A 50702-nucleotide genomic window follows, 5' to 3' on the forward strand; every position below is an offset into this window, starting at 1 on the left:
GCCGCCGGGGTGTCCATCGCCGCCGCCCTGGCGGTCCCGGCGGGCCTGGCCCTCGGCAGCCTGCCCAGGCTGGAGGCGGCGAGCCGTCCGATCACGGAGGTCCTGCGGCCGATCCCGGCGGTGGCCCTGATCCCGATCGCCCTGCTGATCTTCGGCGACGACATCCGGATGACCGTGGCGGTCATCGCCTTCGCCGCTTGCTGGCCCGTCCTGATCCACACCATGTACGGCCTGCACGACGTCGATCCGCTGGCCACCGACACCCTGCGCGCTTTCGGCTTCGGCCGCCTGACGGTCGTCTGGCGGGTCGCCCTGCCCAGCGCGGCGCCCTTCATCTTCACCGGCGTCCGGGTGGCCGCCGGCATCGGCCTGATCGTGGCGATCAGCGCCGAGTTGTTCGCCGGCGGCGGCAGCGGGATCGGCACCTGGCTCATCTCGCTCAACAGCGGTGTCGACCAGACGGACGTGGTGCTGGCGACGATCGTCTGGACGGGGGGCCTCAGCATCGCCGTCGACGGCCTGCTGACGTTGGTCAAGCGGCGGCTGTTCCGATGGCATGAGGAGACCGGCGCCGGATGACGGGTCATGCCGACACGCCGAGGGGAAGCCGCCTTTCGGGCGTCCTGCGGGCCGGGGGCGAGCGGTCGGCGCCGATCGCCGCGGCGGTCATCGGCTGGGAGCTGGTCGCACGCCTGATCGGCGACATCTACTTCCCGCCGCCCTCGCGGATCGTCGAGCGGCTCCGGCAGCTGTGGTTCTCGGGACCGCCCGGCCGGGCCTGGCTCACCGACCAGGCGATCGACAACATCCCGCCGAGCCTGGCTCGGCTGCTGGGCGCCTGGCTGCTGGCCGCGGTCTGCGGCGTCGCGGTCGGCATCCTCCTCGGGCGCCTCCGACTCCTCGCCGACTGCCTGGAACCGGCCGTCCACTTCGCCCGCGCCGTCCCGCCCCCGGCGATGCTGCCGATCTGGCTCGCCCTCCTGCACATCGGCAGCCCGATGCAGGTCGCCACGATCGTCTTCGGGGTGGTCTGGCCCGTCCTGCTGGCCGCCGCCGAAGGCGCCCGCTCGGTGACGCCGGAGCAGGAGGCCGCCGCACGGGTGTTCCGGCTGACCGCGTACCAGCGGCTGACCAGCGTCGTCCTGCCCGCCGCCCTGCCGAAGATCTTCGCCGGCCTGCGGCTGAGCCTGTCGTTGTCGCTGATCCTCATGGTCGTCTCCGAACTGATGGGCGGCGCCACCGACGGGATCGGCTTCACCCTGCTCCTGACCCCCCAGCGCACCTACGACATCCCCGCCATGTGGGCCGGGATCGTCGTCGTGGGCGCGTTGGGGTTCGTCCTCAACACCGCCCTGCTCGCAGTGGAACGCCGCGTCCTGGCCCCACACGGCCTGGCCCGGCTCGAGAACCGAGCCGCACGCCGGCCCGACCGCCGATCCCTCTCATAAACAGGAGTCCGACATGGCCCTAATGGCCCCGAATCCTTCGTCCCAGCCGCCGTTGTGGGTCACGAGCGGCGACCCCCGGGCGGCGGTGTGGAAGATGGTCCAGGGCGTCTATCGGTTCAGCGCGCTCTACGCCATGGCCCGGCTCGACCTGGCCGGCTGGCTGAGCGACGGCCCCCGCACCGCCGCGGAGCTCGCGTCGAGTTGCGGAGCCCGGCAGGACCAGCTCACCCGCCTGCTGCGCGCCCTGACCGCCATGGGTTTCCTCGAAGCCGCCGACGACACCTTCGCGCTGACCGAGTACGGGGCCACGCTGAACTCCCGCCTCCCCGACTCCATGCGGTGGGCGGTCCTCTCAGCCGGAGAACCGGGATCATGGAACGCCATGACCGGGGTGACCGAAGCAGTCCGCACCGGTGTGGCCCCCTTCCCCGAAGCGTACGGATCGATGTACGGATACCTCGAGCGCAACCCCGAGGCCGGGCACGATTTCGACGCTTTCATGGCGTCCCGCTCCAAGGACGCCGCGGCTGCACTGGCGCGGCAGTACGACTTCAGCGGTATCCGGACGGTCACCGATGTCGGTGGCGGGGTCGGCCTCGTACTGGCCACCCTGATGACCGCGCATCCCGCGTTGCAGGGCACCGTCTTCGACCTCAAGGAGGTCGCGCAGAGGGCTGAGCAGTTCCTCGCGGTCCGGAATCTGACGGACCGGTGCCAATTCGTCGCGGGCGACTACTTCGACTCGGTGCCCGAGGGGTCCGACCTGTACCTGCTGGCCAGCATCGTCCACAACCACGGCCGCGAGGACGCCATAAGGGTTCTCCGCCAGGTACGCGCCGCCATGCGTCCAGACAGCCGGCTCCTAGCGCTCGACGTGCTGCTTCCCCAGGACGGCCGTCCCCATTTCGGTTTCGACTTGGACATACGCATGATGGCGGTCTTCAACGGCGGCCAGGAACGCGACCAGGTCGAATACGCGGCCCTCCTGAGCGAGGCCGACCTGCGCGTCACCCGGGTAGAAGCCCTCCCCCCGACCCCGCTGAGCATGATCGAAGCCACCCCCACCTTCTGATCGCCCGATCACGGGGCAACAAGGCTTTGGCGTCGTGAGTCGAGGCCGGTCAGGACCGGGGCGGCTGGTGTGGCTCGTCCAGGGCCTCCACCTTCCGGGCGATGTGTTCCAGGGCGGTGAGGTCTTCCGGGGTGAGCCGGTCGATGAAGTGGTGCCGCACCGATTCCAGGTGTGCGGGGGCGGCGTCGACCAGAGTGTCCAGGCCGTGCTCGGTGAGGACGAGGAGGCAGCCCCTTCCATCGGCCGGGTCGGGTGCGCGCCGGACGAGGCCGCGCGCCTCCATGCGGGTGGCGTGCCGGGAGAGTCGGCTGCGCGACCAGCCCATCTTCGCGGCCTGCTCGTGCAGGGTGCCGGCGTGGTCCGGCCGTTCCGACAGCGTGCTGAGCACCTCGTAGTCGGGCTCGGAGAGGCCGGCCCGGGACAGGTCGCGCGCGGTGCCGGTCTGGACGGCGATCACCATGCGGTTGAAGGCCCGCCACGCCCGTTCCTCGTCCGGGGTCAGCCAGCGCACGGGCTCGTCCGAAGGTTTCTTTGACATGTAAATAATCTATCGGCTACGTTCATTTACATGTCAATGAAACAGATGCGCGTCCTCGTGCTGGTGTGCAGCACCCGTCCCGGCGCACTCGGCCCCGCGGTGGGGGCATGGCTGACCGAGACGATCACGCCTCGCGCCACCGAACTCGGCGCCGAAGTGGTGCCGCTGCACCTCGCCGACCTCGGCCTCCCCTTCCTCGACGAGGAGGAGCATCCGTCGTCGGGCGTGTACCGGAACGAGCACACGCGACGGTGGAGCGCGATCGTGGACGCGGCGGACGGCTTCATCGTCGTGACGCCCGAGTACAACTACGGGATGCCGGCGTCCCTGAAGAACGCGCTGGACTACCTTTCCCGCGAGTGGGCGTGGAAGCCGGTCGGGTTCGTCAGCTACGGCAACACCTCGGCGGGCACGAGGGCCGCGCAGCACGCCAAGCAGGTGGTGACCACGCTGCGCCTGGTGCCGCTGGGCTCCACGGTCGCGCTCCGCATCGCCGACGTCGTGCGCGACGAGGAGGTGCGGCCCGCCGCCGCTGCGAGAGAGGCCGCGATCGATGTCCTGGACGAGCTGGTCCGGGTCGCGCACGCGCTCCGGCCGATGCGCGAGCGGGCACGGCCCGACGCGTCGACCGGGCCCGAGCCAGGGTCCTATCTGCGGCGGTTGACGCCGGACGACGCCGCCGAGGTGACCGTCCTGCAGCGGTGCTGCTGGGTGGACGAGGGCCTCGCCAACGACCCCCTGACCGTCCCCGCGCTGCACGAGTCGGTGGAGCAGGTACGTGACTGGCTCGCGGCCTGGCACGCGATCGGACTGTGGCGGGACGGCCGGCTCCTCGGCATGGTGCGGACCCGCCGCGACGACGCCGAGTGGCACGTGGGACGGCTCGGCGTCGTCCCCGACCTGCGGGGGCGTGGCCTGGGACGCTGGCTGCTCCAGACGGCGGAGGCCGCCGCCGACCCGGCCTGCCGTCGCATCGTGCTGTCCACTGGAGCGAACAGCCGTTCCAACATCGCGCTCTACCAGAGTGAGGGATACCTGCCGGCGCCCCTCCCCGGCGAGGACGGCACCATCCGCCTCACCAAGAAGCCCCTCCGCACTGGTTGAGCGGCCCCCGTGCGGCCCCGGGCCACGAGCCGCGGCCGCCGAGGAGGAGCTCCCGCTCACGCTCGCAACGTGCGGCGTTAGGCGTCGTGCCCGGCGACGAACATTCACCCCCTTTGGGGACGGGCCCGGCGCGGGTAGGGGCATGTCACGGAATCGGTCGCCGGCTCGTCTGCACTGTTGGCGACCGGCGTCGGCGAGGGCCTCTGGCTGCGATGGCCGTTCCAGCCCACATCGATCGACCATGAGGCGACGCCAAGGAGGTAATGACGGCGATGTACACGACACTCCATTACGAACGTCGAGGTCACGTCGGCACAGTGACGTTGGCCCGGCCCGGCAAGCGGAATGCGCAGAACCCGCAGATGTGGCGGGAACTCGTCGACCTCGGCCAGGAATTGCTCGCGGACGAGACACTGCGATGCCTGGTGGTGACCGGCGAAGGGCCCTCGTTCTCGGCCGGCATCGACCTCCAGGAGGGGATGGGCGAGTTGATCGGGGATTGGGCCGATCGGCCGCCCGAACGTGACCGTTTCCTCGCCCTCGGCATGACGGTCGCTTCGACCTTCGAGTGGATACCCCGGCTGCGCTGCCCGAGCATCGCCGCAGTGCGCGGTCACGCCTACGGCGCCGGATTCCAGTTGGCCCTCGCCTGCGACTTCCGCGTCTTCGCCGAGGGGGCTCGTGTCGCTCTCACCGAGACCCGGTTCGGCCTGCTACCCGACATGGGCGCCACGTTCCGGCTGGCGCCCCTGGTGGGGGAGGCCCGAGCGCGGGAATTGATACTCCTCGGCGAGGTCGTGGACCACGATGAGGCCCTCCGCATCGGATTGGCCAATCAGGTCGTGGCGGAGGACGAACTCGACGTCGCGGCGCAGCGGCTCGCCATGCGTCTGGTGGCCCAGCCGCCACTGGCGGTGAGCGGAGCGAGGCGCGCCATGGACGCCGCCCGACGCCACGACGGCGAGGCGAGCCTGCGGGCCGCTGTGGAAGAACAGGCCCGGTGCATCGTCTCGGAGGACTTCAAGGAGGCACGGCAAGCGATCGCCGAAGGACGTCCACCGGAGTGGCGCGGACGCTGAGCGAGGATTCCGAATCCAACGATCACTGGAACGACGCGGAGGGTCAGCACGGTCGGGGTGACCGTCATCAGCGGCGTCACGACCCCGTCGATCAGTCGCGCGGCGGCTCGGCGCCACGTCGCCGCCAAGACCCGCACCGGTCGTCCGTCCTCGGCGGCGGGCTCGCCCGGTGTCCCCGATGGGACGAACACGGGTCGGACGGGGGTTTCCTCGGTCACGGTCGCACCAGCGGGAGCCGACGCGCCCTGGCCCGGTCGAGTTCGGCGATCTCCCGCTCACGATGAGCGCCGATCTTGGTGTTCCGGACCTTGTCGTGGATATGGACGATGGGGTCCAGGAGCATCTCCGGGCGCGGCGGGCAGCTGGCAGGTAGACGTCCACCGGGACGAGGTGGTCGACGCCCTGCACGATCGCGGCCCCCGGCGCCGGTTTCCTATGTACGGCCGCCGCAGGCCGACAAGGACCCGCTCGCCCCTCTCGTCGGCGCGATCCAGAGGAGGGATTTTTGGGGAGGCGATCCGCGTCTCCTCAATCAGCTCCCGGTCGCTCAAGCGCGGGTCTGGCGGAAGGTCGCCCGGTAGTCGCTGGGGCGTCGGCCGGTGTGCTTGGCGAAGAGCGCCGCGAAGGTTCCGGGATCGCGGTACCCGACCGTGGCGGAGATGGCGGCGATCGTCCGGTCCGTGGTCTCCAGGAGGTGGCGGGCGCGGCGGACGCGGGACGACCGCAGGTACTCCAGCGGGCTCTGCCCCGTCTCCTGGGAGAAGCGCCGCAGCAGCGTACGGGTGCTGATGTTGAAGGCGTCCGCCAGGTCGGCGAGGTCGTACCGGACGGCGAGGTTCTGGTCGAGCCGGCGCATGACCCTGCGGGAGAACTCGTTCCCGGCCTGCGGGAGAAGCCGGGAGTCGACGTAGGGGGCCTGGGACGAGCGCGCGTCGTCCACGAGCGCCACCCGCGCGGTCGCCCGGGCCACGCCGGGGCCGCTGTGCCGGCGGATCAGGCCCAGCGCGAAGTCGTACATGGCGCTGAACGCCGCCGTCGTCGTCACCCCCGTGTCGGTGACGACGAGCTGTTCGGGCCGGACGTCGGCCTCCGGGCTGCGCCGGGCCAGCTCGCCGGCGAAGAGCCAGGCCGTCGTGGCGCGGCGCTGGTCGAGGAGTCCGGCCTCGCCCAGCAGGAACGCGCCGACGCAGATCGAGACGACGGCGGCGCCGGTGGCGGCGTGCGCGCGGATCGCCGCGATCTCCATGGCCAGCGACGCCAGCCGGGCGTCCACGTCCAGGCCCGGCCCGAGTTCGAATCCCGGCACGACGAGGACGTCGACCTCCCGCATCGGCGCGACGGCCAGCGCCACCCCGCCGGACGCGACGACGCGGCGGCGGGGCGAGACGATCGACACCTCGTACCCGGGGCCCGACGGCCCGGCGACATGCGCGGCCATCGTCAGGAGATCGGGGACGCCGAACACCTCGGACGCGAAGCAGCCCGGATACGCCAGCACGCCGACCCGCAATGCGCCCATACCCGCCTCCCTTCGATGGCGAGATTACCCCTGTATCTGGCGATCTGGCCGCTCGCTGGCCGCGCGCGCCCCGGTGCAGGCTCGTGACCATGACCGATATCAGGGAGCGTCGGGATGACGCGATCGCGGATTTCTCTCCTCGGCGGGTGGACGTGGACGGGGTGGTGAAGACCGTCTACGTCGCGGGTAACGGCCCGGCCGTCGTGGTGATGCCGGAGATGCCCGGCATCAGCCCGGACGTCCTTCGCCTGGCACGGTGGGTGCGGGACGCGGGGTTCACCGTCTACGTCCCGTCCCTCTTCGGCACGGACGGCGCGTACCCCACGGCCGAGAGCGGCGAGAAGGTGATCCGCCGGGCGTGCGTCAGCGCCGAGTTCCGGGCGTTCGCCGGGGGCGGCACCAGCCCCGTCACGGTGTGGCTGCGCGGGCTCGCGCGCCAGGCCCACGCCCAATGCGGAGGCCCGGGGGTCGGCGCCATCGGGCTCTGCTTCACCGGCAACTTCGCCCTCACGATGGCGCTCGAGCCCGCCGTGATCGCGCCGGTCGTCAACCATCCGTCGCTGCCGCTGGACGATCCGGCCGGTCTGGAGATCGGCGACGAGGACGCCCTCGCCGTCCGCGACCGCATCCTGCGGGACGGCCTGAAAGTGCTCTCCTTCCGCTTCGACAACGACCGCTGGTGCACCGGCCAGCGCTTCGCCGCCTACCAGGCGCTCCTTGGGGACGCCTTCGACGGCCGCGTCCTCTCGGGCTCGTCCGCGAACACCGATCCGCCTCCTTTCTTCCGGGACGTGGTCGCGACCCCGCACAGCGTCGTCACCGCCCACCTCGTCGATGAGGAAGGGCATCCCACGGTGAAGGCGAGGGACGAGATCATCGCCTACCTGTCCGAACGCCTGCACCCTTGACGGGCGCGTTAGGCAGGCCCTGGGCGGCCGTGCGTCCGGCGCTGTGAAGCCGGGCCTGCATGTGCGCACGAAGGACATGGCCGCGGTGAGCACCGTGTACGGGACCGAAGGGCAGCCGGTCTGCGTCGGCGGCCATGCCACGCCGTACTGGCCGGACGGCGGCCCCGGCATCGGCTTCTACGCGGGCGTGGGGGCGGCGCCCGCCGCTCGCACCGAGTACTACTCGCCCGGCATCACGTGGAACATCGACTGGATGAACAGCAGGCCGGACTGCGGCTTCGACTGGGAAACGACGGAGGTCTGGTCACGAGACGAGCGCTTCGCCAAGGCGGGCCGGTACGACCGCCGCCTCACCCCCGCCCCGTTCGGTCCCCGCAGCGGACTCGTCATCTGGGGCGAGCATGACGGCGGCGAGCCGGCGCTGTCGATCGGGATGCATTCGACGGACATGGGCGTGAGTTACATGTCCGAGCCCTCCATGGCGACCGGAACGCCGGTCCTGCGTGACGCGAGCGGAAAGACCGTCTACACCTATGACCAGCCGGGCGCCGTCCGGCTTCGGCGCCTGCCGAGGGTCGGGAACCACCTCCTCTGGAGGGTGCAACCCGCCGGTGTATGCCGTCGGCGAACGTAGTCTCTCGGAACGGTGAGTCCAGAGTGGCCGAGCAAGCCCTTCCACCTCTAGTCACTCTAAGTAACACTTCAACTCCGAAGGGGCGTCGCGGGCGGCGGCGCGACACCGAGAACGCCGAGTCGTCTTCTTGCCGTCTCTGTGCTGTGCCGCTCCGGCGGCCCGGCCGCGGGAAGTCCGGACGAGCCTGAGGAGGAAGATGTGCATCTGACCCATCATGAGCAGGAGCGCTTGATGATCCATGTGGCCGCCGACGTGGCGGCCAAGCGCCGCGCCCGGGGGCTCCGGCTGAACTACCCCGAAGTGGTGGCGCTGCTGACCGCGCACGTGCTCGAGGGCGCCAGGGACGGCAAGACGGTCCGCGAACTGATGGCCTCGGGACGCGGTGTGCTCACCCGCCGAGAGGTGATGCAGGGCGTCCCCGAGATGATCGAGACGATCCAGGTGGAGGCGACCTTCCCGGACGGCACCAAGCTGGTGACCATCGCCGACCCCATCCCCGCGCGGCCCGACGTCGCCGCGCCCGGGCAGGTCGAGCACCCCGGCCAGGCCGAGCCGGTGAAGGTCAACGAAGGGCTGCCGGTGACACGGGTCGAGGTCCGCAACACCGGGGACCGCGCGGTGCAGGTCGGCTCCCACTACCACTTCTACGAGGTGAACCCGGCGCTGGAGATCCGGCCGGTGCCGGCGTCGGACGCGGAGCCCGACCGGGAGTGCGCGTACGGTCGGCGCCTGAACATTCCCGCGGGCAAGTCGCGGCGCTTCGAGACCGCCTGCCGCGTCGAGGTCGATCTGGTTCCTCTGCAGGGGGAGCGGAAGGTCATGGGGCTGCGCGGGCTGGTCGGCGGCGAACTGCATGACTGAGCCCGAGGTGTGCCGCCCCCGTCTCGAGCGCGCCGAATACGCCGACCTGTACGGACCGACCGCCGGCGACCGGATCCGGCTCGCCGACACCGACCTGTGGATAGAGATCACCGAGGACTGGGCGGGCGGCCCGGGACACAGCGGTGACGAGATGGTGTTCGGCGGCGGCAAGGTGATCCGCGAGTCGATGGGCCAGTCCTGCGCGTCGCGCGCCGAGAACGCTCCGGACACGGTCATCACCGGGGTGGTGATCCTGGACCACTGGGGCGTCGTCAAGGCGGACGTCGCGCTGCGGGACGGCGACATCGTCGCCGTGGGCAGGGCCTACAACCCCGAGACCATGAACCGGCGTCACGACGACCAGGCGATCGCCACCGACATCGAGATCGGCCCGGAGACCGAGATCATCGCCGGCAACGGCAAGGTCCTCACCGCGGGCGGGGTGGACACCCATGTCCATTTCATCTGTCCCGAGCAGCTCGACGAGGCGCTCGGCTCGGGCGTGACGACGCTCATCGGCGGCGGTACGGGTCCCGCCGAGGGCAGCAAGGCCACCACCGTCACGTCGGGTTCCTGGCACATCACCGCGCTGCTGGAGGCGCTGGACGGCTCCGCGGTCAACATCGGGCTGCTCGGCCAGGGCGCCACGATGTCCCGGGTGTCCATGGAACACCAGCTCCGCGCGGGCGTCATCGGGTTCAAGGTGCACGAGGACTGGGGCGCCACCCCCGCCGTCATCGACGCCTGCCTGCGGGTGTGCGAGGAATCCGGCGCGCAACTGGCCATCCACGCCGACACCCTCAACGAGGCCGGTTTCCTGGAGAGCACCCTGGAGGCCATCGGCGATCGCTGCATCCACGCCTTCCACGTGGAGGGCGCGGGCGGCGGCCACGCCCCGGACATGATCGAGATGGCGTCCCGGCGCAACGTGCTGCCCGCGTCCACCAATCCCACCCGGCCGCTGACGGTCAACACCATCACCGAGCACATGGACATGGTCATGGTCTGCCATCACCTCAACCCGAAGGTCACGGAAGACCTGGCCTTCGCCGATTCGCGGATCCGGCCGTCCACGATGGCGGCCGAAGACCTCCTGCACGACATGGGCGCCATCTCCATCATGTCCTCCGACGCCCAGGCGATGGGCCGCATCGGCGAGATGATCCTGCGGACCTGGCAGACCGCGCACGTGATGAAGCGGCAGCGCGGCTCGCTGGACGGCGACGGGCCTGCGGACAACCTGCGGGCCCGCCGATACGTCGCCAAATACACCATCAACCCCGCCATCGCCCAGGGCATCGCCCACAGGGTCGGCTCGGTGGAGACCGGCAAGCTCGCCGACCTGGTCCTGTGGGAGCCGGCGTTCTTCGGCGTCAAGCCGTACCTGGTCGTCAAGGGCGGGCAGATCGCCTACGCACAGGTCGGGGACGCCAACGCCGCCATTCCGACCCCGCAGCCGGTCCTTCCCCGCCGCATGTTCGGCGCGCTCGGGCACGCCCCGGGCGGGAACTCGGTCAACTTCGTCTCCGAACGGTTCGCCGGGGGCATCTCCGGGCTCCGGAAGTCCTTCGAGGCGATCACGAGTACCCGGGGCCTGACCAAGGCCGACATGCGCGAGAACGACGCCCTCCCCCGGATCGATGTCGACGCCGACAGCTTCACCGTGGTCATCGACGGCAGCGGGGGAACCGGCGAGCAGGACGACCGGAAGGGAGACGTCAACGTGGAGATCGGCGAGGATGCGGTCACGCCGGACTACCGCACCGAACTGCCCATGGCGCAGCGGTACTTCCTGTTCTGACCGGCCCTCACTTCCTGGAGCCATGATGAGTCCGGTGTCCCTGCTGATCCTCGGCGACGGCCGCTTCCCCTCCGGAGGGCACGCGCACTCCGGAGGGGCGGAGGCCGCCGTCGCGGCCGGACGCGTCCGCGACGCCGCGACCCTGGAGGACTTCTGCCGCGGTCGGCTGGTCACCGCCGGCCTGGTCGCGGCATCCCTGTCCGCCGCGGCGGCGGCCGGGTACGACCCGCTGATCCTGGACGACGCCGCCGACGCGCGCACACCCGCCCCGGCGCTGCGCCGGGCAGCGCGCAGGCTCGGCCGGCAGCTGATGCGCGCCGTCCGCGCCACCTGGCCCGGCTCCGAGCTGGAACACCTGGCGGCGGCACGCCCCGCCGGTGTCCACCAGCCCGTCGTACTCGGCCTCGCCGCACGCAGCGCCGGACTGGCGCCGCAGAGCGCCGCCCTGGCCGCCGCCTACGACAGCGTTTGCGGCCCGGTGACCGCCGCGATAAGGCTGCTCGGCCTCGACCCCTTCGAGGCCACGGCCGTCACCGCCCGCCTCGGCGGCGACATGGAGCACGTCGCCGCCGAGGCCGCCGGCCAAGCCGCACGGCTGCCGGTGGACGGGGTGGACGCACTGCCCGCCGCGTCAGCGCCACTGCTCGACATCACCGCCGAAGAGCACGCGGCCTGGCCGGTACGCCTGTTCGCCAGCTGACCATCGACACCCGGAAGGCGTCATGCACCTGCACCGCACCGACCCGGTCATCAGCGACATCATCCCTCCCGCCGCAGCCCGATCCGGCGGCCGTCCACGCCCCCTGCGCATCGGCCTGGGCGGTCCGGTGGGCTCCGGCAAGACCGCCACCGTCGCCGCCCTGTGCAGGCGGCTGCGAGACACCGTGTCCATCGCGGTGGTGACCAACGACATCTACACCCGCGAAGACGCCGAAGCCCTGCTGCGCCAGGCGGTGCTGCCGCCCGAACGGATCACCGCCGTGGAGACCGGCGCCTGCCCGCACACCGCCATCCGCGACGACATCTCCGCCAACCTCGAAGCCGTCGAGGACCTGCAGGAACGAATCGGCTCCCTCGACCTCGTCCTGATCGAATCCGGCGGTGACAACCTCACCGCCACCTTCTCCAAGGGCCTGGTCGACCAGCAGATCTTCCTCATCGACGTCGCGGGCGGCGACGACATCCCCCGCAAGGGCGGCCCCGGCGTCACCAACGCCGACCTCCTGGTCATCAACAAGGCGGACCTCGCCCCGCATGTCGGCGCCGATCTCGCCGCCATGGAACGCGACGCCAGGTCCGTACGCGGCTCCCTGCCCGTTGTCCTCACCAGCGTCAAAGCCGACCATGGCATCGACCCCATCGCAGACTGGGTCCGCGGGCGCATCGCCGAGCAGGCCGCGGCCCGGGCATGAGCGCGGCGCCGTCCCTCCAGCGTGCGCCGCACACCACAGATGCCGCGCCCACCCCCTACAGGCTGCATGCCACCGCCCGCATCAGAGCGGAGGCCGCAGACGGAGTCACCGATCTGCCGGTGCTCCACGGCGACGGCCCATTCGTTCTCCGCCGGCTCCGTCCGCGCGGCTCCCAGGCGCGCATCTGCGCCCTGAACACCATGAGCGCCCCGCACAACGGCGACCGCCTCCGCATCGAGGCCGTCGTCGGGCCGGGAGCCGACCTGCACGTCATCTCCGCCGCCGCCACGGTCGCACTGCCCGGGCCCGCCCCCGGACACGCCACCCACGACGTGGCCCTGCGCTTGGCGGACTCCGCGCGACTGCACTGGCTGCCCGAACCCGTCATCTCCGCCGCCGGAAGCGACCTGCGCCAGCACATCCGCATCGACCTCGCCTGCACCGCCCGGCTCGTCCTCGCCGAGCAGCAGATCCTCGGCCGCGCGCACGAGCCGACAGGCCGGATGACCAGCCGCATCACCGTCCGTCGCGGCGAACGAACACTGCTGGATCAGCAGAGCGCTTACGGCCCCGGCGTCCCCGGCTGGGACGGCCCCGCCGTGCTGGCCGGCAACCGCGCCGTCGGCCAACTCCTCGTCGTCGACCCTTCGTACCGAGACCGTCCGCCTGACACACGGATCCTCGACACCCCGGCGCACGTACACGGCGTCATCACCCCGCTCGCCGGGCCCGGCGTCCTTGTCACCGCCGCGGCCCCGGACGCCGGCGACCTCCGCCGCTGTCTCGACGCCGCACTCCACCACCTCGGCTTCCGCACCGACTGAACCGCCTACGGGGTGGTGCGGTCACCGTAGTGCAGCCACAGCGCGTTCAGGACACGACCGTCAGTGGCTTCCTTTGACGGGGGCCCGCCTGGCGCGGGGCGGCCCGGCGGGGGTTCAGTACTTGTGCCGGCCGGGGGGTCGTTGCCGGAGTTGGCGGTGCCGACGGGGCCGATCCACGTGAGGTCGGGAAGGTTCACCACGATCACCTCCTGGGTGGTGCGCTCGATGACCACGACGGCCTCGTCCTCGGGGTCTGCCGGGCCAGCGCCATCGCGATCCAGGCGCGCTGCCGCTGCCCGCCGGACAGCTCGTCCAGCGCCGTGTCGGCGAGGTCGAGGACGCCGGTGGCCCGCATCGCCTCCTCGACGATTCCGCGTCCTCGGGGCTCCAGCCCCGGTACCAGGGCTGGTGCGGCTGGCGGCCGCGCGCGGCCAGGTCCCGGACGGTCATGCCCTCTGGTGCGACCGGTTCTGCGGCAGCATCGCCAGCCGGGTCGCGATCTGGCGCGGGCGCAGCGCGTCGATGCGCCCTCCCTCCAGCAGCACGTGCCCGCCGGACGGGGCAGCAGCCGGGCGAGGACCTTGAGCAAGGTCGACTTGCCGCATCCGCTGGGGCCGATGATCGCACCGCCACAGGGATCCTGGGACGACCACTAACGCTCCGGCCAGGCTGGAGCCCGGGTTGGCGAATACGCGGGAGTTGTGCGCGGGCACCTGGCCGTATCCGGTCAGGTGCCCACCGTTTTGTGCAGCGTTCTCGCAGGTCACATTGGCAATCTCCGTGCATGCACCTGCCGTTGGTCACCTGCGTAGGTCATTCGGGACTCACGATCATCCTCAACGAATAGACACTTTAAGTAATTGATTGGATACTCAACGTGTTCGAGATTCCTTGACCCTCCGCCGCCGGAGTCCAGGGCGCCATGCGTTTCTGCAACGCCCTCCTGACACCGACGGCGCGGGGTCACCGAAGAAGGGGAACATATGCCGTCGAAGAAGACCGCCGCCGTGGCCCTGGCCATGGCGACCACCGCGAGCTGCTTTGCCTTGGCCGGGGCGGCCAGTGCCCAGAGCGCGCAGACCCCTGCCAAGCCGGGCGCAGCGCGGGCCGCCGCACTGCCGCCGGGTTACCAGATCGTCGCCCTGCCGAACGCCAACGTCCCCAACTTCCAGCGCCGGACCCTCTACTGCCCCGGTAGCAAGCACGTCCTCGGAGGCGGCGGCGAGGCGCAGGGCAACGGCGCCATCCTGGTCGGCTCCTTCCCGACAACGGACGGCCGCGGCTGGATCGCGCTCGGCCGCCAGATCGGCTACAACGACGTCGGCATCAGCGTCTACGCGATCTGCGCCGACTAACGGATCCGCTCCTACGCCGGTCCCGAGCCGCTACCTCATACGGCCGGGACCGGTCGCGTCCGTTTCCCAAGCCACCTGGCCATACTTGAAGGCGTTCGGCGACCGGCGGGCCACTGGGGCCTCGGTCAGGAAATGGAATGTCCGAAACTGTCGTATCGGTGCGGTGTTTTCGGTGCCGTTCTATTCTGGCCCGTACGCATCGATCCCCATTTCCATGCCGCTCAAGGAACTCCAGTTGCCGCCGGTGTCGTGGATCCTCGTGTTGTCGGGCTCGGCGTCCAGCGGAAGGTGCAGGAAGCCGGCCAGCCGCTCCAGCGACCGTTCCGGGCGTTTCATGTAGGTCTCGTAGCGGAGGACCAGGTGCGGCAGGCCGTAGGTGTTGACGGTGCGGAGGGCGTCCACGTAGGTGTCACGCCAGATGCCCGCGCCCCGCCACAGCGGTTCCCCCGTCCGGTTCCGGTGGCTGAGGGCGAAGGCGATGGGGTTCCGCGCCGTGACGATCACGTTCACCGGTGCCCGGTTCGCCGGGTCGGCGAACTGCTGCTCGACGGCCTGCCGGAGCCAGGCGACGTACTTGCTTCCGTCGACGACCACCGGAACGCCCAGTGACAGGGCGAACCGCCGGTGCATGCCGAGGATGTCGTCGTACGACACCCGCTCCCGGAGCGCGTCCGTGAAGTGCCGGCACTCCCTGCCGAGCAGTGAGCAGGGCCCGCAGCCTTGACCGGAGTCCGGCGGCGACCGCAGCTGCGCGGGCCGAGTTCGGTGAGGGTACGGCTGACGTTCACCGCGGCTTCGGTGCACTCGATGTCGGTGAGCCGGACACCGACGCGTACGGCGCCTCCCTGGTGATGGCGGAGTCGCCCAGGTCCTGGAAGAGGCGGCCGGGCCACCAGAACCAGCGGCCGAGGTCCAGCGCCAACGCGGGGACCAGGATGGTGCGGACCAAGAAGGTGCCCAGCAGGTCATTACTGCTGTCCTGTGGATGCGCGGGACGCGTGGCGGGGGCAGAGTACGACGTCACGGTCGGGCATGACCCAGATATCGTGATCCGCAATTGTTCACCGGGCGGCATGATTGTCTGCACGAATCGGGTGTTTCTCCGGTCTGCGGGGTGAATGGGTGCAGGCGTTGCGAGCCGCGGCGCTGGTCGGCGCGGAGGTGGACGAGCCGCCCTACTGGCTGGCGACCGAGTACATACCCGGGCCGACGCTCGCTCAGGCGGTCGCCGCCCATGGAGCGTTCTCGCCGCGGGCCGGGCTCCGGCTCCTCGCGACGCTGGCCGAGGCGGTCGCCGACGTGCACGCCGTGAATGGTAAGAGAGCGGCGAACGCCGGGACGAGAACGGGACCCAGTCTGCGCATCGGCCCGGCCTAGGGCGACGACGCAGCCGTGCAGGGACGCAGCCGCCCATTCGCGCTCGCCGGTCTCGTGGCGGCGAGCATCACTGCTCGGCGGCGGGCACGGGCTTGCGGGGCTTCGCCGGCGCGCCCCGGACGGCCGCGTGGACGAACTCCGCGACGTTGTAGCCGAGGACGCTCGCCACGTCGGCCAGCCCCGGAGTGCTGAGGACCGCGTTGGCCTCACCGGCGTCCAGGCCGCGCCGCCAGCGGGTGTCCTCCCGGGGCTTCTCGTCGTTCCAGTACGCCCGCGCATGCCTCACGAAGTCCTCCGCCTCCGCGCGCCCGGGACCGTCGAGCCGCCGGATGTAGCCCTCCAGTTGCTCCTTCCCGACGTACGGGACGAAGGAACTCCAGTTGCCGCCGGTGTCGTGGATCCTCGTGTTGTCGGGCTCGGCGTCCAGCGGAAGGTGCAGGAAGCCGGCCAGCCGCTCCAGCGACCGTTCCGGGCGTTTCATGTAGGTCTCGTAGCGGAGGACCAGGTGCGGCAGGCCGTAGGTGTTGACGGTGCGGAGGGCGTCCACGTAGGTGTCACGCCAGATGCCCGCGCCCCGCCACAGCGGTTCCCCCGTCCGGTTCCGGTGGCTGAGGGCGAAGGCGATGGGGTTCCGCGCCGTGACGATCACGTTCACCGGTGCCCGGTTCGCCGGGTCGGCGAACTGCTGCTCGACGGCCTGCCGGAGCCAGGCGACGTACTTGCTTCCGTCGACGACCACCGGAACGCCCAGTGACAGGGCGAACCGCCGGTGCATGCCGAGGATGTCGTCGTACGACACCCGCTCCCGGAGCGCGTCCGTGAAGTGCCGGCACTCCCTGCCGAGCAGTGAGCAGGGCCCGCAGCCTTGACCGGAGTCCTTGTGGCTGTACCCGGGCATCTGCGTGAAGTTGTTCAGCTCGCCGACGTAGTGGGCGCCCCGGATCCGAGTGGTCATGTCGCGCCCGAGCAGGGTCGAGCCCGAGAACAGCGTGCCGACGACGAAGACCGAGGTCGGCGGGCGGTCCTGCCCGTCGCGGAGCCTGGACCGGAAATTCGCGAGCCGGCCAGGCTGAACGGGGGCCCCTTGCTTTTCAGCGTCCATGTTCACGCCCACGGGAAAGATGAGTACCAGCCGGCCGGAACGAGATGACCGTGCAGAGCATTGTGCACGCTACCGCCGTCCACTGCGAGCGTCTCCGGCGATCACCGGCTGCCAGGGTCCGGCCTCTGGCCGGCTCTCCGCAGGTCCGCCCGGCGTGCTCCCGTTCAGGAGACGTGTCGGCGTGCTGTGAGGTCGGACTGCGCAGGTCGCGTATCGCCACGGTCGGCGGAAAGCCGTGCGAAGGCGTGCCGGAGGGTGGCGCTAATGGATATGTGCTCGTCGAGGCCGGTTCGTTGCAGCATCTGGTGGCATAGCGGGCTCGGACGGCTGACCACCAGCCGGTGGTCGCGCGCCGTCGTGGCCTTCCAGATGCCTACCAGCGCCGCGAGGCAGGAGGAGTCGCAGAAGGTCACGTCCTGCAGATCCAGGATGATCTGCCGGGCGGTAATACAATGGGAAATCGTGCGTTCACGGAATGCGTTCGCCGTGAGATGGTCGATTTCGCCGCCTACTTTGATGACAAGGCACGAATCCCGGTGTTCGACCTGTAGCCGGACCCGGCCGTAGGGGTCGTGCCACGTTTGCACAAGAGCGCCTGAATTCTCGTCTCGCATCGCTTCCATCGCCGTAATCGACCTCCTGTTACGTCAACGCTACCCGCGGGAGATTCGAACAATCATGCGGGGGGTCGACACGCCTCCGGCCTCGCCAGGCCATGAGCGGACCTGCGACCAGCGGACCCGGCAGGCCGCGGCGGGTGCGCCGGTCTCGCGGGCAGGGACGGGCGCTTCCTTGCCTTCCGTCAAGTATCTTCGTGTTGTTACGGTGTGATGTGGGGGGTAGCTTCCTCGTTTGGCGGCTTTTCTCAGGAAGGGAAGTGGTCTCGCCGCAGCCTCTGTAGTGATGGAACTCACTCAAAGCACTGATGGTCCTCCGGATGTTTTCGACTCGGCCCTGGGCTCTGCACCGTATCCGGTGCTCGCCGTGGACGCGGCGGGGGCCGTCACGCGCCTGAATGACGCGGCTCGCTCATTGCTCGGCGTGGTGCCGGGCGGGGTCCTGGACGGCCGGGCGCCGGGGTGGCTGGCGAAGGCCCACCACGCGTTGGCCGACACTCCTGCCCCTGATCGCGCGGAGTCCGGCCGCTCCCTGCCGGAGCCGATCGCGCACGGTTCGGTCGGCGACCGGTTCTTCGCGGCCCATGCGGTGCCGGACGGAGGACCCGCCGGCGTGATCCCAGGCCACTCGGCCGGGACGATCTGGTGGCTGTTCGATGTCACCGAGAACCGGCGCCTGGCGCGGGAGCTGGCCGCCGAACGTGAGCGCACGTCATTCCTGGCGGACGCGTCCAGCCAGTTGCTCGCGTCGCTGAATCTGGAGCGGTGCATGGAGGTGACCGTGCGGCTGGCCGCGCGGCATCTCGCCGACGCCGCATTGGTGATCGCTCCCGGATCCGGGCGGTCCCATCCCGTGTCCTACTGCGGCCCGGACGGCGAGGTGGAGCATCAGGAGCTTCTCGTGGATCCGGAGGAGGTTCCGGGGCTCGCGGAGGCGATGCAGGGGTTCCCGCCGGTGCCGTCACGCTGGATCGACCCTGCCGCCGCGCCCGCCTGGGTCGCCCGCGAGCACCTGGGCGAGCTCGCCGCCATGGTGGTGACCGCGCTGCCCGGACACGGGATTCCGGCCGGGGCGCTGATGCTGCTCCGGCGGGGCGGACGGGGCGCGTTCTCCGAGAGTGAGGAGATGGTGGCGCGCCTGTTCGCGGCGCGAGCCGGTGCGGCCATGTCGGCCGCCCGCGTGTACGCCGAGCAGGCGTCCATCACCGACACGCTGATGCGCGAGTTGCTGCCGCCGCGGACGATCGACCTGCCCGAGGCGGAGCTGGCGGCCCGGTACCGGCCCTCGGGCGACGGCGAGCGGGTCGGAGGCGACTTCTACGATCTGCATCCGGCGGCCGACGACGCCGGTGCGGCGCCGGAGTCGCTGGTGGTCCTTGGGGACGTGTGCGGCAAGGGGCTGGAGGCCGCGGTCCTCACCGGCAAGATCCGGAACACGTTGCGCGCTCTGGTACCGCTGACCAAGGACCACCAGCGCGTACTGGAGCTGCTGAACGGGACGCTGCTGCACAGCGACTCAACCCGATTCGTCACCCTCGTACTTGCCTCGCTCCACCAGGAGGGCGGGCGCGTGCGACTGCGGTTGACGAGCGCGGGCCACGCCGCTCCGCTGATCGTGCGTGCTGGCGGCGAGGTCGAGTCCGCCGACACGCGTGGCTCGCTGATCGGGGTGCTGGAGGAGATCACGTCCAAGACCGCGACGGTGCTGCTGGAACCGGGCGACACGTGCCTGCTGTACACCGACGGCATCACCGAGGCGGTCGGCGGCCCGCTGGGCGACGAGATGTTCGGTGACGAGCGACTGCATGAGGAACTGCGAGGCTGCGGCGGGATGCCGCCGGAGGCCCTGGTCGAACGGGTGCACATGCTCGCCGCGGAGTGGGTGGGCGCCGGCGTGCACGACGACATGGCCGTGATCGCCATCGCCGCTCCGCGGCGCAACCACCTCAGTGCAGTCGGGGGCCAGGGACCTGGGAGGTACACCGCGTGATCCGCACCGCAGGGGAGCCGCCCCCCGAGTTCGATGACCGGGCGAGAGCGTTCTGGGACGCGATCGTCGGCGGCGACGAGTACGCCGCCGCCGACGCGATGGCGGCGGCCCTGGACGAGGGAGCCGCCGCCGAGACGCTGCTGCTGGAGGTCATCGCACCGCTGCAGGCCCGAGTGGGTCGCGAGTGGGCGGCGAACCGGCTCACCGTCGCGCAGGAGCACACCGCCACCGCGATCAACGAACGGGTGATCGGGACGATGGCGCACCATCCGGCCGTCCGCCGGGGCATGCAGGAACATCGCGGGGCACCGCGCGGCCGGGTGGCGGTGGCGTGCATCGACGGCGAGTGGCACGCGCTGCCCGCCCGGATCCTGGCCGAGGTGCTGCGGCTGCGCGGTTGGCAGGTCGATTACCTCGGGGCCCAGGTGCCGACGCCGCACCTGATCTCGCACGTGCACCGCACGAACCCGGCGGTGGTGGCGCTGTCGTCCTCGATCGCCACCCGGCTGCCGGCCGCGCACGCCGCCATCACCGCCTGCCAGGTGACCGGGACCCCGGTCATGGTCGGCGGTGCCGCGTACGGGCCGGGCGGCCACTACGCCTCCCTGCTCGGCGCGGACGCCTGGGCTCCCGACGCCCGCGCCGCCGCCGCCCGGCTGGCCGAGGGGCCGCTCCCCAAGCCGCCGCTCGTCCACCAGGCCGTCGACGACCTTCCGCATCTCGCCGATCAGGAGTACACGCACGTCACGCGGACGGCGCAGGGGCTGGTGCGCCACGTGCTGGCCGGACTGCAGTCCCGTTTCCCGGCGATGGCGGACTACACCGACCGGCAACGGCGCCACACCGCCGAGGACATCGCTCACATCGTCGACTTCCTCGGTGCCGCTCTCTATGTGGACGACCCGGACCTCTTCACCGGATTCGCCGGCTGGATCGCGGGGATCCTGGCCGCACGCGACGTGCCCCCTCACAGTCTGCTGCCCGCCCTGGATCTGCTGGCGGACCAGCTCGTCGACTATCCCCGCGCCACGGACCTGCTGTCGCGCGCGCGGGACACCGTGCGGTCGGGGCTGCCGGAACCCACCGGGACCCCGTCCGAGGGCGAGAGCGGCATTTTCAGAGAGAGGACTGCATGACGGCCTTTGTACCCGATGTTCCGTTGCGGGTTTTCGCCGCGGTGGCCGGAGTGCGATCGCTGCGGATCGAGATAGAGGGCGTGCTGGACTTCCGCACTGCCGACACGCTGGTGACCGCCGTGAGCGCGCATCTGGAGGACAACCCGGGCGCCGATGAGCTGGAACTGGTCTGCACCGAGATGGGCATGTGCGATTCGTCCGGTCTGTCTGCCCTGCTGATGGTCCGGCGCCGTACGGCCGCGGCCGGCGTCCGCCTCCGCCTGACGGACCGGAGCCCGCAACTCGACCGGCTTCTGGATCTGACGGGGACCCTGCACCATCTCACCGGCGAGGCGGCCGAAGCGCGGGAGGGGCACGACCAGGAGCTGCCGCAGCAGTGACTCGACGCGGGTGCGGCCAGGTCTCGCCGTAGTGGGCTCGCCGCCCCTGCCGCCGCCTCCGTGGAGCGCAGGCACGTGCACGCCCCAAGCACACCTTCGACAAGGCCTGACTACGGCAGGCTCCCCCAGATCGAGGACGTGCATTCTGACCGATTCGACATCGCGTGACTTTGCGCGGGCATTGATGTCGGTGGGGCGACACGCCCCGACACCAATGCCCGCCAATTTACCCTTCAGCGCGTTCTAGGGTCGCATGTGGTGACAAGACCTCCGCCACCCACAATGACTCTCTTCACGTCCGGCGGCGCTTTTGGTGCCGGCGCTTAGGGGCGGAGCGCTGGCGCGGCGGCTTCTTACGGACGGGCTGTTGTTGGGCGTTGCGGCCACGGGAGCTGTTGGGGGTGCGGCCGCGGACGATGCCGATCAGTTCCTCCATGAGGTCGGTCGTCACGGCCTCAAGCCAGGCCAGGCCGATCTGGGACTGAGGAGCGTCGGTCACGGTTCGGTAGGTGAGGTCTTTGCGGTGGTGGAGGCGGGCCAGAGACTGCGGAAGCAGAAGGGTGCCGGCCCCCGACGCCACCAACCCGATCGCATCAGCGGTGTTCTCAGGACGGGTGAAGGCAGGCTGCCCGGGGCGGTCGCCCCAGGGCAGGACATCGTCGAGCGGCTCGAACACGTCCTCGTCGGCGAGATCGGCAAGCTCCACCTCCTCCACCGCGGCCACCGCGTGGTCCTTGGGCACCACCACGACGGTGGTCTCCAGGTACAGCGGGATCACATGGAGGCCCTCGCGGTCGACGGGTAGGCGTACGAACGCCGCGTCCACGTCACCCTTCCGCAGCAGGGGGACACCTTCGGCGGCGGGGATCTGCACCAGCCGGAGCGGCACATCTCGCACCCGCTCGGCCCACACCCCGGCCCACTTCCCCGGCGTCACCCCCGGGACGTAGGCCAGCCGGAACTCACCTTCGGTCACTGCCTCAGCCTAGTCACGTCCGGGCCGCCCCCTTCCGCTGGCTACCCTTGAGGTCATGAGCACGTCCAAGGCGAAGGCCCCGCAGACCATGAAGTCCGCGACCGCGGCCAAGAAGCTGGGGATCCTGCTGTCGGCAGCGCCCACCGAGTTCCAGGAAGGCCCTGTCTCCCGGGACGAATTGAACGCGCTCCAGGCTGACCCGCCCTCCTGGCTCGCCGACCTTCGCCGCGAGGGCCCCCACCCCCGCCAGGTCGTCGCCGCCAAGCTGCGCGTCTCCGTCTCAGGTCTGGCCCGCGCCGGCATCACGGGCCCCCTCACCACGGCCGAGATCGAGAACCTGAAGGCCGAGAACCCCGACTGGCTAGAACGCGAGCGGGCCATCCGAGCCAAAGTCCGCGAAGAGGAACTCCGTCTCAAGCAGCAGCGCGCCAGCGCGAAAAACATCGCCGGCATGTAGCGGTAACACACGCCGCGCCCCCGAGACGGGCTTCGGGGGCCGTCATCGACCGCGGTCAGATCGCGGTGGCCACCTTCCACGCCGAGTGGATCGCGCCCTCGATGTAGTTGACCTCCTCGGCGTCGCCGACGAGGTGGACCTCTATACCGGCCTGGGTCAGTTCTTCGGCGAGCGGCGCCGCCGCCGAGACACCCGACGCTACGACGACCATGCTCGCCGGCGCGGACTGCGGCTTGCCTTCGACCGTGAACTCGACGGTCGTGGGGGTGATGCGCTCGACGGTCGCGTTGCGGTGGATCTTCACGCCCAGCTCGTTGGCGTGCTTGACGGCGGTCCAGCGGCGGGGCATCGCCATCGGCACCCCGAGCTGCCGGCCTTCCGCGACCAGGGTCACCCGACTGCCGCGCTCGGCGAGGAACTCCGTGAGTTCGAGACCGACGAGCGAGCCGCCGATGACGACGACGTCCTTGCTCATCGGCAGGAACTTGAGGAACCTGCGACTCATGTCGCGAATCCTGGAGGGGCTCTTGGTGATGCCGGTGAGACCGCCGAGCCGGCCGGCGACCCGCAGGAACAGCGGCTGGTCCGAGAGGTCACCGGTGCCGGTCATCAGGCCGCGCAGGCTGTCACCGGTATGCACGTGGGGCAGGTCGCCGCCCGGGACGCTCGGACGTCCGCGCACGGCACCCGTGGCGACGACGACGGCGTCCGGCGCGAGGGCCTTGATCGTCGCGGCGGTGGCCTCGGTCTTCAGCCGGACGTCGACACCGGCCCGCTGCACCTCCTGGGTGAGCCACTTCAGCAGGCGCTCGTTGTCGGGGGTGGTCAGCGTCGAGAACCACAGCGTTCCGCCGAGACGGTCGCTCCTGTCCAGCAGGGTGACGCGGTGGCCGCGTTCGGTGGCGACACGGGCGGTCTCCATGCCGCCCGGTCCGGCACCGACGACGACGACGTGCTTGGGGGTCGTGGTGCGCGGGAACGGCAGCAGCGTCTCGTTGCCCAGCGCGGGGTTGACCGCGCACAGCGGGGTGGCGTCCCAGAAGTTCTCCTGCACGCACACGTAGCAGTTGATGCACGGGCGGACCTGCTCACTGAGGCCGGCCTTCAGCTTGTTGACCAGGCCGGGATCGGCCAGCAGCTGGCGGCCCATGGCGACGAAATCGGTGTGGCCCTCGGCGATCATCCGCTCGCCGACCTCGGGCAGCATGCGGCCGACGGTGATGACCGGAATCGACACCGCGCGCTTCACGGCCGCGGCGTTGGCGGTGTAGAAGCCGACCTTGTTGGGCAGCGGGCCGTCGGTGAAATTCGCGAAGGCGTTCAGCGCGGTGCCGGTGACGTGGACGGCATCGGCGCCCGCCCGCTCGAACATGGCGGCGGCGCCGGCGGCCTCGTCGGGCGTCAGCCCCTCGGACTCGCCGTACTCCTGGCCTGCCAGACGCACGATGACGGCGAGGCTGTCACCGACTTCTTCCTTGACCGCGCGGATCACCTCGCACGACAGCCGGGCCCGGTTCTCGAGCGACCCGCCGTACTCGTCGGTGCGCTGGTTCGAGTAGCGGCTCAGGAAGCCGCCGAGCACGTAGTTGTGGGCGCAGTGGATCTCGACGGCGTCGCCACCGGCGGCCTTCACGCGGCCTGCCGCCTCCGCGAACATCCGGATCAGCCACGCGAGGTCCTCGTGGGCGGCCTCACGGTGGGTGGCCTTCTTGCCCTCCTGGATCGCGGCCATCTTCCCGAGTTCCTCGGGGGTGCAGTCGATCAGCATGCTCAGGTCGCTGGGAGGCTTCGGGACGGACGGCACCAGCTGCGGCCGGCCGTCGAGGGTGTCGATCCGGGCGACCTTGCCGTGGTGCACCATCTGCACGCACAGCTTGCTGCCGGCCTCGTGGACGGCGTCGGCCAGCGCCTTGAGGCCGGGGATGAACCGATCCTCGGACAGGCCCGGCTCCTTGCGGCTGGTACAGCCCGCCGGGTAGGCGACGGCACAGCAGCCCGTGATGATCATTCCGGTGCCGCCCTCGGCGCGGGCCGCGAAGTGGTCTATATCGGCCTGGTGAATCTCGCCGTCCTCGCAGAGGTTCATGTCCATCGCGGGAAGAACCACTCGGTTGGCCAGCGCGACGGGACCGATCTTGCCGGGCGAGAGGAGGGCCGGGAACGTTTGCTGTCGGGTCACCACCAGCAGGACGCTAGGTCGCAAGACCGATCGCTGCTGACGCCTTCTCGCTCAGCGAGACGTCCTCGGGGGCGCGGCGGCGCCGCGGTGGGACGACCCACCGCGACGGTACCGTCCTTGCCCGCCCCCGAACTCGTCCTGGCTGAACCGGCTCGGTCCGCGGTAGCCCTGGAACCGGAGACTCCGGCGGGTCAGGAGGTCAGCAGCCGGGCACGCAGAGCCGCGACGGTGGCGTCGCTCAACTTCAGGCCGTTGCGGACGTAGCCGTCGAAGCTCCCGTAGGCCTGGTCGACCTCGTGGAACGCCTCGTCCAGCCAGGCGGACTCCACGGCGTCGGGCCGTCCGAGGTAGGTGTTGCTGGCCATGTAGTCCTGGTACACCGTCGCCTTCGGGACGCCCAGGATCGTCAGCAGCACCGCCGCGCCCCAGCCGGTCCGGTCCTTCCCCGCGGAGCAGTGGAACACCGTCGCGCCGGGGTTGGCGGCGATGGAGGTGAGCAGATCGTGGTAGGCGCGGCTCGCGCCGCTGAAGTCCACCATGAACGGGTAGGCGATGGACTGGCCGAGGTCGGACGACCCGCTCACCAGCCCCATCAGGAACCCGTACAGCAGGCTGGCCAGCGCCGGGTTGGCGAAGGAGATCCCGTGCGTCAGGTCCTCGACGTCGGCGACCTTGTAGGCGATCCCGGCGGGCAGCAGGTCTGGGTCGTCCGAACGTTCCTTGTAGTTGCGCAGGTCCACGGCCAGGGTGATGCCGAGGCCGAGCAGCGTCTGCTGGTCGGCGGCCGACAGGTGGGCCAGGGAGTTGGAGCGGTAGACGACGCCGGTGCGGACGTGGTGGCCGTCGGCGGTCGCGTAGCCGCCGAGGTCGCGGAAGTTGGCGGCCGTGGCCAGCCGGGGCGCGGCGGCCGGGGACGCCTCGGCCGCCACCCGGTTCGGGGCGTCGGCCAGGGCGGGCGGGGCGGTCAACGCGCCGGCCAGCAGGGCGGTGCCAAGCAGGACTGCGGACGTACGGGGGGTGCGCATGAGGATCCTTGTCGGACGGCCCCGGCGGGGGATGGGCGTGACGCCGTCATGATGCTGTCCGGGCGGCCGGGGATGAACTGGCAGGCCCCCAAATCTTCCCGGCGCCCATTGTGCGGGGCGACAACGGCCGCGCCCCGGCTGCCCCCCGCGCCATTACGCGCGGGTGGTCCTGCGCGTAGGCGTCCGCGTTGACCGCCAGGTCGCCTACCCGCGAAGGGTGCTGGTGAAGCCTTGGGTGACCGAGCGTTGGATGAATGCGTACAGCAGGAGGACGGGGACGAGGGCGATCGTCGCGCCGGCCAGGAGCAGTGGCCAGTCGGTGGAGAACTGGCCGACGAAGGAGTAGACCGCGACGGGCAGGGTGGCCCGGTCGGTGTCGCCGACGAACACCACCGCGATGAAGAAGTCGTTCCATACGAACAGGCCCGTCAGCACCGCGACCGCAGCGGTCACCGGACGTACCAGGGGAAGCGCGATCTGGGTGAAGATCCGTATCGGGGACGCGCCGTCCACCAGGGCCGCCTCCTCGTAGGCGGTCGGGAGTGCCCGGAAGAATCCGGTGTAGAGGAAGACCGCCAGCGGCATCTGCAGCCCGGTGTAGACGAGCACCAGCCCGGCCAGCGTTCCGGCCAGGCCGGTCTCGACCATGAAGACGTACAGCGGGATCAGGCCGAGCTGGATCGGCAGGATCAGCGCGAGCGTGAACAGGCCGAAGATCAGGCTGGAGAGCCGGGAGCCGCGGCGGGCCAGCGCGTATCCGGCGGGCGCGCCCGCGGCCACGAGCAGCACCACCACCGTGACGGTGGCCAGCGTGCTGTTGAGCAGCGCCTGCCCGAACGACACGGTGTCCCCGCCCGCTTGCCCCCAGGCCCGGGAGAAGTTGCCGGCGGTGGGACGGGCGGGCGGAGCGAACGGCGAGCCGGTCGTTTCCCCGGGTGTCCGCAGCGCGGTCGTGATGACGAAGTACATGGGCGCCAGGACGGGAGCCGCGGCGATCCAGAGGGCGACCTCGCGGAACGTCGACCAGCGCGTGTAGCGGTGCATCAGGAATCCTCCGTGCGGAGCGCCCGGAGCTGGCCGGCGGCCGCGACGCATACGACGCCCACCAGGAGCAGGGCGACCGCGGCGCTGTAGCCGTACTGTCCGTTGACGAACGCCTGCTTGTAGACGTAGGTGCCGAGGGTTTCCGTCTTCCCGGAGGGACCGCCCCCGGTGAGCGCCATCACCTGGTCGAACAGGGTGAACGACAGGATCGTCGACAGCGCGACGCCGATCGTGATCGCGGGCCTGAGCTGTGGCAGGACGATGTGCCAGAAGAACCGCCAGGGCCCCGCGCCGTCGACCATCGCCGCCTCGCGAATCTGGGCCTGTATCCCCTGGAGCCCGGCCATATAGATCAGCATGTGGTAGCCGGAGAACTGCCACACCATCACGCAGACGATCGCCGGCAGCGCCGTCTCGGGCTTGGCGAGCCAGGGCTGCGCGGCGGCGCCGAGCCCGAGGGCCTCCAGCGCGGCGTTGAGAGGGCCGTGCGTATCGAGGATGAACTTCCAGACGTACGCCACGACCAGCGGGCTCACCACGGCCGGCAGGAAGAACAGCGTCCGCAGCACGTTCCGGGTCCGCGGTGTGCGCTCCAGGCCGAGGGCCAGGCCGAGCCCGACGGTGTTGACCCCGGCCACGTAGCAGATCACGATCACGAGGGTGTGGGCCAGCACCCCGGCGCCTTCCGGCCTGGTGAAGAACTCGGCGAAGTTGCCCAGCCCGACCCATCTCGGGGCGGTCAGCCCGTCCCATTCGGTGAAGGCGTAGAACGCGCCCAGCAGGGACGGGCCGAGCAGTATCGCCGAGCACAGGGCGCCCGCCGGCGCCACGAAGACCCAGGGCACCCGGCGCGTCGAGGGGGCGGCCCGGCCGGCCCCGGCGGTTCGCCGGACTCCGGCGGCCGCCTCCAGGTGCGGTTTGCGCCGCCGTACCGACGTCACCACGGTCTCGGCCTTACCGAGCTCGGTGAAGCGGCGGCCGGTCCGTGCGGGCGGGTGATCGTGTCCGTCATCGTCTCTCCCCACCGGTCCTTACGGCGCCTGCTCGGTCCAGGCCGCGTCCATGGCCTTCAACGTCGGCTGCTGGTCCTTCTCGCCGAGGAGGATCTCGGTCAGGCCGTTCGCGTACTGCGTGCGGACCTCCGGATTCGGCCAGTGCTGGTCCATGATCGGGGCGGTCTTGCCGGCCCGCAGGTACGGTCTCAGCGCCTCCGCGTAGTCCGGCACGTCCGGCCCGTGCGCACCCACGGGGATGGCGGGGACGCTGGCGTCCAGCCGGGCGTACCGTTCCCGTCCCTTGGCGTAGAAGTCGAGGAACCTCTTGGCCAGCCCGGGGTTGCCGGCCTTCTTCGGCACCACGAGGCCGACCGCGGGCCCGATGGGGATCCGCACCTTGGCCGGGTCGTCGCTGCCGGGAAAGGGGAACATCTTGAGCTTCAGGTTCGGGTCACCGGCCTGGAACAGCTGCAACGTCACCGTCGTCCCGACCGCCATCAGGGCATCGCCCTTCGCGAAGGACTGGGCCGCCGCCTCACGGCTGGAGCCGGCGGCTCCCTTGTCGAAGCAGCCGGCGTCCTTCATCTGCTGGAAGCGCTCCATCGCCCGGCGCCATCCGGCGGTGTCGGCGAACGTCGTCCCACCTGCCAGGCGGCGTTCGCCGAACCGGGGGTCGTCGGCGAACACGTCCGAGGCCGCGAGCGCGAAAGCCACGAAGACCGTCAGGCCGCCCCCCTCCTGCCCGGTCATCGCGAACGCCACCTTCCCTCTTCCCGCGAGGGTCCGGCACAGTGTGAGGACCTGGGAGAACGTCGTCGGAACCGACACCCGTTCCCGGTCGAGGACCGCCGGGTCGTAGAACGTCCCGATGGCCTGCGAGCTCACCGGGTAGACGAAGGTTCGTGTCCCGTCGCCGGTGATGCGCCGGTCGGCCTCGAGGATCTCCCTGGTCCACGGGCTCGCGCTCAGGTCGAGGAGCAGGTCCCTGTCCGCGAGCGAGGCCGAGGCCGAGGACTCGCCGTAGCCCGGCAGGGTGGTGACCACGTCGGGCGGCCTGCCGGTGCTCAACCGCCTGCGCATGCCCTGCAGGTGCTGGTCGAACGGGGCCTTCTTGACGGTGACGGTGACGCCGGGATTGGCGGCGCGGAACTCTCGCACGACGGTGTCGATGGGGTCGTTGGGCGCCCCGGAGATCGTCGAGATCTCGAGGGTGTCGGCGTCGCCGGCCCCGTTCCCGCATCCCGTCACCAGCAAGGGCAGCGCCAACGCGCCGCATGCCAGGATGCGGGACCCGCGACTCATCGCCTGCCCCTTTCCGTGGTCAGCATCAGCTTGTGACGGCCGTGCGCCACCTCGATCACGACGTGCCCGGCGGTGCGCCGGGCGCTCCGGATCCCTCGGCTCGCGGCGATGTCGGCGAGGCCGTTCGGGGTCCAGACGCGGTCCTCGCCCGCCGTCAGGACGGGTGTTCGCGCATCGGGGGACAGCGGCAGCCACACCTCGCCCACGCTGGTCGCGGGAACCTCCAGGTCCATGCGCAGTACGCCGGCGTCGGCCCGCCAGCCGACGACCGCGTCGCCTCGTACCGTCCGCACCCGGGCGGACGCGGAGGTCATCCGGTGCGTCAGCGCGGGCTTCACCCTGATCCGCTGCCATCCGGGCGCCGCGGGCGCCAGGCCGGCCACGTCGTTGTAGAGGAACTTCTCGATCGCCGCCAGCAACTTCATGTTGCGGCTGAAATGCTCGTCGCCGCCCCAGGTTTCCCAGAGGGTCGTCGCCCCGTTGACCACCTGGTACGCCCAACCGGGAAACGCCGGCTGGGTGGCGATCCCGTACATCACGTCGGCCGCGCCGACGTCGCTGAGAACGTGCTGCAGCGCCGCGGTGCCCATGGTCCCGGTGTTCAGCCGCCCCCCGTCGCGATCCTTGATCTCCTCGATCAGCGCGCGGACGACCCGGTCGTGGTGCTCGGCCGGCACCAGGCCGAGCCACAGGGACAGCGCCTGTGCGGTCTGCGATCCGGAGGCATAGCGGCCGGAGGCCGGATCGAGGAAGCGTTCGTTGTACGCGGTGCGGATGGCCTCGGCGAGTTCGCGGCAGCGGATGGCGTCGACGTGGCGGCCGATGGCCTCGGCGGCATCGGCGACCATCGTGGCCACCGCGTGGAACCACGCGGTCGAGGTCAGCGCGATGGGGGTCCGCTTGGGTTCGACGCTGCACGTGCCGTCCGGCTGGGGCTCCATGTGGTCGCCCCAACCCTCCTCGATGATGAAGTCGTCGGCGCGGGAACGCAGGAAGTCCAGCCCGTGGCGCATCCGCTCGTAATGGGCCTCGAGAATGGACCGGTCACCGTAGAAGCGGTAGAGGTTCCACACGATGCTCGTGTACGTGGTCATCGTGAAGTCGGGTTTGTCCATGTACGGCCAGAAGATCTTCGTGAAGTCCTCCCCCTCCTCGTCCATCTCACCGGCGGCGCCCTCGGGGATCGAGTCGGCCAGCCGGCCGCGCCACATGATGGGGCAGATGATCGGGAACCGGCCGTCCGGAAGCTGCGCCCCGGCCAGATCGTCCAGCCACTTCAGCCAGAACCCGAGCGAGTCGAAGCAGTAGAGATAGTCCTCGATCGTCCAGCCGGGATCGCCGAGCCAGCCGACCCGTTCGGCCCGGTCGGCCGCATCCTGCGGAAACCCCTGGAGGCTCGCGCGGAGGCTCCACACCACGTTGGCGTGGATCCGTTCGACCATCGCGTCCGAGCAGTGGAACTCGCCCGGCATCTCCACGTCGGAGTGGACGACCCGGGCCTCGATCCCATGCACCGTGACCTCGGGGTCGGACACGCTCACCTCTGCGTAGCGGAAGCCGTGCAGGGTGAAGCGCGGCTCCCAGACCTCCTGCTCCCCGGCACCGGCCGGAGAGCCTCGCAGCACGTAGACGTCGGTCTGCCGCGCCGGCATCCAGGGCGCGAGATTGGCGGAGGAGTCCAGCGCGCCGGCGGCGTCCACCTCGCCCGCGTGCCGCACCGTGATCTCCGCGCCGGCGGGCCCGCTCACCCGAATCCTGGTCCAGCCGGAGACGTGCTGGCCGAAGTCGACGACCCGGCGGCCATCGCGATCGGAGACCGTACGTTGCGCGGCCCGCGTCTCGATGACCCGGATCGGCGCCATGAGCTGTGCGCGCGGCGTTCCCGCCGGGGCGGGCCTGGTGATCGCCGGCCGCCACTCCGGGCCGCCGGCGAATCCGGGACGATCCCACCCGGGGAGTTCGCGCCGGGCGTCGTGGCGCTCGCCGTGGGTGTAGTCGTTGTAGAGGACGGGGCCGGGCGCGGCGTGCCAGTCGCCGTCCGAGACCACCGTCAGCCTGCGGCCGTCGTCCGTCTCGATCTCGATCTGCAGCAGCGCGGCCGGGCGATCCCCGAGCGGGGTGCGAGGGAACGGCCTGGGTCCGAGGTCGTCCTCGGCGCTGTACCAGCCGTGTCCGAGGACGAGCCCGACCGCGTTGACCCCGGCGGCACCGTCCGCGCCGCCCACCACCAGGTCGGTGATGTCGTACGTGGAGTACAGCACCCGCGGGCAGGCGATTCGCACGGCTTCGCCCTCGCCGTCGACCAGGCCGGGGTCATGGTCGTAGTCGGTGGGGGCCGGATCCAGGACGTGGTCGCCCACACGCCGCCCGTTGAGCCGCATCTCGTAGTAGCCGAGCGCGGCCACGTAAGCACGGGCGCGGCGGACACGACCGGGCACCTTGAACTCGGTCCGCAGCAGCGGTGAGGAGATGCCTGCCTCGGCAGCGATCCACGTCGCGTGCCAGTCCTCCTGGCCCAGCGGGCCCGTCTCGAACGGCGCCGCCGACGCCCACGGCCCGGGGTCGCCGTCCGCCCCCCACAGGCGCACGGTCCACCAGTAACGGCGCCCGCCGGTCAGCGGCCGCCCGGCATAGGCGACGCCGTTCACCTGGTCCCCGGCGACCCGGCCCGAATCCCAGAGGTCCGCGCCGGCGGGGGTGAGCGACCCGGGGTCCCCGGCCACCAGAAGCTGGTAGGCGGTCTGGTCGCCGCCCGGTCCTGCGGGGACCCAGGAGAACATCGGGTGGGCGGTGCCCACCGCGAGCGGATCGGCCAGGTGCTGGCAGCGTAGCCGGACCGCCTTAAGGGGACCGGACGGGGCGGGGCGGATGTCGTTGACGTGATGAGGGTTCGCCATGGGGGGCCTCCATCTCGTTGTGCGCCGGCAGACGGGAGGTGCGGGTGCACGGAAGGAACTGAAGAGTTCGCTGCTGATCGGTCCGGACGTGGCCGGGCGCGGAGGTTCGGGCCCCTCCGAGCTCAGCCGAGCAGCCCCCGCAGGAATTCGCGGTGCTGTTCGTACAGTTGCTGGCATGCGTCCACGGCCTCGTCCACGCGGCCGTGCAGCACTCCGTCCGCGAGGGCCCGGTGAAGGGCGAGGATCTCGGCGCTCATGCTGTGACCGTGCGGCGAGATGCGGATGGTCGCGTCTATCTGCTGCTGCAGTCCCTGGCACAGGGAAATCAGGAGCGGGCTGCCGCTCGCCTCGATGACCGCCGCGTGCAGGGCGCTGTCGAGCTCGGCGGTCTCCGCCCGCGCCGCCACCGCGCGGGTCAGTTCGTCGAGGACGGAGGAGACCTTCGTCTTTCCCTGGTCGCTTCCCTGGCGGGCGGAGAGCCGCAGCGCACCGACCTCCAGCACCTCGCGGACGTTGACGACGTCCTGGAGGCTGAGTTGCTCGGCCGGGGTGCCGTCTGTGGGTTGTCCGACCACGAACGTGCCGCGGCCCATCTGCACCTCGAGCAGGCCGTAACCGATGAGCGTCGACACCGCCTCGCGGATCACGGGACGTGACACGCCGAACCGCTCCGCGAGGCGGCGCTCGCTGGGAATCCGGTCGCCCACGGGGTGGGTGCCCCGCCGGATGTCCTCGACCAGGAGCCGGGCGATGCGATTCGCCTGCGACTCCCTTCGAGGCGTTCCCACGTCGGCTCGGTTCATGGTCCCTCCACGGCGCTCGGTGATGGCGATCGGCTCAGTTGGTCTTGCCTGCCATACGACCTATCGCATCCTTCCCGCTCGGGTGCCGTGGGGGGCGAGGGCACATGTCCCCCCGTGCCGATGTGTGCCGCCGGCGTTGGCCGGTGCGAAGGCGCCGCTCACGCTGACACTCCTCAAACAGGTAAAGCAGGTAATACCAGTGACGCCAAGATACTCGAAGCCCGCCCCGGGCTTCAATGGTCTCCGGAAATTGGTAATACCGGTCTTGCCGGACGTCGTTCGCGCTGTTAGACATGGGTCAACGTGGAGCTGCACACGCACGACGGTGGGGGTGGGGCGGTTGAGTATCGAGGAGTACGCGGACGTCACGGTGGTCGGCGCTGGTCTGGCCGGTCTGGTCGCCGCGCGGGACGTACGGCGGGCGGGTCTGAGCGTGATCGTGGTCGAGGCGCGGGACCGGGTCGGCGGGCGGACCTGGAACCGGCCGATGCCCGGCGGCTGGACGATCGAGGCGGGCGGGCAGTACATCGGGCCCACCCAGGACCGGCTGGCCGCTCTGGCGGAGGACGTGGGAGTCGAGACCTTCCCCACCCACCATGAAGGGCGCACGACCTGGCGGGGCGCCCGCGTCCCCGAGACGTTCGAGCTGGCCCGTCCCGTGCTCGACGAGCTCGATCGGCTGGCCGCCCAGATTCCGGGAGAGGCGCCCTGGCGGGCCGAGCGCGCCGGCGAATGGGATGCCGAGACGCTGCACACCTGGCTTTCCCGCCGCGTCACCGAGCCGACCACGATGGCCCTCCTGCGGCTGGTCTTCTCGGCCGTTCTCGCGGCCGAGGCCGAGGAGCTGTCCCTGCTCCACGTGCTGACCTACATCCGTTCCGCCGGATCGACGAGCATGCTGACCGATGTGGCCGGAGGCGCCCAGGAGCGGCGGTTCAGCGGGGGCTCGCATCTCCTCGCGATCCGTCTCGCGGAACGGCTGTCCTCCCCGCCCGGTGCCGACGGGGCCGGTGCCGACGGGGGCGGCGCCGTCGGCGGAGGCGGTGTACGGCTCGACTCGCCGGTGCGCCGCATCCGGCACGGCCGGGACGGCGCCGTCGTGGAGGCCGCGGGACGCTCGATCACCAGCCGCCGGGTGATCGTCGCGGTGCCGGTCGCGCTCGGCGACCGGATCGGTTACGAGCCGGGCCTTCCCGGGCGGCGGCAGCTTCACCAGCGGATGGCGACCGGGGTCACCATCAAGATCCACTGCCGCTACGAGGAACCGTTCTGGCGAGCGGCCGGACGCTCCGGGAGCGCGCTGTCCCCCGAGGAATGGGTGTCGGCCGTCTTCGACGACTCGCCGCCGGACCGCGGCCACGGAGTGCTGATGGGCTTCGTCGTCGCCGACCGCGCCCGCGCTCTCGCCCGGTTGCCGGCCGGCGACCGGCGGTCGGCCGTGCTGGGCAGCCTCGCGCGCTACTTCGGCCGGCAGGCCATGAGGCCCACCCACTACGCCGAGACCGACTGGTCCACCGAGGACTGGACGCACGGATGCTACGGCTCGAACCTCCCGCCGGGCGCCTGGACGCGCTACGGACCGGCCCTGCGTGAGTCCGTCGGCGCGATCCACTGGGCGGGGGCCGAGACCTCCGCGGTCTGGATGAACTACATGGAGGGCGCCGTCCGCTCCGGAGAGCGCGCGGCGGCCGAGGTGGTCGCCGCCGTCGCCGGCGTGCCCGGCGGGGCGCCCGGCCGTCCGGGCGGGACCACCGAGTGAGCGAGGAAGACACCGAGTGAGCGGAGGAGACATCGTGCCCGACATCGCCTTCCGACCGGCCAGTGAGCTGACCGAGGCCCTACGGAACAAGGAGATCTCCAGCCGGGAGCTGCTGGAGGAGTACCTGCGCCGGGTGGCGCGGTTCGGTCCCGGGCTCAACGCGGTGGTGACCCTCGCGGAGGAGAAGGCCCGCCGCCGCGCGCTGGCCGCCGACGAGGCGCTGGCCAGGGGCGAGCTGTGGGGCCCGCTCCACGGTCTGCCCATGACGGTGAAGGACGCCATCGAGACCGCCGGGATCCGGACCACGGGCGGCGTGCCGGAGCTGGCCGACCACGTTCCGGACACCGACGCCGACACGGTGGCGCGGTTGCGCGCCGCCGGGGCGGTGATCTTCGGCAAGACCAACGTGCCGGTGGGAAGTGCGGACTGGCAGTCGTTCAACCCGATATTCGGCTGTACCAACAACCCCTGGAACGTCGACCGCACGCCGGGCGGATCCTCTGGCGGTTCGGCCGCGGCGCTGGCGGCCGGACTGACCGGGTTCGAGGTGGGCAGCGACATCGCCGGGTCGATCCGCACCCCCGCGCACTACTGCGGCGTCTACGGGCTGAAGACCAGCCACGGCCTCGTCCCGGCCCACGGCCACATTCCCCCCTCCCCGGGCGGGCTGGGCGAGATGGACCTCGCCGTCCTGGGGCCGATGGGACGCGCGCCCGAAGACCTCGATCTCGGACTGGACATCCTGAGCGGCGCCGCCCCGGAGCGCGCGGTCGCCTGGCGGCTGGAACTGCCTCCTCCGCGAGCCACCGCGCTGAACGGCTTCCGCGTCGCGGTCTGGCTCGACGACGCCTACTGCACGGTGGACCGTGAGGTGCTCGCGGTCATGCAGGACGCGGTCGAGGCGATCCGGAAGGCGGGCGCCGAGGTCGACGACACGGCGCGGCCGGTCGGGCTGGAGGAGTCGCACCGCGTCTACCTCGGGCTGCTGATGGGCGTCGGTGCGGGCGTGCTCAGCGACGAGGACTTCGAGGCCGCCCTGGCGCTGGGGGCCGGGGACACCGGCGCGGTCTTCGCCCCCCGGCTGGTCACCCAGCGGGCACGCGACTGGCACCGTCTCGACGAGGAGCGGCACCGGATGCGCGCCCGGTGGGCCGCGTTCTTCAAGGACCACGACGTGCTGCTCTGCCCGGTGGTGCCGACGGCGGCCATCCCGCACGACCATGCCCCAGACCAGGAAGGACGCAGGACCATCGTCAATGGCGAGACCCGCAGCTACCTCTCCGACATGACGACCTGGTCAGGCATGATCAACATGCCGCTGCTGCCGTCGGCGATGGCGCCGATCGGGCTCACCCGCGAGGGGCTTCCGGTCGGAATCCAGATCGTGGCCCCCTACCTGGAGGATCGCACGGCCACCCGCTTCGCCGGGCTTCTGCGCGACCTCGTCGGCGGTTTCCGGCCGCCGGCCGGCTACGCGTCTCACGAAGCGAGGTGAGAACCGTGCACCCAGGGGCCCATGCGCGCAGAACCCCGAACAAGCCGGCCGTCGTCATGGCGGACGGCCGATCCATCGGCTACGCCGAACTGGAGGCGGCCGCCAACCGGCTGGCGCACCTGTTCCGGTCGGCCGGGCTGCGCCGCGGCGACCACATCGCGCTGGTGGCCGAGAACAGACCCGAGCTCTTCGTGGTGGTCTGGGCCGCGCAGCGTTCCGGCCTCCACTACACCCTGTGCTCCACTCTCCTGAACGCCGAGGAGCTCGCCCGCATCGTCGACGACTGCACCGCCCGGGTCCTCATCGCCACGGACGCGACGATCGAGGTCGCCCAGGCGGTCGCCGCCCCCGCGGTCGAGCGTCGCCTGCTGATCGGTGAGCGCAGGGGCGCGCCGGCGGGATGGGAGCCGCTCGAGACCGCGCTGGCCGGGCGGCCCGCGACCCCCATCGCCGATGAGGCCGAGGGGGCGCGGATGCTCTACAGTTCCGGGACCACCGGCCGCCCCAAAGGCGTCAAGCTGCCGCTGCCCGCCGAGGGCTATCCTCACGATCCGGCGGGCGAGGCGGTCGCCGGGCTCTTCGGCATCACCCACGCCACCGTCCACCTTTCACCGGCGCCGCTCTATCACGCGGCGCCACTGTTCCTGGCGCTCATCGTCCACCGCATGGGCGGGACGGTGGTCGTCCAGGAGCGGTTCGAGCCCGATGAACTCCTCCGGTTGATCGAACGGCATCGGGTCACCCTCACCCAGCTCGTCCCCACGATGTTCGTCCGCCTGCTGCGGCTGCCCGAAGGGGTGCGCGACATGTACGACCTCTCCTCCCTGCGCGCCGCCGTGCACACCGCCGCGCCGTGCCCGGTGGAGGTGAAGGAGCGCATGATCGAGTGGTGGGGCCCGGTGCTCCACGAGTACTACACCGGCACGGAGGGGTGCGGCTTCGTCCACTGCGACAGTCAGGAATGGCTCGCGCACAAGGGGACCGTGGGCAGGGACGTGTTCGACATGCCGGTGCACATCCTCGGCGAGGACGGGGCGGAACTGCCTGCCGGGCAGGCCGGGACCATCTACTTCGAGACGTTGTCCGGCTTCGAATACCACCGTGATCCGGAGCGGACCCGGGCCGTACGAGATCCGCGTGGGCGGGGCTGGAGCACGCTCGGCGACATCGGATATCTCGACGACGACGGATTCCTGTACCTCACCGACCGCCGTGCGTACGTCATCAATTCGGGCGGGGTGAACATCTATCCCCAGGAGGCCGAGAACGTCCTCGTGCTGCACCCGAAGGTGGCCGACGCCGCGGTCTTCGGCATCCCCGACGACGAGATGGGAGAACGGGTCCACGCCGTCGTGGAGCCGGTCGACGGGATGGCCGGCTCGGCGGAACTCGTCGCCGAGCTGATCAGCCACTGCCGGGAGCGCATCGCCCACTACAAGTGCCCGCGCTCGATCGAGTTCCGTTCGCCGCTGCCCCGGCAACCGACGGGCAAGCTGTACAAGCGGCTGCTCCGGGACGAGCACTGGCGCGGCCGTTCTCCCGTCGGCCCCGGTGACGACCGGGGATGACCGCGGGGAGTACGCCGGCCGCCCCACGAAAAGGGACGGACCAGCTGGCCGCCTGAGGCCGCGGCCCACCGCCGGGGCTCCGGGCCTTGCGAGGGGTGTTCGCCGGGTCAGCCGTGCGGTGCCGCGACGAGACGGTGCCGCATCTCGCCGATGGTCTCGACATGGGTGACGAGTTCGTCCCCCGGGGCCAGCCATCGCTGCGGGGCCCGTCCCAGCCCCACGCCGGCGGGAGTTCCGGTGAAGATCAGATCGCCGGGGAGCATCGGCAACCGTGCCGACAGGGCGGCGACCAGGCGGGGAACGGAGAAGATCATGTCGCCGGTGCGGGCCCGCTGTACGCACTCCGCGCCGACGCGGCAGCCGAGGGCCACGTCATCGGGGTCGTCGAACTCGTCGATCGTGACGACGCAAGGTCCGATCGGCCCGAAGCCGGGCAGTGACTTCCCCAGGCTGAACTGGGGCGCGGGCCCCGCGAGCTGCGTGGTGCGCTCGGACAGATCCTGGCCGGCCGTCAGGCCGGCGACGTGGTCCCAGGCGTCGGCCTCGGTGACGTGACGGGCGGTTCTGCCGATCACGGCGACGAGTTCGACCTCCCAATCGGTGTGGCCGCCTTCGGGCAGGGTGATGTCGTCGTACGGCCCGGTGATGCAGGTGGGGAACTTGGTGAAGACGACAGGCTGCTCAGGTACGGCCAGACCGGACTCCGCAGCGTGTGCGCGGTAGTTCAACCCGATCGCGAACACCTGCCGTGGTGCCGGTACGGGGGCGCGTAGCTCCGCGCGGGAGTAGGGCTCGGGGGCCGGGAGCCGAGGGGCGTTCGCGGTCCAGGCCGTGAACCCGTCCCAGTGTTCGTAGACGGCGGAGGGGGCCGGGCCGAACCGGCCGGAGCTGGCGTGCTCGACGTCGATGGCGCCGTCCCCCGCCAGAAGGACCGCTCGGTCGTTCAGGTTGGCGATGCGCATGGCCTAGCGAGCCTCGACGATTTCGATGGTCAGGCCCTGCGGGTCACGGAAGTAGGCGACGGTGCGTCCCCGGTTGGGGCCGGAGGTGATCATCACCGGAGCGCTGCTGCGGGGACGGGCCCCCAGGGACGTCAGCCGGGCGAACTCGGCGGCGAGGTCGTCGGTGACCAGGCAGAGATGGGCGGTGCCCGGGTTCCTGGTCTCGATGTCGACCGGGGTTCCGGCCGGTCGGAGATACTGGATCAGCTCCAGCCGGACGTCGCTGCCCGGGATGCGGAAGATCGCGATGTCCAGCCGCGCGCCCGGGTAGCCGACCTGGTCGGAGGTGTAGGGCGCGTCGTAGATCCGCCGGACCTCCGGCGGACCGCTGAGCAGCCGCTCGTAGAAGGCCGCCGCCGCGCTGACGTCGGCGACGGTGAAGCCCATGTGCGAGACACCGGTGAGCATGGTGAGGTCTCCTAGACGTCCGCCGGGTCGACGATCCGGCCCTCGCGCGCCGACCGGTACATGGCGGCGACGAACTCCACCGCCCCGAGCCCGATGTCGCCGGACGAGCCGTTGCCCGCGCGCCCGAGCACCACGTCGATGAGGTTGTGGGCGGGCGCGTGCTCGGGATTGCGCTGTTCAGGGGGCAGTTCCAGCAGGTCCACGGTCTTGTCGGCGACATGGATCGAAGCGGTGCCCCGATTGACGTCGAACTGGACATGGCCGTCGCGGCCGAAGATCTCGAACCGGACGATCTCGTCGTGGCCGGGCAGGACGGCGCCGGTCGAGCTGAGCACGCCGATCGCGCCCCCGTCGAATCGGATCGCCACTCCGTCGGCGAGGTCGATCGGCAGTTCGAAGTTCGAGGAGAAGGCGCTGACACCGCACGGGCGCAGGCCGGTGAGCCACAGCATCAGGGCGGCGGCATGGGTGATCTGGGTCTGGCCCTGCCCGCCTCCCGACAGCGCCGGGTCGCTGTAGGTGCTCGCGCTGGGGGCGTTCACGGGATACCCCCACAGATCACGGTACGGCTCCGGGTCGCCTCGATAGAGTTCGCGGACGCTGGAGGCGTACAGGCAGGACACGTGCTCGATGGGGCCGATCACGCCGTCGGCCAGTTCCCCGCGGATGGTCAGCGCGTGCCGGTTGTAGTGCCAGGGGTAGTCGATGAGCAGTTCGGCGTCGTGCCGCCCGGCCAGGGCGATCAGCTCGCGGCCGTGCTGAGGCTCGATGACCATGGGCTTTTCCAGCAGGGTGGGCAGACCGCGACCGAGGGTGAGCCGGGCGATCGGGTGGTGCAGCGCGTGGGGGACCGCGATGACGGCCGCGTCGGCCTTCACCTCGTCCAGCAGCTCCTCGGCGGTGGCGAACGCGGCGTCCACCTCGAACGCCTCGGACGCCGCCGCCAGCCTGCGGCGGTCGGGATCGGCCAGGGCGGCGATCTCCGCATCGGGATGGCCGGCGATCGCGGGAAGGTGGGCGAACGTCGTCCACCAGCCGCAGCCGATCACCGCTACCCGCACCTTGCTCACGTCCCCGCCTCCTCGGTGCCGAGCCGGAAGATCCGCTCGGCGTTGCCGCTGAACATCGCCCGCCGCTCGGCCTCGGTGAAGCCGGAGATGATGTCGGCGTAGGCGTTCACCACGTCGCCGTAGGAGCTGTAAAGCCGGTCGACCGGCCAGTTGGTGCCGAAGAAGGCCCGGTCGGTTCCGAACGCTTCGATGCACTCCAGGACCCATGGGCGCAGGCTGCCGGTCGTCCAGCGATGGTCGGCCTGGCCGAGGCCGGAGATCTTCACGACGACGTTGGGGGCCTTGGCGATGTCGTGCATGGCGTCCCGCCACATGCGGAAGTACTCGCTGTCACGGTGGCGTGGATAGCCCGCGTGATCGATGCACAGGGTGACGCCGGAAACGCGCTCGGCCAGCCGCCGCGCGTCAGGGAACTGTTCCAGCAGCGGATCGTCGCAGCAGACCAGCCCGTGGCGTTCCAGCAGGGCGTAGCCGCGCAGCCACGACTCGTCGGTGAGGTAGCCGTCGTAGCGCAGGTCGCGTATCCCGCGGAGGCTCGGGAACTCGGCGTGCCTTGCCAGCGTCTCGGCGGCGTCGGGTCGTGTGAGGTCGGCGTAGCCCACGATGCCGTCCGGGACGCCGAGCCGGTCGGTGAACGCCTGCAGCCAGCGGGTCTCTTCCACGGGGTCGTCCGTCCCGATGGCGGCCTGGACGTGGACGACCTTGTGGACGTTGTGGAAGCGGGTCTCGGCGATGAAGTCGTCGGCCCAGTAGCGGCGTGCCCGGATCGCCTCGTCGGGGCCGACGACCGGATCGTGCGGCGCGTCCGGCTCCAGCCACTGGTAACGGAGCCGCGGATGGCCGAGGTCGTGGAAATGGACGTGGGTGTCGACGAGCGGCAGGTCGGCCATGTCACCGGGGCCCGGGGATGCTGCCGAGGCGGGCGCCGCCGTCCACGTCGAGCGTGACACCGGTGAGGAAGTCCGCGTGGTCGGAGAGGAAGAAGAGGACGGCATCGGCGACGTCGTCCTCGGTGGCGTTGCGGCCGAGCGGGTTGGTGGCGGCGGTCGCCTCCATGACCTGCTCGGCCGACAGGCCGCTGCGCCCGCTCTTCCAGCCGATGACCTCCCGCCCCATCCCGGTGGTGGGGCAGGCGACCGGGCAGACGCAGTTGGCCGTCACACCGGAGGGCGCCAGCTCCGCCGCCACCGACTCGGTCAGCCCGATGAGCCCGAACTTCGACGCCACGTAGGGGATCTGGCCAGGGAACCCGCGCCGGCCGCAGTCGGAGCCGATCGTCACGATCCGTCCTCTGCCGGACTCGCGCAGCGCCGCCGCGGCGGCCTTGACGGTCAGGAAGGCGCCCTTCAGGTTGACGTCCAGGGTGCGGTCCCAGTCGTCCTCGCCGGTCTCCTCCAGCGTGCCGACGTGGAAGACCCCGGCCGAGACGACCAGGGTGTCCAACCGGCCGAAGTCGTCGACCGCCCGTTCCACCGTCGCGCGTATCTCCTCGGCCGAGCGAACGTCGGCGGTGATGCCGAGCGCCCGGTCTCCGAGGCCGTCCACCGTTTCCTTGACCCGCCCTCCGTCGATGTCGACGACCGCCACCGAGGCTCCGGCCTCGTGCAGCCGCCGGGCGATCCGCCGCCCGAATCCGGAGGCGCCTCCGGTGACCAACGCCCTGCGCTCCTGAGCGATCCGCATGCCCCTCCGCCTTCACTGGCGCCACAACGCCGACGCCGGACGCTATATCATCTAGCAAGTCCCTCAATGCTAGATGCTATAGCATCTCGGACATGAAGCTCCAGCCTCTTACCGACGACAGCCTCACCGACCGGGTGACAGGGCGGATCCGCGATGCGATCCACGAGGGCCGCTACCCGCCGGGTGCCCGTCTGGTCGAGCGGACGCTGGCCGCCGAACTGGGCGTCAGTCACATCCCCGTCCGCGAGGCACTGGTCCGGCTGACCGATCAGGGCCTGGTCGAGCGCGCGCCTCGCCGAGGGGCGCGGGTGGCCACGCTGACGCCCAGGGAACTGGAGGAGCTCTCCTCGCTGCGCATCGTGCTGGAGCGCTTCGTGGTCACCCGCGTCCAGGAGAGGCTCACCGCGACGGGGGAGAAGGAGCTTCGCCGCGTGGTCGCGTCGATGCGGCAGGCCGCCGCCCGCGGCGACTTCCGCCGGGTGTTCGACCTCGACCAGCGCTTCCACGAACGGCTGTGGGAGCTGGCCGACCACCGGATGCTGGGGGAGGTCGTCACCGGGCTGGGCGGCCGGATCGGCGCGTTCCTGCGTGCCGCGACGGCGGCGCTGGAGATCGAGGCGCTCGAAGAGCACGCCGCCTCACACGACGAGCTGCTGGACGCGATTGTCAGCGGCGACGCCGAGACCGGCTGTGCGGAGATGACCCGCCACATCGAGCTGGCCACCGAACGACTGCGCGGCACGCTGGACGGAGGGGACGGTGATGGCTGAGCCGCCGCCGCTGGTGGTCGTCACCGATTCCGACCTGCCGGGTGACGCGCCGGAGCAGATCCTCGGGGCGGCCGGCCTGCGGGTGCGCCGCGCCTCCTGCCGCTCGGCCGAGGAGGTCGCCAGGGCGGCCCGGGACGCGACGGCGCTGCTGGTGCAGTGGGCACCGATCACCGCACCGGTGCTGGACCGGCTGGACCGGCTGCGCTTCGTCAGCCGCCTGGGGATCGGTCACGACATGATCGACGTCGCCGGCGCCACCGCGCGCGGGATCGCCGTGGCCAACACCCCCGACTACTGCGTCGAGGAGGTCGCGGCCCACACCATCGCCATGGTCATGGCGCTGGCGCGGCGGCTGCCCGTCCTCGACCGGGCGGTGCGGGACGGCCGCTGGTCGGCGACCGGCGACGGGGTCGGCGCGCTGCGTCCCTCGCGGGCCAGCGTGGCCGTCATCGGCTTCGGCCGGATCGGCTCGCTCGTCGCCGAGCACGCCCGCGCCCTCGGGTTCCGCGTGGTCGTGCACGACCCGAACGTGGAGGAGGCGGCCGTCCGGGCGGCCGGTCACGAGCCCTCGCCACTGGAAGAGGCCCTGGCCGTCGCCGACATCGTCACCCTGCACGTGCCGCTGACCGACCTCACCCGGCGCCTGCTGAACGGCGAGACCATGGCCCGGATGCGGCCCGGCGCGCGGATCGTGAACACCTGCCGGGGCGGGCTGATCGACGAAACGGCGCTCGCCGAAGCCCTGGCGTCCGGCCATGTCGCCGCGGCGGCGCTCGATGTGTTCGAACAGGAGCCGCTGTCCGCCGCCAGCCCGCTCCGGCATGCCCCCGGCGTGCTGCTGACCCCTCACGCCGCCTGGTACTCACCAGACTCCCTGGAGGAACTGCCCCGTCGCGCGGCCCGCCAGATCGTCGACTTCCTGGAGGGCAGACCAGTGCCCTCCATCGTCAACCCCGAGTACGCGAGCACCTGACCGGAGAGATGCCGCCCGCCGACCCCGCCTGAAGCGGGGCCGGTGCGAGGGCGTGCGGGCTCAGCGGCCGGTCAGGACGCGCACCAGCACGATCCACTGGTCGGGATGGGCGTCGGCGACCAGCGCGCCGGGCGCGATCCCCGCCGCGGCCAGCGCCGCGTCCACCCGGCGCCGCGGATGCGCCGAGCACAGCGACGCCCGCAGCGAACCGCCCCTGCCGGTGAACCCCAGGTCGACGCAGCGCAGGTAGTCGCCCATCGCCGCCGGCGGCAGCAGCGGACGCGGCCGCCGCGCCAGCCGCAGCACCGCGCCGTCCACCCGCGGCACTGGCCGAAACAGCCCCCGCGGGACCCGGCCGCCCAGCTCCCAGCCGAACTCCGGCCAGGTCCGCACGGTCAGCCGCGACCACCGCCCGTACCCGCCGGTGCGCTTGCGCGCGTACTCCAATTGCGTGATCAGCGTCGCTGACGCCAGGCCCGGCGCCTCCAGCGCCCAGCCGACGATCCGCGACGTCGCGCCGAACGGGATGTTCCCGGCCAGGTGGAACGGGCCCGACGGCGGGCGGGCGGCCAGGAAGTCGCCGGTCACGCACCGCACGTTCGGCAGCGCCGCGCACCGCGCGCGCAGCCGCGCCGCCAGCCGCGGATCGATCTCGTAGGCCACGACACGCCCGGCGCGGGTGGCCAGCGCGGCGGTGATCCGGCCGTCGCCCGCCCCGGCCTCCACGATCAGCGCTCCGGGCGCGGGCACGGCGGCGCGGGCGTAGCGGGCGATCGCCGCGGAATCGGACAAGAAGTTCTGCGACAGCGTGCGCCGCGCGTTCGCGCGCGGGCCGCCGCGATGGTGCTGGTTCAGGGTCGCCGTCCTCGGCTTCCGGCCCCGACGGGGCCGGCCGGACGGGCACCAGAGGCACCGCGGGCACGCGCGAGGCGGCATCACCGCACGCGTGACCGGCCGAAGGCGGTTCGAGGCGCGGCCGGGCCCGTCCGAGGTGGTCATGGACGCTCGAAAGCCCTGGACCGCGGGTGGGAACGCCGACGAGCGCGCACGACCTCGTAAGGCCGCCGCGCAGCCGCGCAGCGAAGAAGGCGGGGACCTTGAGACGGCCCCGCCGGCAAAAGTCAGGCGAGAACGCGCGCCATCGGCCGGTCCAGGACGGGACGTGCCTCACGCAGCCTCGCCGAGACCGCGTGCCCGGTCCTCAGGACCGCGCTCTTCATGAAACAGACCATGCCGCCGATCGTAGGAGACCACCGGCCCGGCCCCCAACAGGTTTTCCCGCCCCCGGGCGGCGGCCGCGCCCTCGTAGGCTGGGCCGCCCTCCGTAGTAGACGCCGCGCACCGGTCCTTTCAGCTTTGTGATGTCCCAGCTCCGAACCTGGTCGGGGCCGTCGGCCTGCAGTCCGGGCTTGACCATGGCCGGGCGGACCGCCTGGGCGCGCCGCTCGCCGGCCTGCCCGCGCTCGCGCAGCAGCCGATACATCGTGGCCTGCGAGCACAGGTAGGTGCCCTCGTCCAGCAGGACCGCCCACACCTGGGCCGGGGACTTGTCGGCGAACCGCGGCGAGTCCAGCACCGCCAGCACCTGTTCACGCTCGTCCTCGGCCAGTGCGGCCGGGTGATGAAAGGGTCGGCGCGGGCCGTGGCGTGGCGGTCGCGGGTTGCGGTGCCGGTGCAGCGTTGCCCGCGATCTGCCGAGAATTGTGCACGCCCGGCTGGTACCGACCAGGGCCTCCGGCTAGGACCTCGCCGCCCTACCGCTCCTGCCGACCCGGATCCGCCACATCTGCGGGAGCGGGGAGCTGTGGTGAGGCGATATGAAGCCGATCTGAAGCCGCCTGGTGGTTTGATCGGGTCAGTTGACGCATCTGCTGCATGACGCCCGATGGCGACATCGCGGTATCGCGGTGAAGTGCGACGTACCGTGTCGAGACGGCCCGGTCGGCTCCGACCTTCTGGTGACCGGTGCCGGAGGGCGGTGCCGACGGATCCAAGGAGCGCTCTGGATGTCCGATGTTCGTGTTCAAAACTTCACGATCTCGCTGGACGGTTTCGGTACCGGCGCGGGTCAGGCCGCCGACGCCCCGTTCGGGCACGCCGGTGAACGCCTGCACGAGTGGATGTTCGCCACCCGCTTCTGGCACGAGATGGGCGGCGCCCGGGGCGGCAGTCTCGGTGCCGACCACGCGTTCGCCGCGATGCACGGCACCGGCATCGGCGCCGAGATCATGGGCGCCGGCAAGTTCGGCCCGCCCGGCTGGCAGGACGACCTCGACTACAAGGGCGCCTGGGGACCCAACCCGCCATTCCACACCCCGGTCTTCGTGCTCACCCACCGGCCCCGGCCCTCCATCGAGATGGAGGGCGGCACGACGTTCCACTTCCTGGACGCCTCGCCCGCCGAAGCCCTCAACGCGGCCCGCGAGGCGGCCGGCGGCCAGGACATACGGCTGGGCGGCGGGCCCTCGGTGGTACGCGACTTCCTCATCGAGGGCCTGGTCGACCACATGCACGTGGTCCAGGTCCCGCTCCTGCTCGGCCGCGGCGTCCGGCTCTGGGACGGCCTGGAATCCCTGGAAGAGGCCTACGACATCGAAGCGGTCTCCACCCCCTCCGGTGTCACCCACCTGACCTTCACCGCCAAACGCCGATGACCGCGAAGGCAATCGGGTTGTAGGAGGCAGACCATGGAAACCTTCATCAAAGACGTGACGTCTCTGGTCAGCACCATCGACGACGAGCACGAGATCACCAAGCGGATCTCCGAGCGGTTGTCCGAGCTGCTGGCCGGCGACTACCGGCTCCCGCCGGAACTCACCAGACCGTCGAACGAACACCATGTCAACTACCCCCTCTATATCGCTCCCGACGACAGCTGGTCACTGGCGTGCGTCGTCTGGGATGTGGGTCAGCACACACCCGTCCACGGACACCAGACATGGGGCGTCGCCGGAATCTACGCGGGGGCCGAACGCGAGACCCGCTATCTCAAGCCCGTGGCATCCGAGCCGAGGGCCCTGAGGCCGGCCGGTGAGCGCGTGTGGGAACGCGGGCAGGTCACCGTATGCTGCACGACCGACGACGACGTCCATGCCGTCGCGGCCGTCGGCGACGAGCCCACCGTCGGGATCCACATCTACGGAGGCAACATCGGCACCCTCAACCGGCCGTTGTACGACCCGGCCACCGGAGAAGTCCAATGGTTCGTTTCCGGCTGGGACAGCCCACCAGGCCAATACTGAGCTGATTCCAACCTCATTTGGCCTGGTGGTGGAGAGTGAGGTGGCCTGGACGGATGGCGGTCAGGCGGCTGGGCGAGCAGCGGGCCTTTTGCAGGATGTGCCAGCGCTTGAGCGTGGCGTCGCCCTGTTCGCCGAGCGCGCGGACCTTGGCGTGGTGCCTTCGTCCTCGCCATCGTCAAGAGCCTGGAGACGGACGCCGAGTATGCGGGGATGGCGCTGCTGGGCGAGATCGCGCCGTACGTGACGGCCGACCACGGCCATCACCGTCAGATCCGTGATCACCTGGTCGCCATGCTGGTGCGACACGGCTTCCCGCGCGCCGCGCGCGAGGTGGCCGAACGATCATTGTCCGCCGTCAAGGAGTGGGCCGCCACCCACCCGCAGCGCGACGAGGCCAGGTTCTGCCTCGGCGCCGCGCACGACACCTGCGGCCAGGCTCGGCTCGCCGACGGCCAGCCGGTGGCGGCCGAAGCGGTGCTCGCGGTCGCCGTCGACATCTACCACGAGCTGGCGGCGGAGCATCCGACCTTCATCGAAGCGGACCAGCGGCTCGCCAACTCGTTGCAGCACCTCGGCGAGGTGCACCGCGCGCTCGATCTGCCCGAGCACAAGGACAAGGAATACGAGATCTGGTCCGAGTGCTCTGAGATCCGTGCCCGGCTCTTCCAGGCGAATACGAGCCCCGGAAACGGCCATCGAAGCCGGCCTGGCCTTCCAGCGCCTCGCCGGTCTGGCCAAGCGCGACGGCGATCGGGACAACGCGCTGAAGCTGCTGAGCATCCGCCTGATGATGACGGAGGCGGTGGCGGAAATGTATCCGTACGACGAGAAACTCGCCGCGGAACTCGCCACTGCCAGGGAGGACGCCGCCGCCTTCGAGACGCATGAGCCGGTGGCGCGTCCCGGCGGAACGGCGAGGGTCATCGGGATCCTGAGACAGGGCCCGTTCGCCTTCAACATCTTCTCCGGCGCCGACCTGACCGGCGCCGACCTGACAAGGGCGGGGTTCGGCTTCAGCGGACTTCACGACTTCCCCCGGACCAGCCGGAGCCGGTACCAGAAGGACGGCCGCGCGCCTGCGGGCTCGGCCGTGCCACCGCCTTGGCCTTCCCGCGCCGGAGCCAGGTCACCCTCGCCGACGCCATGATCGCCGCGGCACGGCCCTGACGCCGCCACCGCTCCCTCCGGGACCTGACGTCAGAGCCCCGCGGCCCCCTTGGACAGATCGACCACGTTCCTGGGCGCCGCGACCTTGACGGGCGCGTCGTAGGTGAAGTTCAGACTGCCGCCGCCGGAGGCATCGCCCCCGCCGAGCCGCAGCGGGTAGTGCGGCTCCTGTGCGGAGATCCACAGCAGGCCCTCGGAGTCGTCCTTCAGGGTGACCGCGGGCTTGCCGTTGACGGTGGCGTCGGCCTCCCGGGTGATCGACCCGTCCGGGTCGAGGAACTTCGCCCACCCCGCGGGCGTGGTGAAGATCGAGAACCGCAGCGTCATCTGCGCGTTGCCGAGCGCCCACCGGTTCCCGATCCGGTTGGCGAGCGCGGGGCTGCCGGCCTTCAGCCACAGCGAGCGGCCGCGGAAGTAGTACTGGGACCCGACCTTGATGATCTGCATCGTGACGCTGCTGCCCTTTACCGGCACGGTCAGCACACCCTTGGCCCGGGTGCCGTCGGTGATCAGGTCGATCTTGACGGTCTCGCCGTCGCTGGACATGACCCCCGCGACCCGGAACGACTTGGCGCCGCGCAGTGCGGTCTGCGCCTCCTGCAGGATCTGGTTCGGGTTCTTGCCCGCGAACGCGCTGGCACTCGGCGACGCCGCGGTGGGCGACCCCGAGGTGCTCCCGGACGCCCCCGGGCCCTTCTCGGACCCGCAGGCCGCGGCGCTCAGCAGCAGCGCGGACACCGCGACGGTCGCGACGATCCGCGGAAGGCGAGGGGACGGACGTGACGTCATCATGCTCTCCATCATCGAAAGGGGGAACCGTGCAAGTTAGCGCAATCTGCACCACTCGGGCATTCGGGTTTCCCGCCGGCATGGAGAATCCGCCGCGCCTCAAGCGGCGCGTGCACCCCTAACAGCGCTGCCGCGCCCTGCGGCGTCACGGACCGGGCATCTCCCCTGGGGACGTCGACCGCGCCGGCCGGCGGCCTGGCCTGGACCGGCACGTCGTAGGTGACGTCGATGCCACCGGCCGGCCTCCCGCGGGATGCTGAACGGAAAACCACCCTGAGCCGGGCATGCGGCAGTGCCCGTTCTGTGGGGCGGAACGGTTGTCGGGTGTGGTCAGGCTGCGGGTTCGAGGGTGACCTGGTGGCCGAGGAGTTGGCGGACGAGGTCGCGGGTTTTGCGGGTGGGGTTGAGATGACGTTGGTACCAGTCGGCGCCGAGCTCTTGGTAGTGGGTGTCAGGTTCGTTGATCAGGTGCCAGGTGATGACGAGGATGGAGCGGGCGATGGCGACGATGGCCTGTGGAGCGCTCGATGTTGCCGCCTGCGCCGGGATGCGAGCCTGCGGATTCACGCCGCCGAAAGTGCATTGCTGACTGCTCTGGCGGCCCTGGCCGCCGGCTCTGTGGGCGACATGACCGGCTTGAGCGGGCGACGAGTACCCGGTTTCGGGGTGCTACCAGCGCGGATGCAGGGCCCGGATCGAGCCGCTGAGCCGCCATCGAGCCGCCACGGGGACGAACCGGGGCATGGCGGGCGGTGGACAAACCGGGCAATCTCGCGTTTGCTCTGGTCAGAGATGGTGGGTCGGGTGGGACTCGAACCCACAACCTACGGATTAAAAGTCTGAAATTGTCGTATCAGGATGGTGTTCTGGGGGTCATTCTGTGTTAGCTCGTCCGCATCGAGCCCGATTTTCATGTCGGACAATGCCGTTGCGTGCCGATCAGTTTCGGAACCGCCGAGCCGACGACGAGCCGCCATGGACCGTTTTTCCGAGCGGCACAGGTCAACGCAGAAGGCCGCAGTAACGCGACACGCCATGCTCGACCTGTGCCAGGTCATCCCGCGCGAGGTAGTCAACGATTTCGCCGACGACGTACATGACGTCGATGGTACGGATCTGATCAATCAAGATCTTGGTTTCCCGCCCGGCGACGATGACCTCCGGCCTGAAGACCGATGCTTGGGCGCTGGTCGAGGTAGGGATGATGGTCACCGTGGACCAGACGTTCTGCTCGATGCTGATGACGAGCCCGAGGCGCCGCCCCCGTTGCTCGTGGCCACGTTTTGCATCACCCAGGTCCACCGGATAGACCGCTCCCCGGATCATGCGTGATCCTGCGACCTTGCCGGAACGGTCAGGCCGGTACCGGTGATCCGGATGTTGCCGTCGGCGTCGTACTCCCAGGCATCCGCTTCAGCGGACAGATCTTCGGTCCTCAGCCGGTGCATGTCGGCTCGGGCGCGTTCTTCCCATGCCTCGCGGTCCAGCAACCGCAATGCGCGACGGATGACGTCACTGGTCTTCTCGTCCTTGTGACGATTGGCTTCGATGACACGGAGGTCTTCTTCGGTGGGCCGGAATCCGACGCTCATAGACCTAGCGTACAACAATTGTTAGACGTTCGCAGGGTCGCCACCATCACGGCGCCTGCGATCAGCCCGGGAGTCAAGGCGGCTCGGCTGGCGGTTCCGGGGCAGCAGGTGGCTGCCCTGGCTGCACCCGGAACTAGAACAGCTCCCAGGCCTGTTCGACCCTGGTGGCGATTCAGGGGAAGTGGGTCAAGCCGCGAGGCGTAGTTATAGGCGGGCGAGGTGGGCTCGGGCTCTCCCCCCGAGGTGTGGACACCTTGAGCGCCCTGGATCATGGAGATCTGGGGGTGAGAGGGGTCCCGTGTGGGGATGAAGGTCTATTCCGAGGAGTTCAAGGCCGACGCGGTGGCGTT

The 50702-nt window shown here is 70.8% G+C and carries 52 protein-coding genes and 1 pseudogene (1 of these 53 only partly in view); 26 read left to right on the forward strand and 27 right to left on the reverse strand.

Features of this window, described 5'->3' with window-relative positions:
• The 3 genes in view from SM418_RS11840 to SM418_RS11850 are tightly spaced (at most 13 nt apart) and all read left to right on the forward strand, a layout consistent with a single transcriptional unit that may run on beyond the window.
• Positions 1–579, forward strand: the 3' portion of a protein-coding gene (locus SM418_RS11840; RefSeq protein WP_371940544.1) for an ABC transporter permease. It extends 189 nt beyond the left edge of the window; the window shows 579 of its 768 coding nt (coding positions 190–768); the start codon falls outside the window, past its left edge; the stop codon is at positions 577–579.
• Positions 576–1448 carry an ABC transporter permease gene (locus tag SM418_RS11845; RefSeq protein WP_371940543.1) on the forward strand — a complete coding sequence of 291 codons (873 nt, stop codon included), beginning with the start codon at positions 576–578 and terminating at the stop codon, positions 1446–1448. The genes SM418_RS11840 and SM418_RS11845 overlap by 4 nt, the downstream gene beginning before the upstream one ends.
• Positions 1449–1461: 13 nt before the next feature.
• Positions 1462–2520 carry a methyltransferase gene (locus tag SM418_RS11850; RefSeq protein ID WP_371940542.1) on the forward strand — a complete coding sequence of 353 codons (1059 nt, stop codon included), beginning with the start codon at positions 1462–1464 and terminating at the stop codon, positions 2518–2520.
• A 49-nt stretch (positions 2521–2569) separates the two neighbouring features.
• Here SM418_RS11850 and SM418_RS11855 read toward each other — a convergent pair whose 3' ends face one another.
• Positions 2570–3058, reverse strand: coding sequence for a MarR family winged helix-turn-helix transcriptional regulator (locus tag SM418_RS11855; protein WP_371940541.1), 489 nt, complete (start codon positions 3056–3058; stop codon positions 2570–2572).
• Positions 3059–3088: 30 nt separating this feature from the next.
• Between SM418_RS11855 and SM418_RS11860 the strand changes: the two genes are divergently transcribed.
• Both SM418_RS11860 and SM418_RS11865 read left to right on the forward strand, forming a co-directional pair.
• Positions 3089–4162 carry a GNAT family N-acetyltransferase gene (locus SM418_RS11860; RefSeq protein ID WP_371940540.1) on the forward strand — a complete coding sequence of 358 codons (1074 nt, stop codon included), beginning with the start codon at positions 3089–3091 and terminating at the stop codon, positions 4160–4162.
• Between the two features lie 272 nt (positions 4163–4434).
• A complete protein-coding gene (locus SM418_RS11865) occupies positions 4435–5241 on the forward strand; it encodes an enoyl-CoA hydratase/isomerase family protein (RefSeq protein WP_371966066.1) in 807 nt (268 codons plus the stop codon).
• 214 nt (positions 5242–5455) lie between these two features.
• On the opposite strand, the pseudogene SM418_RS11870 reads toward SM418_RS11865, so the two are convergent.
• Positions 5456–5655 (reverse strand): annotated as a pseudogene (locus SM418_RS11870) (NADH-quinone oxidoreductase subunit B); the annotation flags it as partial.
• A 133-nt stretch (positions 5656–5788) separates the two neighbouring features.
• A complete protein-coding gene (locus SM418_RS11875) occupies positions 5789–6760 on the reverse strand; it encodes a GlxA family transcriptional regulator (protein WP_371940538.1) in 972 nt (323 codons plus the stop codon).
• Positions 6761–6849: 89 nt separating this feature from the next.
• Between SM418_RS11875 and SM418_RS11880 the strand changes: the two genes are divergently transcribed.
• From SM418_RS11880 to SM418_RS11910, 7 genes are all read left to right on the forward strand, one after another.
• Positions 6850–7668 carry a dienelactone hydrolase family protein gene (locus SM418_RS11880; protein ID WP_371940537.1) on the forward strand — a complete coding sequence of 273 codons (819 nt, stop codon included), beginning with the start codon at positions 6850–6852 and terminating at the stop codon, positions 7666–7668.
• 85 nt (positions 7669–7753) lie between these two features.
• The gene (locus SM418_RS11885; RefSeq protein WP_371940536.1) at positions 7754–8302 is read left to right on the forward strand and encodes a hypothetical protein; all 549 of its coding nucleotides are present in this window, start codon (positions 7754–7756) and stop codon (positions 8300–8302) included.
• A gap of 198 nt (positions 8303–8500) precedes the next feature.
• Positions 8501–9163: an urease subunit gamma gene (locus SM418_RS11890; RefSeq protein WP_371966067.1), complete on the forward strand. Its 663-nt coding sequence runs from the start codon at positions 8501–8503 to the stop codon at positions 9161–9163.
• Positions 9156–10964: an urease subunit alpha gene (locus tag SM418_RS11895; RefSeq protein ID WP_371940534.1), complete on the forward strand. Its 1809-nt coding sequence runs from the start codon at positions 9156–9158 to the stop codon at positions 10962–10964. The genes SM418_RS11890 and SM418_RS11895 overlap by 8 nt, the downstream gene beginning before the upstream one ends.
• Positions 10965–10989: 25 nt before the next feature.
• Positions 10990–11664 carry an urease accessory protein UreF gene (locus SM418_RS11900; RefSeq protein ID WP_371940833.1) on the forward strand — a complete coding sequence of 225 codons (675 nt, stop codon included), beginning with the start codon at positions 10990–10992 and terminating at the stop codon, positions 11662–11664.
• 22 nt (positions 11665–11686) lie between these two features.
• Positions 11687–12376: an urease accessory protein UreG gene (gene ureG / locus SM418_RS11905; protein ID WP_371940533.1), complete on the forward strand. Its 690-nt coding sequence runs from the start codon at positions 11687–11689 to the stop codon at positions 12374–12376.
• Positions 12373–13200, forward strand: a complete 828-nt coding sequence (locus SM418_RS11910) for an urease accessory protein UreD (protein ID WP_371940532.1) — start codon at positions 12373–12375, stop codon at positions 13198–13200. Before ureG ends, SM418_RS11910 begins: the two co-directional genes overlap by 4 nt.
• A 202-nt stretch (positions 13201–13402) precedes the next feature.
• Here the strand turns inward: SM418_RS11910 and SM418_RS11915 are convergent, their stop codons facing one another.
• Positions 13403–13789, reverse strand: a complete 387-nt coding sequence (locus SM418_RS11915) for a hypothetical protein (protein ID WP_371940531.1) — start codon at positions 13787–13789, stop codon at positions 13403–13405.
• 394 nt (positions 13790–14183) lie between these two features.
• On the opposite strand from SM418_RS11915, the gene SM418_RS11920 reads away from it, so the two are divergent.
• On the forward strand, positions 14184–14555 hold the full coding sequence (locus tag SM418_RS11920) for a hypothetical protein (RefSeq protein ID WP_371940530.1): 372 nt from the start codon (positions 14184–14186) through the stop codon (positions 14553–14555).
• Positions 14556–14735: 180 nt separating this feature from the next.
• On the opposite strand, the gene SM418_RS11925 is transcribed toward SM418_RS11920, so the two are convergent.
• Positions 14736–15209, reverse strand: coding sequence for a hypothetical protein (locus SM418_RS11925; RefSeq protein ID WP_371940529.1), 474 nt, complete (start codon positions 15207–15209; stop codon positions 14736–14738).
• 130 nt (positions 15210–15339) lie between these two features.
• Complete coding sequence (locus tag SM418_RS11930; RefSeq protein ID WP_371940528.1) at positions 15340–15579, reverse strand: hypothetical protein; 240 nt, start codon at positions 15577–15579, stop codon at positions 15340–15342.
• Between the two features lie 98 nt (positions 15580–15677).
• Between SM418_RS11930 and SM418_RS11935 the strand changes: the two genes are divergently transcribed.
• Complete coding sequence (locus SM418_RS11935; RefSeq protein WP_371940527.1) at positions 15678–15932, forward strand: hypothetical protein; 255 nt, start codon at positions 15678–15680, stop codon at positions 15930–15932.
• Between the two features lie 67 nt (positions 15933–15999).
• Here the strand turns inward: SM418_RS11935 and SM418_RS11940 are convergent, their stop codons facing one another.
• Positions 16000–17034, reverse strand: coding sequence for a hypothetical protein (locus tag SM418_RS11940; protein WP_371940526.1), 1035 nt, complete (start codon positions 17032–17034; stop codon positions 16000–16002).
• Positions 17035–17198: 164 nt separating this feature from the next.
• Positions 17199–17657, reverse strand: a complete 459-nt coding sequence (locus SM418_RS11945) for an STAS domain-containing protein (RefSeq protein WP_371940525.1) — start codon at positions 17655–17657, stop codon at positions 17199–17201.
• A 352-nt stretch (positions 17658–18009) separates the two neighbouring features.
• Here SM418_RS11945 and SM418_RS11950 point away from each other — a divergent pair, with 352 nt between their 5' ends.
• Genes SM418_RS11950 through SM418_RS11960 form a run of 3 tightly spaced genes read left to right on the forward strand, consistent with a single transcriptional unit; the run spans position 18010 to position 21157 of the window.
• Positions 18010–19641, forward strand: coding sequence for a PP2C family protein-serine/threonine phosphatase (locus SM418_RS11950; protein WP_371966068.1), 1632 nt, complete (start codon positions 18010–18012; stop codon positions 19639–19641).
• On the forward strand, positions 19638–20777 hold the full coding sequence (locus tag SM418_RS11955; RefSeq protein WP_371940523.1) for a cobalamin B12-binding domain-containing protein: 1140 nt from the start codon (positions 19638–19640) through the stop codon (positions 20775–20777). Before SM418_RS11950 ends, SM418_RS11955 begins: the two co-directional genes overlap by 4 nt.
• Positions 20774–21157: an STAS domain-containing protein gene (locus tag SM418_RS11960; RefSeq protein ID WP_371940522.1), complete on the forward strand. Its 384-nt coding sequence runs from the start codon at positions 20774–20776 to the stop codon at positions 21155–21157. The genes SM418_RS11955 and SM418_RS11960 overlap by 4 nt, the downstream gene beginning before the upstream one ends.
• A 292-nt stretch (positions 21158–21449) precedes the next feature.
• Here SM418_RS11960 and SM418_RS11965 read toward each other — a convergent pair whose 3' ends face one another.
• Complete coding sequence (locus SM418_RS11965) at positions 21450–22133, reverse strand: LysR family substrate-binding domain-containing protein (protein ID WP_371940521.1); 684 nt, start codon at positions 22131–22133, stop codon at positions 21450–21452.
• 55 nt (positions 22134–22188) lie between these two features.
• Here SM418_RS11965 and SM418_RS11970 point away from each other — a divergent pair, with 55 nt between their 5' ends.
• Positions 22189–22590 (forward strand): DUF5997 family protein, encoded by a 402-nt coding sequence (locus SM418_RS11970; RefSeq protein ID WP_371940520.1) that lies wholly within the window; start codon positions 22189–22191, stop codon positions 22588–22590.
• Positions 22591–22645: 55 nt separating this feature from the next.
• Here SM418_RS11970 and SM418_RS11975 read toward each other — a convergent pair whose 3' ends face one another.
• The 7 genes from SM418_RS11975 to SM418_RS12005 form a co-directional block, all read right to left on the reverse strand.
• Complete coding sequence (locus SM418_RS11975) at positions 22646–24769, reverse strand: oxidoreductase (protein ID WP_371940519.1); 2124 nt, start codon at positions 24767–24769, stop codon at positions 22646–22648.
• A 191-nt stretch (positions 24770–24960) separates the two neighbouring features.
• Positions 24961–25794, reverse strand: a complete 834-nt coding sequence (locus SM418_RS11980; RefSeq protein WP_371940518.1) for a tyrosine-protein phosphatase — start codon at positions 25792–25794, stop codon at positions 24961–24963.
• A 204-nt stretch (positions 25795–25998) separates the two neighbouring features.
• On the reverse strand, positions 25999–26838 hold the full coding sequence (locus SM418_RS11985) for a carbohydrate ABC transporter permease (protein ID WP_371940517.1): 840 nt from the start codon (positions 26836–26838) through the stop codon (positions 25999–26001).
• Positions 26838–27863 carry a carbohydrate ABC transporter permease gene (locus SM418_RS11990; RefSeq protein WP_371940516.1) on the reverse strand — a complete coding sequence of 342 codons (1026 nt, stop codon included), beginning with the start codon at positions 27861–27863 and terminating at the stop codon, positions 26838–26840. Before SM418_RS11990 ends, SM418_RS11985 begins: the two co-directional genes overlap by 1 nt.
• Before the next feature lie 6 nt (positions 27864–27869).
• A complete protein-coding gene (locus tag SM418_RS11995; RefSeq protein WP_371940515.1) occupies positions 27870–29135 on the reverse strand; it encodes an ABC transporter substrate-binding protein in 1266 nt (421 codons plus the stop codon).
• On the reverse strand, positions 29132–32032 hold the full coding sequence (locus SM418_RS12000) for a family 78 glycoside hydrolase catalytic domain (protein ID WP_371940514.1): 2901 nt from the start codon (positions 32030–32032) through the stop codon (positions 29132–29134). Before SM418_RS12000 ends, SM418_RS11995 begins: the two co-directional genes overlap by 4 nt.
• 122 nt (positions 32033–32154) lie before the next feature.
• Positions 32155–32835, reverse strand: a complete 681-nt coding sequence (locus tag SM418_RS12005; RefSeq protein WP_371940513.1) for a FadR/GntR family transcriptional regulator — start codon at positions 32833–32835, stop codon at positions 32155–32157.
• A gap of 340 nt (positions 32836–33175) precedes the next feature.
• Between SM418_RS12005 and SM418_RS12010 the strand changes: the two genes are divergently transcribed.
• From SM418_RS12010 to SM418_RS12020, 3 genes are read left to right on the forward strand one after another with little or no spacing between them, the layout of a single operon-like run.
• Positions 33176–34594 carry a flavin monoamine oxidase family protein gene (locus SM418_RS12010; protein ID WP_371940512.1) on the forward strand — a complete coding sequence of 473 codons (1419 nt, stop codon included), beginning with the start codon at positions 33176–33178 and terminating at the stop codon, positions 34592–34594.
• 34 nt (positions 34595–34628) lie between these two features.
• On the forward strand, positions 34629–36089 hold the full coding sequence (locus SM418_RS12015) for an amidase (RefSeq protein WP_371940511.1): 1461 nt from the start codon (positions 34629–34631) through the stop codon (positions 36087–36089).
• A gap of 5 nt (positions 36090–36094) precedes the next feature.
• Complete coding sequence (locus tag SM418_RS12020; protein ID WP_371940510.1) at positions 36095–37657, forward strand: AMP-binding protein; 1563 nt, start codon at positions 36095–36097, stop codon at positions 37655–37657.
• A gap of 107 nt (positions 37658–37764) precedes the next feature.
• Here the strand turns inward: SM418_RS12020 and SM418_RS12025 are convergent, their stop codons facing one another.
• The 5 genes from SM418_RS12025 to SM418_RS12045 are packed head-to-tail and all read right to left on the reverse strand — an operon-like array spanning position 37765 to position 41819.
• Positions 37765–38619, reverse strand: coding sequence for a fumarylacetoacetate hydrolase family protein (locus SM418_RS12025; protein WP_371940509.1), 855 nt, complete (start codon positions 38617–38619; stop codon positions 37765–37767).
• 3 nt (positions 38620–38622) lie between these two features.
• On the reverse strand, positions 38623–39066 hold the full coding sequence (locus tag SM418_RS12030; protein ID WP_371940508.1) for a VOC family protein: 444 nt from the start codon (positions 39064–39066) through the stop codon (positions 38623–38625).
• A gap of 11 nt (positions 39067–39077) precedes the next feature.
• A complete protein-coding gene (locus SM418_RS12035) occupies positions 39078–40136 on the reverse strand; it encodes a Gfo/Idh/MocA family protein (RefSeq protein ID WP_371940507.1) in 1059 nt (352 codons plus the stop codon).
• Positions 40133–41026, reverse strand: coding sequence for an amidohydrolase family protein (locus SM418_RS12040; RefSeq protein ID WP_371940506.1), 894 nt, complete (start codon positions 41024–41026; stop codon positions 40133–40135). Before SM418_RS12040 ends, SM418_RS12035 begins: the two co-directional genes overlap by 4 nt.
• Before the next feature lies 1 nt (position 41027).
• On the reverse strand, positions 41028–41819 hold the full coding sequence (locus SM418_RS12045; protein ID WP_371940505.1) for an SDR family NAD(P)-dependent oxidoreductase: 792 nt from the start codon (positions 41817–41819) through the stop codon (positions 41028–41030).
• Positions 41820–41911: 92 nt separating this feature from the next.
• Here SM418_RS12045 and SM418_RS12050 point away from each other — a divergent pair, with 92 nt between their 5' ends.
• Together SM418_RS12050 and SM418_RS12055 are read left to right on the forward strand one after the other, a co-directional pair.
• Positions 41912–42589, forward strand: coding sequence for a GntR family transcriptional regulator (locus SM418_RS12050; protein ID WP_371940504.1), 678 nt, complete (start codon positions 41912–41914; stop codon positions 42587–42589).
• Positions 42582–43562 (forward strand): C-terminal binding protein, encoded by a 981-nt coding sequence (locus SM418_RS12055; RefSeq protein WP_371940503.1) that lies wholly within the window; start codon positions 42582–42584, stop codon positions 43560–43562. The genes SM418_RS12050 and SM418_RS12055 overlap by 8 nt, the downstream gene beginning before the upstream one ends.
• A 60-nt stretch (positions 43563–43622) precedes the next feature.
• On the opposite strand, the gene erm is transcribed toward SM418_RS12055, so the two are convergent.
• Both erm and SM418_RS12065 read right to left on the reverse strand, forming a co-directional pair.
• Positions 43623–44498: an ErmE/ErmH/ErmO/ErmR family 23S rRNA (adenine(2058)-N(6))-methyltransferase gene (erm, locus tag SM418_RS12060; protein ID WP_371940832.1), complete on the reverse strand. Its 876-nt coding sequence runs from the start codon at positions 44496–44498 to the stop codon at positions 43623–43625.
• Between the two features lie 280 nt (positions 44499–44778).
• The gene (locus SM418_RS12065; protein WP_371940502.1) at positions 44779–45147 is read right to left on the reverse strand and encodes a hypothetical protein; all 369 of its coding nucleotides are present in this window, start codon (positions 45145–45147) and stop codon (positions 44779–44781) included.
• A 421-nt stretch (positions 45148–45568) separates the two neighbouring features.
• On the opposite strand from SM418_RS12065, the gene SM418_RS12070 reads away from it, so the two are divergent.
• From SM418_RS12070 to SM418_RS12080, 3 genes are all read left to right on the forward strand, one after another.
• A complete protein-coding gene (locus SM418_RS12070) occupies positions 45569–46216 on the forward strand; it encodes a dihydrofolate reductase family protein (protein ID WP_371940501.1) in 648 nt (215 codons plus the stop codon).
• 33 nt (positions 46217–46249) lie between these two features.
• Positions 46250–46804 carry a cysteine dioxygenase family protein gene (locus SM418_RS12075; protein WP_371940500.1) on the forward strand — a complete coding sequence of 185 codons (555 nt, stop codon included), beginning with the start codon at positions 46250–46252 and terminating at the stop codon, positions 46802–46804.
• A gap of 210 nt (positions 46805–47014) precedes the next feature.
• Positions 47015–47692: a hypothetical protein gene (locus SM418_RS12080; RefSeq protein WP_371940499.1), complete on the forward strand. Its 678-nt coding sequence runs from the start codon at positions 47015–47017 to the stop codon at positions 47690–47692.
• A gap of 309 nt (positions 47693–48001) precedes the next feature.
• Here SM418_RS12080 and SM418_RS12085 read toward each other — a convergent pair whose 3' ends face one another.
• From SM418_RS12085 to SM418_RS12100, 4 genes are all read right to left on the reverse strand, one after another.
• A complete protein-coding gene (locus SM418_RS12085; RefSeq protein WP_371940498.1) occupies positions 48002–48763 on the reverse strand; it encodes a LolA-like protein in 762 nt (253 codons plus the stop codon).
• Positions 48764–49090: 327 nt separating this feature from the next.
• On the reverse strand, positions 49091–49327 hold the full coding sequence (locus tag SM418_RS12090; protein WP_371940497.1) for a hypothetical protein: 237 nt from the start codon (positions 49325–49327) through the stop codon (positions 49091–49093).
• A 435-nt stretch (positions 49328–49762) separates the two neighbouring features.
• A complete protein-coding gene (locus tag SM418_RS12095; RefSeq protein ID WP_371940496.1) occupies positions 49763–50086 on the reverse strand; it encodes a type II toxin-antitoxin system PemK/MazF family toxin in 324 nt (107 codons plus the stop codon).
• Positions 50083–50352 (reverse strand): hypothetical protein, encoded by a 270-nt coding sequence (locus SM418_RS12100; RefSeq protein ID WP_371940495.1) that lies wholly within the window; start codon positions 50350–50352, stop codon positions 50083–50085. Before SM418_RS12100 ends, SM418_RS12095 begins: the two co-directional genes overlap by 4 nt.
• Positions 50353–50702: the final 350 nt, after the last annotated feature.

It is taken from the genome of Actinomadura chokoriensis (assembly GCF_041463665.1).
GTDB lineage: Bacteria > Actinomycetota > Actinomycetes > Streptosporangiales > Streptosporangiaceae > Spirillospora > Spirillospora chokoriensis_A.

What these genes read in the sequence shown, in the direction of transcription:
- SM418_RS12055 (WP_371940503.1), top strand. Translation starts at nt 42,582, where the DNA reads ATGGCTGAGCCGCCGCCGCTGGTGGTCGTCACCGATTCCGACCTGCCG.
- SM418_RS12000 (WP_371940514.1), bottom strand. Translation starts at nt 32,032, where the DNA reads ATGGCGAACCCTCATCACGTCAACGACATCCGCCCCGCCCCGTCCGGT.
- SM418_RS11980 (WP_371940518.1), bottom strand. Translation starts at nt 25,794, where the DNA reads ATGCGCACCCCCCGTACGTCCGCAGTCCTGCTTGGCACCGCCCTGCTG.
- erm (WP_371940832.1), bottom strand. Translation starts at nt 44,498, where the DNA reads ATGCCGCCTCGCGCGTGCCCGCGGTGCCTCTGGTGCCCGTCCGGCCGG.
- SM418_RS11940 (WP_371940526.1), bottom strand. Translation starts at nt 17,034, where the DNA reads ATGGACGCTGAAAAGCAAGGGGCCCCCGTTCAGCCTGGCCGGCTCGCG.
- SM418_RS11860 (WP_371940540.1), top strand. Translation starts at nt 3,089, where the DNA reads ATGTCAATGAAACAGATGCGCGTCCTCGTGCTGGTGTGCAGCACCCGT.
- SM418_RS11900 (WP_371940833.1), top strand. Translation starts at nt 10,990, where the DNA reads ATGAGTCCGGTGTCCCTGCTGATCCTCGGCGACGGCCGCTTCCCCTCC.
- SM418_RS12085 (WP_371940498.1), bottom strand. Translation starts at nt 48,763, where the DNA reads ATGATGACGTCACGTCCGTCCCCTCGCCTTCCGCGGATCGTCGCGACC.
- SM418_RS12070 (WP_371940501.1), top strand. Translation starts at nt 45,569, where the DNA reads ATGTCCGATGTTCGTGTTCAAAACTTCACGATCTCGCTGGACGGTTTC.
- SM418_RS11985 (WP_371940517.1), bottom strand. Translation starts at nt 26,838, where the DNA reads ATGCACCGCTACACGCGCTGGTCGACGTTCCGCGAGGTCGCCCTCTGG.
- SM418_RS12100 (WP_371940495.1), bottom strand. Translation starts at nt 50,352, where the DNA reads ATGAGCGTCGGATTCCGGCCCACCGAAGAAGACCTCCGTGTCATCGAA.
- SM418_RS11960 (WP_371940522.1), top strand. Translation starts at nt 20,774, where the DNA reads ATGACGGCCTTTGTACCCGATGTTCCGTTGCGGGTTTTCGCCGCGGTG.
- ureG (WP_371940533.1), top strand. Translation starts at nt 11,687, where the DNA reads ATGCACCTGCACCGCACCGACCCGGTCATCAGCGACATCATCCCTCCC.
- SM418_RS11855 (WP_371940541.1), bottom strand. Translation starts at nt 3,058, where the DNA reads ATGTCAAAGAAACCTTCGGACGAGCCCGTGCGCTGGCTGACCCCGGAC.
- SM418_RS12040 (WP_371940506.1), bottom strand. Translation starts at nt 41,026, where the DNA reads ATGGCCGACCTGCCGCTCGTCGACACCCACGTCCATTTCCACGACCTC.
- SM418_RS11920 (WP_371940530.1), top strand. Translation starts at nt 14,184, where the DNA reads ATGCCGTCGAAGAAGACCGCCGCCGTGGCCCTGGCCATGGCGACCACC.
- SM418_RS12025 (WP_371940509.1), bottom strand. Translation starts at nt 38,619, where the DNA reads ATGCGCATCGCCAACCTGAACGACCGAGCGGTCCTTCTGGCGGGGGAC.
- SM418_RS12005 (WP_371940513.1), bottom strand. Translation starts at nt 32,835, where the DNA reads ATGAACCGAGCCGACGTGGGAACGCCTCGAAGGGAGTCGCAGGCGAAT.
- SM418_RS11895 (WP_371940534.1), top strand. Translation starts at nt 9,156, where the DNA reads ATGACTGAGCCCGAGGTGTGCCGCCCCCGTCTCGAGCGCGCCGAATAC.
- SM418_RS11880 (WP_371940537.1), top strand. Translation starts at nt 6,850, where the DNA reads ATGACCGATATCAGGGAGCGTCGGGATGACGCGATCGCGGATTTCTCT.
- SM418_RS12030 (WP_371940508.1), bottom strand. Translation starts at nt 39,066, where the DNA reads ATGCTCACCGGTGTCTCGCACATGGGCTTCACCGTCGCCGACGTCAGC.
- SM418_RS11970 (WP_371940520.1), top strand. Translation starts at nt 22,189, where the DNA reads ATGAGCACGTCCAAGGCGAAGGCCCCGCAGACCATGAAGTCCGCGACC.
- SM418_RS11945 (WP_371940525.1), bottom strand. Translation starts at nt 17,657, where the DNA reads ATGGAAGCGATGCGAGACGAGAATTCAGGCGCTCTTGTGCAAACGTGG.
- SM418_RS11850 (WP_371940542.1), top strand. Translation starts at nt 1,462, where the DNA reads ATGGCCCTAATGGCCCCGAATCCTTCGTCCCAGCCGCCGTTGTGGGTC.
- SM418_RS12080 (WP_371940499.1), top strand. Translation starts at nt 47,015, where the DNA reads ATGGCGCTGCTGGGCGAGATCGCGCCGTACGTGACGGCCGACCACGGC.
- SM418_RS12045 (WP_371940505.1), bottom strand. Translation starts at nt 41,819, where the DNA reads ATGCGGATCGCTCAGGAGCGCAGGGCGTTGGTCACCGGAGGCGCCTCC.
- SM418_RS11910 (WP_371940532.1), top strand. Translation starts at nt 12,373, where the DNA reads ATGAGCGCGGCGCCGTCCCTCCAGCGTGCGCCGCACACCACAGATGCC.
- SM418_RS11875 (WP_371940538.1), bottom strand. Translation starts at nt 6,760, where the DNA reads ATGGGCGCATTGCGGGTCGGCGTGCTGGCGTATCCGGGCTGCTTCGCG.
- SM418_RS12050 (WP_371940504.1), top strand. Translation starts at nt 41,912, where the DNA reads ATGAAGCTCCAGCCTCTTACCGACGACAGCCTCACCGACCGGGTGACA.
- SM418_RS11845 (WP_371940543.1), top strand. Translation starts at nt 576, where the DNA reads ATGACGGGTCATGCCGACACGCCGAGGGGAAGCCGCCTTTCGGGCGTC.
- SM418_RS11995 (WP_371940515.1), bottom strand. Translation starts at nt 29,135, where the DNA reads ATGAGTCGCGGGTCCCGCATCCTGGCATGCGGCGCGTTGGCGCTGCCC.
- SM418_RS12075 (WP_371940500.1), top strand. Translation starts at nt 46,250, where the DNA reads ATGGAAACCTTCATCAAAGACGTGACGTCTCTGGTCAGCACCATCGAC.
- SM418_RS12095 (WP_371940496.1), bottom strand. Translation starts at nt 50,086, where the DNA reads ATGATCCGGGGAGCGGTCTATCCGGTGGACCTGGGTGATGCAAAACGT.
- SM418_RS11865 (WP_371966066.1), top strand. Translation starts at nt 4,435, where the DNA reads ATGTACACGACACTCCATTACGAACGTCGAGGTCACGTCGGCACAGTG.